This is a genomic window from Prevotella aff. ruminicola Tc2-24 (assembly GCF_900110895.1).
In the GTDB taxonomy this organism is placed as follows: Bacteria; Bacteroidota; Bacteroidia; order Bacteroidales; family Bacteroidaceae; genus Prevotella.
The window spans coordinates 346,029-403,699 of record NZ_FOIQ01000001.1 but is presented as its reverse complement, the minus strand read 5'-3'; the positions used below and the strand labels follow the sequence as shown (position 1 = coordinate 403,699).

Genomic DNA, 57,671 nt, shown 5'->3' with positions numbered 1-57,671 from the left:
GTTAATCTGTGTGGAGAGCGTGCCGGAGAGGAAGCTCTGCATGGCCAGTGAGGCCTGGTCGGGCTGCTCACTGCCGGTGCTGTTGTTCACGCCCTGGTTGTAGAAACGTCCGATGCCGAGCAGATAGACCACCTGTTGGTTCATCTCCTGTTGACCGTTGATGACGGAGCGTACCATCTGTTGCTCGTCGGCATTGACGTTCGGCATCTCCAGGTCGAAGTCCACCTGCGGGGCCGCCGGTTGACCGCCGATATTCATCAGACAGTTCACACGGATGGTGTTGTTCGTGAAGCTTTTGCCGATATTCAGGTCGGAGAGGCTGACACCGTTGACGGGATAGACCGCCTGCAGGTTCAGTGCAGCCTGATAGGGGTCACCACCGAAGACGATCGTGCCGCCGCGGTTGAAGGTGAAGTTCTTCTTGATGATGTTTTGTATCGTGATGCCGTAGGTACCGTGGTCCACGGTGTAGGTGCCGAACATGTTGAAGGCGCCCTTATCATGGAAGGTGGCACGGATGGTACCGTCGCCGTTGAGCGTGATATAATCCTTCGTGGTGGCATCCATCAGCAGACGGAGGGTGGCCGCCGGGGTGGCATTAATCAGGAAATTGATATAGATATCGGTGTCAGTGGCCCGGTTGGGTACACTGGTGCTCTTGGCGGTCTGGGTGGCCGTGGAGTCGGGGGCTGTCACCCATTCGATGAACTCCTGACTGGAGATGGCATCGGGGTTGGCGGCGTTATAGACGAAGACGGAGTTCCGCTGCGGGGTGACATTACAGTCGATGACCACCTCGTTGGAACGTCCATGGATGGCCACGTCGCCCGTGGCATAGACAGTACCGTAGAACGTGTTCTCGCCGAAGTCGTTGAAGTCGTAGGCCAACAGGTTATTGGCCTCTACCGACAGGTCGTAGCTCAGGTTCGTCAGGTGCTGGTGGTGGATACCGCCGGAGAGGTAGCCGGTATGTCCGTCACGGTCGTAGAGCGGCATGTGGCGCAGCTCGATCTCGTCGGGGATCATGACCACCGTGTCGCGGCGCAGCTGGTAGGTGGTGTTGAGTGGTGTGACAGAGGCCTCACCGTCGACCACCAGTTGACCGGTCAGGTTGATGTTGTCGAGCGTGCCGGCCAGACGCACCTCACCGTCGGCATGTCCTGTGATATGACTCAGGAAGCTCTTCGTGAAGTTATGCATGAACTCGATATAGGTGCCGTCGGCACGGATGGCGAGGTCGATGGTGTTATGGGTCGGCGACACGAAGCCGTTGATATGCGTCTTGGCCTCAGGTCCGTCGTCGGCCACGGCATGGATGTCGATCTGCTGTTTCTCCTGGTTCCAGGTCGTCTGTGCGTGTAGCACGCCCATGCGTCCTTGCTCGAACTTAAACTCGTCGACCGTCAGGTCTGCGTTAGCGGCGAAGTCGCCGAACGCCGATGAGATCTGCGCCCGACCGGTAGCCTTACCGTTGAACTCCACAGCGTGGAAGTTGACGAGGTCGAGGATATAGCCCACCTCCACCTCGTTGAGGTCGACGGTGAGCACGTCGCTGCTGTGTTTCGAGGCGGTGCCGTCGATGATGATATGCTGTTGACCGCGGTTCACAGCGAAGTGGTCGACCAGCAGGTGGTTCTGTGCATAGAGGATGTCCGACGGCTCCACCGTCCAGGTGCCGTTGTTCAGGATGACATGTGACGGCAGGATGCGGACATGCGCTTCGGACTTGTTGTCGATGTTCTGGTAGAGACTGATGATGCTGTTCAGTTGACCGCTCATCCGTTTCTCGAGGTTATGATTGTCCCAGTCGAGGGAGGCGATGATCTCGTTCTGATGGGCATCGGCCTGCAGGTGGATGCTCTGGATGTCACCGTCGTCCTGGTGCTTCTTCACCTTCACGTCGCATTTCATCGTGTCGGCGGGGGAGGTGATGCGGATCATACCGTCGGAGTAGCGGGCCCCGTTATAGGCGAAGGCCGGCAGCGTACCGTCGAGGTTGATCTCCTTGGTACGGTCGTTCATCTGGGCGGTCAGGGACAGCGGACGGGTGAGCTGGAGATCGACACCGAAGAACCGTTGCAGCCAGTCGGACTTCGTCATCAGGAGCGAGAGACTGAAGTTATTGTCGGTCTTCTGACGTGTGACGGGCAGGCCCGGCAGGGTGGGGAGCTTGGAGCCCACATAGTTGGTGACGCTCTGTGCGAGCGTCTTGTAGTCGAAGTAGCCCTTCAGTTCCGCGTCGGCGAAGTCGCTCTTCAGCGATACGAAGTGGATGCCCCCGTCGTAGCCCGACGTGACGGTCAGGTGGTCGAGTCGGTAGGGTGCGGCATTCTCCGTGCCTGTCATGGTGAAGTCGCGGATGTGCAGACTACCTTGTGCGTCGTTGATGGTATGGGCGGTGAAGTCGGCATCGATGGTCGCCGACACCTCCGTCGTGCCCCAGTCGGCCAGTCCGACGGCCGCGGGTACGAAGCGTGTGACTGCCCCTTCAACCTTTACCTTCTTGGCCTTGACCGAAGAGCCGTCGAAGAGCCCCTCGGTCAGCTCACCACTCAGCTGGGCCACGATGTTCGGGTCGGCAATGTTAAAGGTGCCGTTCACAGCGCCCTGCTGGTAGGTGCCGTCGATGGTGATATGATTATAGGTATAGTGGTTATACTCCAGTTGGTCGATGAGACCATTGACGGTGATGTCGGGCTTCTGCTTGTCGTACAACCGACCTTTGACGTCGATCTGTGTGGCGAGGATGCCGAAGGCCTCGTCGGCCAACAGGCGCTGGAGCTGGAGTCCGTCGGTATGTATCTTTCCGTCGAAGGAACGGTCGGCGGTCATCGTGAACTGCATGTCGACATCGCCCGCACCGGAGTTGACGATGCTCTTCAGCGCTGTCGTCCCTTGTTGGTTGCGGTCGAAGGTGCCGTTCATCCGCAGACTGCCAATACGCTTGATCTCCTGAGGCAGTTGGGGGAAGGTCTTAGCAAGGAAGTCCAGACTATATTCCGAGCAGGCGATCCTGTCCATCTGCAGATGCCAGGCGGGTTGCTTCTGCCAGTGCTCTATCCAGCCGTTGACATCGATGTCGATATCCTTCTCCTGGGTGAACAACTGGAGGGAGGGGACTGTCAGGTGGGTGTCGGTACCATGTACCTGTGTCTCGATGTATATCTCTCTCTGGAAGTTCTTGAGTGAGGGATTGAAACATCTTAGGTCTGAGGGGGTTATGAAGGAGTTCTTAATGCCGCCATGGAAGGCCAACGTGCCCTTCGACAGGCTCAGGGACCGTGGCGTGGAGTGATGTGGGGACCGTGGCGTGGAGTGATGTGGACGGGCGGTCGATTTGGACAATGCGGTTGCTGAGCCCATTTTTTGTGGTGCGGTTGCTGAGCTTGTCGAAGCATCCGCCACGGTTTGCCCTTCGACAGGCTCAGGGACCGTGGTGTGGGGTGATGTCTGGCCCGTGGCTTTGGACGCTGTGGGGGATAGGCGGTAGGTGGCTTTGAGGGTGTCGATCTGCAGGCGCGAGCTGGGCATCTCCAACAGGAAATCCTCCAGAGAGGCCGACTGCTGACCGGCCTCGAGATGGAAGGTCAGACGATTGACCTCCAGTCCCGACTGCTCCTTGAACCCCAGTCGTCTCACGTTCACGTGCAGGGAGTCGTCGGTCAGGGCCTTCAGACTGATATAGGCACTGATATCACTCAGATACAGGTGGTGCGGGTTGAAGCGCCCGTGTGTCGGGGCGACATCATATTCGTCGTACGCCACACTGGAACGGCGCATGATGAACGAGTTGATCTTCAGGTCGAGGGGCGTATGGGTGGTCGTATCCTTCGATGCCAGGGAGTCGAGCACGAACTGGTAGTTGGGCTTCGACTGCGCATCCTTCCGGTACAGACGGGCACGGGCACCGAACAACTGTGCCGACGAGATGGAGATTCGTCCTTCGGTGAGTGGCATGAGCTCGACCTTGGCCGACAGACGGGCCACACGGAGCATCTCCTTCTGCTGCTGGTCGTAGATCAGCACGTCGTCGATGATCATACGGTTGAGGAAACCCAGGTCGACACGGCCCACGGACACCTGGGTGCCCAACTTCTCCCCAAGCACCTCGGACACTTTCGAACCGATGTACCGTTGGGCTGCTGGCAGGTGCGACACGCCCAGGAGCATCAGGTTGATGGCGATGATGCTCCAGATGGCTATACTGACAAGTCGTTTGAGAACTTTCACGTGGATCTGTCCTGGTGGGTTTCTATATTTTGTCAGTCAGATATGGCAATTATTTTCCCTTTGACTGAATTACTCTGCAAAAATACGACAATTTATCGGTATAATCGCATTTTTCTGTTGTTTTTTGCTCATTTTATACCTAATTATTATTAATTTTGCAAGCGCATTTGAGCGACTATTCAATCAAACTTTATATAAATGGCAAATGTGATTAAGTTACGCAAAGGCTTGGACATTAACCTGAAAGGACTGGCTGAGGAGAAGAAGATCCAGTTGAAATCGAGCGGAAAGTACGCATTGGTTCCGGATGATTTCGAGGGAGTGACTCCGAAGGTGATAGTCAAGGAGGGTGATAAGGTCAAGGCCGGGGATGCTTTGTTTGTAAACAAACAGTATCCGGAAGTGAAGTTTGCCTCGCCTGTCAGCGGTACGGTCCGTGAGGTGGTGCGTGGTGAGCGTAGGAAAGTGCTCTGCGTGAAGGTGGATGCGGATGCCCAGCAGGAGTTTACGGACTTCGGCAAACGGGAGGTCGGCACCATGATAGGCGAGCAAGTGATCAACGCGTTGCTGGAAGCCGGTATCTTCGGTTACATCGACCAGTTGCCTTATGCTGTTTCAACCAACCCGAGTGTCCAGCCTAAGGCAATTTTTGTATCTGCGCTGCGCGACAAACCGCTTGCTGCCAGTTTTGAATATGAGGTAAAGGGTCAGGAGGCGGACTTCCAGACAGGTCTGACTGCCCTCTCGAAGATTGCCAAGACCTATCTCGGCGTGGGCGTGGGCTCTGCCCTGGAGGGCATGAAGGATGTCGACGTGAACGTGTTCGACGGTCCGTGTCCTGCCGGTAACGTGGGTGTTCAGGTGAACCATCTCGACCCGGTGAACAAGGGTGAGGTGGTGTGGACCATCGGTGATCCGACGGTCGTGCTCTTCATCGGTCGTCTCTTCAATACCGGAAAGGTCGATCTGCGTCGCACGGTGGCCCTCTGCGGTAGTGAGGTCAAAAACCCCGCCTATGTCGATATGCTGGTGGGTGAGGAGCTCGCCACACTCCTGAGCAACAGTTATGACGCCACGAAGAGCGTACGTATCATCAACGGTAATGTGCTGACGGGTCGTGTGACGACCAAGGACGGTTATCTGGGTGCCCACACCTCTGAGATCACAGTGATTCCCGAGGGTGACGACGCCGACGAGCTGTTGGGTTGGATCCTGCCGCGCTTCAAGCAGTTCTCTGTGAACCGCAGCTATTTCTCTTGGCTGTTGGGTCAGAAAAGCTATGCGCTGGATGCCCGTGTGAAAGGTGGTCAGCGTCATATCATCATGAGTGGTGAGTACGACAAGGTGCTGCCGATGGATATCTATGGCGAGTATCTGGTCAAGGCCATCATCGCCGGTGATATCGACCGTCAGGAGGCGCTGGGTATCTATGAGGTGAGTCCAGAGGACTTCGCCCTGGCGGAGTTCGTTGACAGCTCGAAGCTGGAACTGCAGCGCATCGTGCGTGAAGGACTGAATATCTTGCGTAAAGAGAACGCATAAAAGAAAGGTAGTTAATAGGAGTTGATATATGAATTTAAGAAATTATCTCAATAAGATCAAACCGAACTTCGAAGAGGGTGGCAAGCTACATGCCTTCCGTTCGGTGTTCGACGGCTTTGAGACCTTCCTTTACGTGCCTAATGACACGGCGAAGACTGGCGTGAATATCCACGACGCCATCGACTCGAAGCGTATTATGAGTATGGTGGTGCTCGCTCTGATGCCTGCCATGCTGTTTGGTATGTATAATATCGGTTACCAGAACTACCTTGCTGCCGGAACACTGGCATCGGCCAGCTTCCTGGAGGTGTTCTTCTTCGGTTTCCTGGCAGTCCTGCCCAAGATCCTGGTCAGCTACATCGTCGGTCTCGGCATTGAGTTTGCATGGGCCCAGTGGAAAGGTGAGGAGATCCAGGAGGGTTATCTGGTGTCGGGTATCCTGATCCCGTTGATCGTGCCTATCGGTTGTCCGCTGTGGATGCTGGCTCTGGCCTGCGCCTTCAGTGTGATCTTCTGTAAGGAGATCTTCGGTGGTACGGGCATGAACATCTTCAACCCGGCCATCGCAGCCCGTATGTTCCTGTTCTTCGCCTATCCGTCGAAGATGACGGGTGACACCGTCTGGGTGGCTCAGGACTCGATTTTCGGTTTGGGTAACACACTGCCCGACGGCTTCACCGCTGCCACACCACTCGGACAGATCGGTCAGGGCATCGCTCCCGATGCTTCCATCTGTGATATGATCTGTGGCTTCATCCCCGGTTCTATTGGTGAGACCTCCCTGTTTGCCATCGCCCTGGGCGCTATCCTGTTGCTCTGGACGGGCATCGCCTCATGGCGCACCATGCTGAGCGTGTTCGTAGGTGGTGGCGTGCTGGCCTTCATCTTCCAGACGACCGGTCAGTCGATCGAGTGGTGGCATCATTTCGTACTCGGTGGCTTCGCCTTCGGTGCCGTGTTCATGGCTACCGACCCCGTGACCTCTTGTCGTACGACCTGCGGTCAGTATATCTACGGCTTCCTGATCGGTGCGATGGCTATCATCATCCGTGTGATGAACGCCGGTTATCCCGAGGGTATGATGCTCGCCATCTTCTTTGGTAACATGTTCGCTCCGATGATCGACCACTTCGTGGTGGAGCGTAATATCTCGAAGCGATTGAACAGAAGTAAAGGTGTAAAGGAGTAAGGAGGGAAGTAGATATGAAAATGAATACAAACTCGAATTCGTACATTATCATATATAGTGCGATACTGGTGGTGATCGTCGCCTTCCTGCTGGCCTTTGTCTATAAGGCACTGAAGCCTATGCAGGATGCGAACGTCGCCCTTGACGTGAAGAAACAGATCCTCTACTCGCTGAACATCCGTAACCTTGACGGTGCCGAGGCCGAGGCCAAGTATGCCGAGGTGGTGAAGGCCGAGAAGACCGACGAAGAGAACGGTCAGAAGCTCTATGAGTGCCAGATTGATGGCAAGGATGTGGCTGTGGTTAGTCTGAAAGGTATGGGCCTTTGGGGCGGCATCAGCGGTTATCTGGCCATCGACCCAGAAGGTAAGGTCTTCGGTGCTTACTTCAACCACGAAGGTGAGACCGCTGGTCTGGGTGCTGAAATCAAGGACTCTCAGGCCTGGCAGGAGAAATTCATCGGCAAGCAGATCTGGGATGAGCAGGGCAACGTGTTGCTCTCTGTCGTGAAGAAGGTGGACAATCCTGAGACACAGGTTGACTGCGTGACTGGTGCTACGCTGACTTCGAACGGTGTTGATGCTATGCTGAAGGATGGCCTGAAGGGTTTCCAAATATACGCTGTCGGCAGAATGCTCGAGACTGTTGCAAATACTGATTCAACTAAAGTAGTGGAGGAATAAAACTATGGCATTATTCAGTAAGCAAAATAAGGAGGTTTTCACAAACCCGTTAAACGTAGACCATCCTATTCTGGGTCAGGTGCTGGGTATCTGCTCGGCACTGGCTGTGACCTCACAGCTGAAGCCTGCCATCGTGATGGGTCTGGCCGTCACGGTGATCACGGCATTCTCGAACGTGATCATCTCGATTATCCGCAACACCATCCCTAACCGCATCCGTATCGTGGTGCAGTTGGTCGTGGTGGCTGCGCTCGTGACCATCGTGTCGCAGATCCTGAAGGCTTTCGCCTACGATGTGAGCGTACAGTTGAGCGTGTATGTCGGTCTGATCATCACCAACTGTATCCTGATGGGTCGTCTGGAGGCGTTCGCCATGCAGAACAAGCCCTGGCCGTCGTTCCTCGACGGTGTGGGTAACGGTCTCGGCTATGCGATGATCCTCGTGATCGTCGGTGCTGTGCGTGAGTTCTTAGGCCGTGGCAGTCTGCTGGGCTTCCAGATCATTCCCGACTGCGCCTATGATTTCGGATATATGAACAACGGTATGATGACGATGCCGGCCATGGCACTGATCCTCGTGGGATGTGTCATCTGGGTGCATCGTGCCTATTTTTATAAGGAGAAATAAGATATGGAACACGCAATATCATTACTATTCAGGTCGATCTTCGTCGACAATATGATCTTCGCCTTCTTCCTGGGCATGTGCTCTTATCTGGCTGTGTCGAAGACCGTGAAGACCTCGTTGGGCCTCGGACTGGCTGTGACCTTCGTGCTCACCGTCACCGTGCCTGTGAACTATCTGTTGCAGACCAAGGTGCTGGGTCCCGACTGCCTCGCAGAAGGTGTTGACCTGAGCTACCTGTCGTTTATCCTCTTCATTGCCGTGATTGCCGGTATGGTGCAGCTCGTAGAGATGACCGTCGAGAAATACTCGCCGTCGCTCTATGCCGCACTGGGTATCTTCCTGCCGCTGATCGCCGTGAACTGTGCCATCATGGGTGCCTCGCTATTCATGCAGCAGCGTATCCTCATGGAGCCGACCAACTCTCAGGCCATCACCTCCATCTGGGATGCGATGGTGTACGGCTTCGGTTCGGGTCTCGGTTGGACGCTCGCCATCGTGGCGCTGGGTGCCATCCGTGAGAAGATGCAGTACTCGGATGTGCCTAAGCCCCTGCAGGGTCTCGGTATCGTGTTTATTACCGTCGGTCTTATGGCCATGGCGATGATGTGTTTCTCTGGACTTAATATCTAAAACGGCATATGATACAATTCATTTCATACAGCATAGGAGTCTTCCTGTTGGTCATACTCCTCTTGGTGATTATCCTGCTGGTGGCCAAGAAGTATCTGAGTCCCAGCGGTAATGTGAATATTGAGATTAACGGCGACCGTACCATCAGTGTGGCCCAGGGAAACAACCTGATGGCGACACTCAACGAGAACGGTATCTTCCTGCCCTCAGCCTGTGGCGGTAAGGCCAGCTGCGGTCAGTGTAAGGTACAGGTGCTCGAGGGCGGCGGTGAGATCCTCGACTCGGAGAAGCCCCATTTCTCACGTAAGGAAATTAAGAACCACTGGCGTCTGGGATGTCAGTGTAAGGTGAAGGGTGATCTGAAGATCCATGTCGATGAGAGCATCCTCGGTGTAAAGGAATATGAGTGTACGGTGATCTCCAATAAGAACGTGGCTACGTTTATCAAGGAGTTCAAGGTGCAGTTGCCTGCCGGTGCCCATATGGACTTCCTGCCAGGCTCTTACGCCCAGATCAAGATCCCTGCCTTCGACTGCATCGACTATGATAAGGACTTTGACAAGTCGCTTATCGGTGACGAGTATCTGCCGTCATGGGAGAAGTTCGGTCTGTTCCCCTTGAAGTGTAAGAACCCCGAGCCTACCATCCGTGCTTACTCGATGGCCAACTATCCGGCAGAGGGCGACGTGTTCATGCTCACCGTGCGTATCGCTACACCGCCGTTCAAGGCCGACCGTAGCGGATTCATGGATGTGAACCCGGGTATCGCCTCGTCGTATATCTTCTCGCTGAAGCCTGGTGATAAGGTGATCATGTCGGGACCGTTCGGTGACTTCCACCCGCACTTCGACTCGAAGAAGGAGATGATATGGGTCGGCGGAGGTGCCGGTATGGCTCCGTTGCGTGCTCAGATCATGCATATGACGAAGACCCTTCACACCACCGATCGCGAGATGCATTATTTCTATGGTGCACGTGCGCTCAACGAGGTGTTCTACCTGGACGACTTCCTCGGACTGGAGAAGGAATACCCGAACTTCCACTTCCATCTGGCGCTCGACCGTCCGGATCCCGCTGCCGATGCTGCCGGGGTGAAGTACACGCCGGGCTTCGTCCATCAGGTGATGCTCAACACCTACCTGAAGGATCACGAGGCTCCGGAGGATGTGGAGTACTACATGTGCGGTCCTGGACCGATGTCGGCCGCCGTCGTCTCAATGCTCGACAGTCTCGGTGTCGATCCGGAGTCGATCATGTACGATAATTTCGGAGGCTAAATAAACCCTAATCCCCTGACGGTTACGTCGGGGGATTTTTTCTTTCAGCCAAAAAGTTTGGTGATTACAGACTTTTTTCGTATCTTTGTCCCCATTCAAGCCTTAAGCTTGAAACCGTTGCCAATATGAAGCTAAGACTGAGTTGTATCCTTTTTATGCTGGCACTTGCCTTTCCGGTAAGCGCCGACAATCTTGGTTATACGAAAGACAACCCGCTCTTTTTCTCCATCGACCTGGACTATGCGCCCCTGCAGATGGTGGATATGAGGGGTGAGCCCCATGGACTTGATCTCGACTTCACGAAGGTGTTGATGAACCGGTTGGATATCCCCTTCGAATACAAGCCGGACAACTGGGAGACCATTGTGGATGATGTGGTGAACAACCGAGTGGGACTGGCCATGATGCTCTACTCGCCGAACCGGAAGAATCTGACCAACTACTCGCAGGCCGTGTTCCGGCTGTACTACCAGATCGTGTACCGGAAAGGGGAGGAGCAAAACAGAGACGGACTGCGTAGCGTGAACGGTAAGACCATCGCCCTGATGGAGTCGCAGCCTGTCGTCGATACGTTGACCAAAGCTGGTGCCAATCCGGTGGTGGTGAAGGACCTGAGACGAGCTCTGTTTGAGTTGGCCTCGGGCAGTTACGACGGGGTGATCTGTTTCCGTTTCCAGGCCCAGTTCATGATCGAACAGAACCACCTGAACAACCTGGCGAGCGCCGATCTGACGCTTGGACCACGAGAGTACTGTTACGTGAGCTCCGACAAGCGTCTGATAGAAGCCATTGACAAGGAGTTGGACAAGATGGAGGCCGACGGTGTGACGGAGGCCGTGTACGGTCGGATCAAGACGAGTTTCGACACGAATATCATCCCGACATGGGTGTGGTTCCTCATCGGTATCCTGCTGCTCCTGCTCTCGCTCCTGATGATCTACGTGCTGCTCCTCAACCGCCGACGGATTCTGCGGGAGATGGAACGTGCCAAGAAGAGTGAACAGCTGAAGGGGCTCTTCCTGAGTAATATCAGTCATGCCCTGCGGACACCGCTGAACGCCATCATCGGTTTCTCGGACCTGTTGATGACGACACCCGACGGGGAGATGCCGGAGGATGAGAAGGCGCAGTTGATGAATCTGATTAACGGTAACGGACTGCAACTGCTTCATCTCATCAACGAGCTGCTGTTGCTGTCGGATATTGAGGAGAATGACCATCTCTTCGACCCGCAGGAGGTGGATATCGACCAGGTGATGAACGACTATGCGGAGGAGACCCGGACACAGTTGGCCGAGGGCGTGACGCTCGACGTGAACGCGGCGGTGAGCGGTGTCCGTGTGATGATCGACCCCAAGCTGTTGCGAATGGTGACCATGCATCTGCTGGAGAACGCCCAACAGCATACGGAGGAGGGGAAGGTGACGCTGAGCTATGACGTGAAGGACGACGGTCTGTCCGTGGAGGTGAAGGACACCGGTTGCGGACTGCCAGAGGAACTCAAGGAGAATATCTTCGCCTTGTTGTCGGATAAGAACACCTACCTTCAGGAGAAGACGCCCGGACTGGGACTGAGCATCTGTAAGGCTGTGATAGACAAGATGGGTGGAACGATTGGAGCCAAGGATAATGAGGAGGATGGGCGAGGAACCGTGGTTTGGTTCCGGGCCCCCGTAAAAATACTATCGTAAAAATGACGCTGATAATTGTAATATTGCTATTGCTGGGGTACGTGCTGATCGGCACGGGACATCTGACCGGTGTGAACAAGTCTGCCATCGCCATGTTCATCGGAACCGTGGGATGGGTGTTGTATATCTGCTATGGCACCGACTTTGTCATGGCACAGCATTCCCTGGACTATATCGACTACTTGGCGGGTGCCGACCCGACGAGTGAGACGGCGAAGAGTTATATCTACGACAATATCTTCCTCTATTACGTGGGTAATGCTGCGAGCATCGTGATGTTCCTGCTTGCCACGATGAGCATCATCGAGATCTTGAACAACAACGGCTGTTTCGACTTCGTGACCTCCTGGATCAGGACGCGCAACTCCAAACGACTGCTGTGGACGATCACCTTCGCCACCTTTATCGTGTCGGCCAATCTGGATAACCTGACCACGGCGACGATGATGCTGGTCATCATGCACTCGATCGTACAGAACCGTCGGCAGCGGATGCTGATAGGATGTGCCATCGTGATCGCAGCCAACTGTGGCGGTTGTTTCACCGTCATCGGTGATCCGACGGGCCTGCTCCTCTGGGGCGACGGTGCCGTGACTGCCACGAACTTCACGTCGTATATGGCTCTTCCGGCCATCGTGGCATGGGTGGTGCCGACCATCCTCATCAACCGTGAGCTGCCGGAAAGGCTCGACACGCAGTGGTCGCCGATGCCTTACCGGGGTGACGACACAAACCTGAAACCCTGGCAGCGTGTGGTGATGCTGTTCGTGGGCATCGGTGGTCTGTGGTTCATCCCGACCTTCCATAATATCACGAAGCTGTCGCCGTTCTTAGGTGCCCTCTGTGTGCTGAGCGTGCTCTGGGTGATCAACGAGGTGATGAACCGTAAGCTGATGAACGCCGACCAGATGTCGCAACGCCTGACACCCCGTGCGCTCCAGTACGGTTCGCTGCAGCAGATGCTCTTCATCATGGGTATCATGCTGGGTATGGGTGTGGTCACGGAGACGGGTGTGTTCGATGATGTGTCGGCATGGATGAACGAGAACGTGCACAGCGTGTGGATCCTGGGTATCGTCTCCGGTCTGCTCAGTGCCTTGGTCGACTCCTTCACCATCGCCATCAGTGATATCTCACTGTATCCGGTGATCCGAGGGGCACTGCCGGGCGACTATATCGGAAACTTCATCGCCAACGGTGCCTACTGGAAGATCATCGCCTATACGACGGCCGTCGGCGGTTGTCTGCTGTCCATCGGCTCCATCAGTGGTGTGGCCCTGATGAAGATGGAGCATATCCGCGTGGGATGGTATATGAAGAACCTGACACTGAAGGTGCTGACGGGATGGCTCATCGGACTGGGTGTCTTGTGGTTGGAATTGTATTTGTATAACTAAAACATATATGGAAATGACAAAGATAAGGACGATTGGTGTGCTCACCTCAGGAGGTGATGCACCGGGAATGAATGCCGCTATCCGTGCGGTGACACGTGCCGGCATCTATAATGGGTTTAACATCAAAGGCATATACCGTGGTTATGATGGTCTGATCAAAGGTGAGGTCAAGCCGTTCACGACAGAGGACGTGAGTGGTATCATCAACCGTGGCGGTACGATCCTGAAGACAGCCCGTTCCAAGGACTTCATGACACCCGAGGGTAAGCTGAAGGCTTACGAGACCTGTGTGAGAGAGGAGATCGACGCACTGGTGGTGATCGGTGGTAACGGTTCGCTGACAGGTGCCCGTGACTTCGGTATGGAGTTCGACTTCCCCTGCATCGGACTGCCTGGCACCATCGATAACGACCTCTATGGTACGGACTCTACCATCGGCTATGATACGACCATGAACACGATCATGGTGTGTGTGGACCGTATCCGTGACACCGCCAACTCGCACGAGCGTATCTTCTTCGTCGAGGTGATGGGACGTGATGCGGGCTTCCTGGCCCAGAACTCAGCCATCGCCAGTGGTGCCGAGGCCGCCATCATTCCTGAGGATATGACAGATGTGGACCAGTTGGCACAGTTCATGGGACGTGGTATCCGTAAGTCGAAGAAGTCGTGTATCGTCATCGTATCGGAGAGTCCGAAGTGTGGTGCGCTCTACTATGCCGACCGTGTGAAGAAGGAGTTCCCGGAGTTTGATGTCCGTGTGTCGATCCTGGGTCACCTGCAGCGTGGCGGTACACCGTCGGCTCACGACCGTATCCTGGCCAGTCGTACGGGTGTCGGTGCCATCGAGGCCCTGCGTCAGGGACAGCGTAATATCATGGTCGGTGTCCGCAACAACGAGGTGGTGTACGTACCATTCAGTGAGTGCATCCGTACTGATAAACCGTTTGATAAGAAGCTGATAACGGTTCTTGATGAATTAAGTATTTAAGGCGTAAGCAGGAGTTAGAAAGACAACATGGCGGAAATCAAGAAGATTGTTCTGACGGGAGGACCATGTGCCGGTAAGACGACGGCACTGGTGAAGATTAATGAGTATTTCTCCGGAATGGGATACAAGGTGTTCATGGTGCCTGAGGTGCCTACGCTGTATAGCCAGGGCGGCTGGAACTACCTGACACCTAACCGTAACCTCTATTACGAGGGAGAACGAGCCATCCTTGAGACACAGTTGGCCTTGGAAGACTCTTTCCAGCGGTTGGCCGAGGTCTGCACAAAACCGGTGCTGATGGTCTGTGACCGAGGGACGATGGATATCTCTGCCTATATGAAGCCCGAGGAGTGGGAGGAGATCACGGCGATGTGCGGGTCGGACTCCAACCGTCTGCGTGAACGCTATGACGCGGTGCTCCATCTGGTGAGTGCCGCCGACGGTGCGGAGCAGTATTATACGACGGCCACGAACGCCATCCGTTATGAGAATGCCGACGAGGAAGGACTGCGTCTGGCCCGGGAACTGGACAAGAAGGTGATCAAGGCCTGGACCGGTCATCCGCATCTGCGAGTGATCAACAACCATGACGACTTCGACGCGAAGCTGAATCGTGTCATCAAGGAGATCTCGAATGTGCTCGGACTGCCTCAGCGGGTGCAGGAGGAACGGGTCTACAGAGTGGAGATCGTCGGTGAGATCCCCGAGTGTACGGAGAGTGATATCATCCAGACCTACCTGGTGGCTGAGCCGGGTTGTGAGGTGCGTCTGCGCCGACGTATCTGGGACGGTAAGGTGGTCAACGTGCACCGTACGAAGAAACGTATCTCTGATACGGAGCAGATAGAGACGGAACGTCAGGTGAACAACAACCTCTATAAGTCGTTGCTCCAGCAGGCCGATCCCTATCGGCAGACCATCCATAAGCACCGTCGGAGCTTTATCTGGAAAGGACAGTATTTCGAGATCGACACCTTCCTGGCGCCTATCGACAATCTGGTGATGATGGAGACAAAGGGTATTGCCGAGCAGGAAACCGTGAATTTCCCGCCTTTCGTCAAGGTGATCGAGGAGGTGACGGGAAACAGTCGCTATTATAATTATACGCTGGCATTGAGGAAATAGAAAACAGAGAATTTAGGATAATTTTACACTGAAAAGAATTCTGTTAGGATAAAAATATCTACCTTTGCATGTAACTAACATCACTTAAACCAAACAACAATTAAATAAATAGCATATGTCACAAATTGCTGGACACATTTCGCAGATTATCGGTCCTGTTATCGATGTCTATTTCGATACGGAAGGACAGGATGCGGAAAAAGTGCTTCCGAAGATTCATGATGCCTTGAGAATTGACCGTGGCGACGGGCGCGAACTGATTGCCGAGGTGCAGCAGCACATCGGTGAGGATACGGTGCGCTGCGTGGCTATGGATAATACCGACGGACTGCACCGTGGACTGGAAGCGATCCCCCTGGGCTCACCGATCGTGATGCCTGCCGGTGATCAGATCAAGGGTCGAATGCTGAACGTGATCGGTCAGCCTATCGATGGTATGAAACAACTCGATATGGAGGGCGCTTATCCAATCCACCGCGAAGCTCCGACATTTGAGGATCTCTCCACGAAGAAGGAGATCCTGGCCACAGGTATCAAGGTTATCGATCTGTTGGAGCCCTATATGAAGGGTGGTAAGATTGGTCTCTTCGGTGGTGCCGGTGTAGGAAAGACCGTGCTCATCATGGAGCTGATCAATAATATTGCCAAGGGACATAATGGATTCTCAGTGTTCGCCGGCGTGGGAGAGCGTACCCGTGAGGGTAACGACCTGATCCGAGAGATGATCGAGTCGGGCGTGATCCGTTACGGTGATAAGTTCCGTCAGGCGATGGATGAAGGCAAGTGGGACCTCTCACTCGTCGATCCCGAGGAGCTGAAGAAGAGCCAGGCTACTCTGGTCTATGGACAGATGAACGAGCCTCCTGGGGCACGTGCCTCTGTGGCCCTGTCGGGACTGACCGTGGCCGAGGGCTTCCGTGATGCAGGTGGTAAGGACGGCGGTGCCGCCGATATCCTGTTCTTCATCGATAACATCTTCCGTTTCACGCAGGCTGGTTCTGAGGTGTCGGCCCTGTTGGGTCGTATGCCGTCGGCCGTGGGTTATCAGCCGACGCTGGCCTCGGAGATGGGTACGATGCAGGAGCGTATCACCTCAACGAAGACGGGCTCTATTACCTCCGTGCAGGCTGTGTATGTGCCTGCCGACGACTTGACCGACCCGGCACCTGCCACCACGTTCACGCACTTGGATGCGACGACGGTGCTCGACCGTAAGATCGCTGAGCTCGGTATCTATCCGGCTGTGGATCCTCTGGGTTCTACCTCTCGTATTCTTGACCCGCTGATCGTGGGTAAGGCACACTATGACTGTGCCCAGCGCGTGAAGGAGATTCTTCAGCGTTACAAGGAGTTGCAGGATATCATCGCCATCCTCGGTATGGACGAACTCTCCGACGAGGATAAGTTGACGGTGAACCGTGCCCGTCGTGTACAACGCTTCCTCTCTCAGCCGTTCTCTGTGGCATCACAGTTCACCGGTCTGCCGGGTGTGATGGTGCCCATTGAGGAGACCATCAAGGGCTTCAACGCCATTCTCGACGGTGAGGTGGATGATCTGCCTGAGCAGGCATTCCTCAATGTCGGAACCATCGAGGAGGCCAAGGAGAAGGCCAAGAAGTTGCTTGAGGCCGCGAAGGGGTGACTTGACTCTGCTCTCGCTTCATCGCGAGCTTGAACTTTGAACTTAGAACATTGAACTATATGTTGCAACTGAGGGTTGTCTCGCCTGAGAAAATTGAATACGACGGAACCGTTGAGAGTGTGTTGGTGCCTGGTGCCATGGGACAGTTTGAGATCCTGACGAACCATGCGCCTATCATCTCGTCACTGTCTCAGGGCGACGTGATCTATGCTGCTGCCGACGGTAAGCACACCATCGCTATCGCTGGTGGCTTTGTGGAGGTACAGAAGAATAAGGTAAGTCTTTGCGTAGAACTACAAGAACATGACTAAGAACGTTGTCAATACCTACCTGAGACAGAGTATTTGTCTGATAGCAGGTCTCAGTCTGCTATTCCTGCTCTATGTCAACATCTGGGGTGATGTGGAGCTGATGGCAAAGCCGATCTGTATCTCAGCGGTGTTCCAACTGGTGGCCTGCATCGCTTACGCCCTGGTGTGGAAGTGGGTTCAGGCGACATCGCCTTCCAGCATGCCTACACTCTACATGGCGGCATCGTCTATCCGTATGTTTGCTGCCATCGTCGTTGTGCTGGCGTTCTGTTTCCTGGCTTCTAGTCGTACTTCAATCCTGTGGTTCGTCGGCATCTTCCTGATTTACTATTTCGTAGTTCTGATCTATGATACGTGGTATTTCGTCAGGAACGAGAAGAAGATTAAACAAAATGTATAAAGTGAAGATAATGAGATATTTGCTTTTATGTCTAACCTTTCTTTTTGCCGTCGGCACACCTGTGTCGGCTAACGAGCGTGAGGGGGTGGACGTGAAGGAGATTGTGCTTGGTCACCTCTCTGACGCTTATGAGTGGCATATCACCACCGTAGGCGGTCATCATATCAGTATTCCTCTGCCGATTATCGTCAGAAGTGAGGCCACCGGTGAGTGGCATGCTTTCTGCAGCTCGCGCATCGAGGAGGCGATGGAGGAGGGGAAGGCCGACTACATGGGCTTCTATTTCAATGAGGAGAAGAACGGTAAGATCTACGAGCGTCTCTCTGACGGGACGAGTGTCCGTCCGTGGGATATCAGTATCACCAAGAGTGTGGTTCAGATATGGATTGTCGTAGCCATCATGCTGGCTATTTTCCTTGGTTGTGCCTCGTGGTATAAGAAGCACGATGCGACCAAGGATGTGCCTAAGGGCTTTGTTGGTATGGTGGAGATGCTGGTGATGACCATTCACGATGACCTGATCAAGGACTCCATCGGTGAGAAGCATTACCGTCCGTATGCTCCTTACCTGCTCACGGTGTTCTTCTTCATCCTGATCACCAACATGTTGGGACTGTTGCCTATCTTCCCCGGTGGTGCCAATGTGACGGGTAACATCAACATCACCTTTTTCCTGGCGCTCTGTACGATGCTGGCTGTCAACCTCTTCGGGAATAAGGAGTACTGGAAGGAGATCTTCTGGCCCGATGTGCCGGCTTTCCTGAAGGCTTATCCAGTGGCTATCATGCCTATCATCGAGTTCTTCGGCATCATCACCAAGCCTTTCGCCCTGATGGTCCGTCTCTTTGCCAACATGATGGCCGGTCACGCCATTATCCTGTCGTTCACGGCTATCATCTTCATCGGATGGTCGCTGAATGCCTGCCTGGGCTCAGGACTGACCCTGCTCAGTTTCGTGATGATCCTTTTCATGAACTGTCTGGAGTTCCTGGTTGCTTTTATACAGGCTTATGTCTTTACGATGCTCAGTGCCGTGTTCATCGGACTGGCACATCCCGAGCATCATCACGAGTGAAAATAAAAAATTAAAACATTAAATATTTACAACTAAAATTTTAAAGTTATGATAACATCATTGTTATTACAGGCAGCAGCCGCTGCTGGTCTTGCTAAGTTTGGTGCCGGTCTCGGCGCAGGTATTGCAGCTATTGGTGCCGGTCTCGGTATCGGTCGTATTGGTGGTAATGCTATGGATGCCATCGCACGTCAGCCCGAGGCAGCAAGTACCATCCGTACCAACATGATTCTGACAGCCGCATTCGTTGAGGGTGTTGCCCTGTTCGCTGTCGTCGTATGTGCACTTTGCGTATTCATCTAATCCTCAAACTCATCTGTGCAAATGGACTCAATTAACTTACCATCAATACTTACGCCCGACTTCGGACTCTTCTTCTGGATGTTCGTGGCGTTCTTGGTGGTCTTTCTCCTTCTTGCCAAGTTCGGCTTCCCCGTCATAACCCATATGGTGGAGGAACGGAAGAACTATATCGACGAGAGTCTCCGTAAGGCCCACGAGGCTCAGGAGCGTCTTGCCAATATCGAGAAAGAAGGTGAATCCATCTTGCAGGAGGCTCGCGAGAAGCAGGCTCAGATATTGAAAGAAGCTGCCGAGACGCGCGACGCGATCGTGGAGAAAGCACAGGAGAAGGCCAAGAGTGAGGGGGCTCGTCTGCTTGACGATGCGCGTAATGCCATCGAACAGGAGAAGAAGGCCGCCATTGCCGATATCCGTGCCCAAGTGGCCACGCTCAGTGTCGAGATCGCTGAGAAGGTTCTCAAACAGAACCTCAAGGATGATCAGTCGCAGATGGATCTGATTGACCGTATGCTGGATGATATTTCTTCAACTCACTAATTTGATATAACGTATGGATATAGGAGTCATATCGGTAAGATACGCCCGTGCGCTGCTCAAGAGTGCTACTGACGCGAAGATCGAAGATGCGGTATATGCCGAGATGCAGCAGCTCGCCAAGAGCTATGCCGACGTGCCGCAGCTGCGGTTGACGATTGACAATCCGATGCTCTCGAAAAACGATAAGGAGAAGCTCTTGCTGACCGCTGTCGGCAAGGAGCCCTCCTCGCTCACCAAGGCCTTTGTCGAGTTGGTGCTCAAAGAAGGTCGAGAGAGTGTGATGCAGTTCATCGCCCATTCGTATGTCACGCTATACCGGCAACAGAAGAATGTCATCCGAGGATGTCTCATCACCGCTGCTGCAGTGTCACCTGCCACAGAGCAGAAGATGCGCCAGTTGGTGGAGAGCAAGACCAATGGAACGGTGGAGTTCGAGACGGAGGTGAACCCCGATATCATCGGTGGCTTCATCCTCGAGTATGACACTTATCGCATGGATGCCAGTGTCAAGACGAAGCTCAACTCCATCTTAACACAACTAAAGAAGTAAACGACCACGAATGACACAAATTAATCTAATTTTTGTCAAGCGCAGCAATTCGTGAAATTAGTGAAATTCGTGGTAGAAAGAAAATAGAATTAAAGTATTTATGTCAGATAAGATTAAACCAAGCGAAGTATCCCAGGTCCTGCTTGACCAGTTGAAGGGCATCTCTCAAGCAGAGAAGTTCGACGAGGTGGGTACTGTGCTCACCGTCAGCGACGGTGTGGCTCGTATCTATGGTCTGCGTAATGCCGAGGCCAACGAACTCCTGGAGTTCGAGAATGGTACGATGGCTATCGTGATGAACCTGGAGGAGGATAACGTCGGTTGTGTGCTCCTCGGTTCGACATCGGGCATTAAGGAGGGTATGGTCGTGAAGCGTACCAAGCGTATCGCTTCTATCCGTGTTAATGACAACATGCTCGGTCGTGTGATCAACCCGCTGGGACAAGCCATCGATGGTAAGGGCGATATCGACCTGAGCGAGGCATTCGAGATGCCTCTTGACCGTAAGGCCCCCGGTGTGATCTACCGTCAGCCCGTGAAGGAGCCGTTGCAGACCGGTCTGAAAGCTATCGACTCGATGATCCCCATCGGTCGCGGTCAACGTGAGCTCATCATTGGTGACCGTCAGACGGGTAAGACAGCCATCGCCGTGGATACCATCATCAACCAGAAGAGTTTCTATGAGGCAGGTAAGCCTGTCTATTGTATCTATGTGGCCATCGGTCAGAAAGCCAGTACCGTAGCCGCTCTTGTCTCTACGTTGCAGGAGCACGGTGCCATGCCTTACACCATCGTGGTGGCTGCTACTGCAGCCGATCCGGCTGCCATGCAGTACTACGCACCGTTTGCCGGTGCTGCCATCGGTGAGTATTTCCGTGACCGTGGTCTGCCCGCCCTCGTGGTCTATGACGACCTGTCGAAGCAGGCCGTAGCTTACCGTGAGGTGTCGTTGATTCTGCGTCGTCCTTCGGGTCGTGAGGCCTATCCGGGTGATGTGTTCTATCTCCACTCCCGTCTCCTTGAGCGTGCCGCCAAGATGAACGAGCAGCAGGAGGTGGCTGAGCAGATGAACGACCTGCCCGAGTGCATGAAGGGTCATGTGAAGGGTGGCGGTTCTCTTACCGCTCTGCCTATCATTGAGACACAGGCAGGTGACGTGTCGGCTTATATCCCCACGAACGTGATCTCCATCACTGATGGTCAGATTTTCTTGGAGAGTGACCTCTTCAACCAGGGCTTCCGTCCTGCCATCAACGTCGGTATCTCTGTGAGCCGTGTCGGTGGATCGGCACAGATCAAGTCGATGAAGAAGGTGGCCGGTACGCTGAAGATTGACCAGGCCCAGTACCGTGAGCTCGAGGCCTTCTCGAAGTTCTCGAGTGATATGGATGCCGTGACGGCGATGACCCTCGACCGTGGTCGTAAGAACAACCAGTTGCTGATTCAGCCTCAGTATAGTCCGATGCCCGTAGGAGAGCAGATTGCCATCCTCTATTGTGGTGTCCATGGCTTGATGCGTGAGGTGCCCATCGACAAGGTGCGCGAGTGTCAGGGACAGTTCCTCGACAAGATGCGTTCTACTCACCCTGAGGTGATCGAGACGCTTGCCAGTGGAAAGATCGACGACGCTACGACCGCCACGATCGAGTCTGTCATGGCCGACATCGCGGGAACGTATAAGTAAGTCCTTAAAACAAGGAATTATGCCAAGTCTGAAAGAAATTAAAGGACGGATTGCCTCTGTAAATTCCACACGGAAGATCACGTCGGCCATGAAGATGGTTGCATCGTCGAAGTTGCACCATGCCCAGGTGGCGATACAGAATATGCTTCCCTACGAGACCTTGTTGGAGCATATCCTGAAGTCGTTCTTGGCTGCCGAGGCCGACTCACAGACCATCTATGATCAGGTGCGTCCGGTGAGACGTGTGGCACTTCTGGTGTTCTCGTCGAACTCCTCTCTCTGCGGAGGTTTCAACGCCAATATCATCAAGATGATGAACCAGGCCGTTGATGCCTATGCGCAGGAGATAGGTCGTGAGAACGTGGAGGTATATCCTATTGGTCGGAAGGTCTATGAGAAAGCCCAGAAGATGGGACTGAATGTGCAAGGTGAGTTCTCGGCTTTGGCCGACAAACCTAACGTACATCAGTGCATAGAGATCGCCATGGAACTCGGACGGAAATTTGCTGAAGGTGAGTTAGATAAGGTTGAACTGATCTATCATCACTTTAAGAGCGCGGGTTCGCAGGTGCTCACTCGTAAGACCTTCTTGCCCATCGATATCGAGGAGGAGTTGCAGCGCGACCATGAGCGTGATCTCACCAGTATGGTGGCCACGCGAGAGTCGCAGGAGTATCTGAAGAAGAGAGGGGACAGAGGACAGGAGTCGGGAGACCGGAGTCAGGAGGAGGTGAAGCCACTCAATGATAACTTCATCGTAGAGCCCGACATGGATACCGTTCTCTCGCAGTTGATACCGAAGTTGGCCCACCTGATGCTCTACACAGCTCTGCTCGACTCGAATGCTTCGGAGCATGCCGCCCGCATGGTGGCCATGCAGACGGCGACCGATAATGCCGATGAGTTGCTCAGACAGTTGAACCTGCAGTATAATAAGAGTCGTCAGCAGGCCATTACCAACGAGTTGCTCGATATCGTCGGCGGTTCCGTCAACAACTAAGCTGTTTATTGTACCTGTAATCAACCTATATATCATGAAGATCGGAGATCAAGTGAGATTCCTCAGTGAGGTCGGCGGTGGACGCGTAGCTGGTTTCCAGGGGAAGAACATCGTTCTCGTAGAGGACGAGGACGGCTTCCAGATGCCTATGCTCATCAATGAGGTCGTGGTGGTAGGCGACGAAGACTACGACACGAAGCATGTGGTGGAGGCCAAGGCCAGTTCGGTGAAGGCAGCCCTGCATGCTCATGACGAGGATGAGGAGACAGAGCCGGCCGACAGACCCATCACCTTCCGTGCCAAGCCGGAAGAACGTCGTGGCGGTGATAAGTTGAGCGCTTATCTGGCTTTTGTGCCGATGGATGTGAAAGAATTGTCGCAGACACGTTTCGAGACCTATCTGGTGAACGATTCTAACTACTACCTGCGTTATGTCTATATGACTGCTGAGGGCAATGCCTGGCAGGTGCGGGCAGAAGGAGAGATCGAACCAAACACCAAGGAGTTTATTGAGGAGTTCGGACGGGAGAACCTGAACGAACTGGAGCATGGCTGTGTGCAGATGATCGCCTATAAGCGTGACAAGCATTTCCTTTTGAAGCCGGTGGTCAACGCACAGGTGCGTATGGATCCGGTGAAATTCTATAAGCTACATGCGTTCCGTGAGAATGATTTCTTTGAGCAGCCGGCACTGATATATCCGGTGATTGAGAATGATGTCCAAAAGATTAAGTTATGAGATACGGATTTGCGAAGGTGGCCGCAGCCGTTCCTGCGGTGAGAGTAGCGGATGTCGATTACAACATCCAGCAGATTGAGAGTCTGATCGCCCAGGCGGAAGGACGAGACATTGAGTTGATGGTGTTCCCGGAACTCTGTGTCACGGGCTATTCCTGTCAGGACCTTTTCAAGGAGCAGTTGTTGCTCGACAAGGTGGAGGAGGGCGTCATGGTGTTGCTTGACTTCACCAGGAAGTTGGACATTATCTCCGTGGTCGGTCTGCCGGTTGTGATCAACGGTCTGTTGTATAACTGTGCGGCTGTCATACAAGGCGGTTCTCTTCTGGGTATCGTTCCCAAGACCTATCTGCCTAACTATGGTGAGTTCTACGAGAAACGTTGGTTCGCTTCTGCCCAGGATCTGAATCCTACGGACATCTATTTCGCAGGCAGTCCTGTCCATGTCAGTGCCGAGCCTCAGTTGTTCGTGACGCGTGGCGGTATGAAGTTCGGTATTGAGATCTGTGAGGATGTTTGGGCTCCGATTCCACCGAGTAATAATCTGGCATTGGCCGGTGCAGACATCATCCTGAACCTCTCGGCCAGTGACGAGCTGATCGGTAAGCATGCCTATCTGAAGTCGTTGTTGGCCCAGCAGAGTGCACGAATGGTCTGTGGCTATGTCTATGCAAGCTGTGGTTTCGGAGAGTCGACGCAGGATGTGGTCTATGGCGGTAATGCCATGATCTTCGAGAACGGACAGTTGCTCGTTGAGGGCGACCGTTTCTCGTTCCAGCCACAGATACGGACGACTCAGATTGATATAGAGAAACTGCGTGTGGAGCGTCGTTGTAATACGACGTTCATCAATGCACAGCGTCATGCCAGTGCGCATGAGGTGGCGTGTAAGCCTGTCGCACCGCGTGACTTCGAGTTGCAGCGAGAGATAGACCCGCATCCCTTTATTCCGAAGGACGAGAATATGCAAGCATCCTGTGAGGAGATACTGAATATCCAGGTGTCTGGTTTGGCGAAACGTCTCTATCATGTCAACGCCCAGAAGGCGGTGATCGGTATCAGTGGTGGATTGGATTCCACCCTCGCTCTTCTGGTGACGGTGAAGGCCTTTGATAAGATCGGACTGGATCGGAAGGGTATCATCGGCATCACCATGCCGGGCTTCGGGACGACCGATCGTACCTATCATAATGCGATGAAGTTGATGGAGACCCTGGGTGTGACCATCCGTGAGATCAGTATTGCCAAGGCTGTGACCCAGCACTTCAAGGATATCGGTCATGATCACGACCTGCATGATGTGACTTACGAGAACTCACAGGCCCGTGAGAGGACGCAGATCCTGATGGACGTGGCCAACAAGGAGAATGCAATCGTGGTCGGAACGGGTGATCTCTCGGAGCTGGCACTCGGTTGGGCCACCTATAACGGTGATCACATGTCGATGTATGGTGTGAATGTCGGTGTACCGAAGACGCTGATCCGTTATCTGGTCAGTTATGTGGCTGGTGAGATGGCGACGGAGACCCTGCTCGATATCATTGACACGCCGATATCGCCGGAACTGATTCCTGCCGACGAGGATGGAAAGATTAAACAGAAGACCGAGGATCTTGTCGGTCCTTATGAGTTGCATGATTTCTTCATCTATTATTTCCTCCGCTACGGGTTCAGTCCGAAGAAGATCTTCCTTCTGGCACAACGGGCATTCTGTGTCCCCTCGACGAACAATGGAGGAGAGCCTCTCTATACGGAGGATGTGGTTAAGAAATGGCTTACCACCTTCTGTCGCCGTTTCTTCACGCAGCAGTTTAAACGCAGTTGTCTGCCCGACGGACCGAAGGTCGGTAGTGTGAGTCTGTCGCCGCGCGGTGACTGGCGGATGCCGAGTGACGCGTCGTATGCGATATGGATGAAGGAATGTGAAAAACTTTAGGATATTGAAGATAAAGAAAAATGAGTTAGCTGAATGCTAACTCATTTTCTTTTAGTGTGATGTGGATCGTGGCACCGGGTTCGAGATTGCCATTCACAATCAGATCGCTGATGCCATCTTCGATATAGTTCTGGATGGCGCGCTTAAGAGGACGGGCACCGAACTGCACATCATATCCCTTTGTGGCTACGAACTCCTTGGCATCGTCGGCGAGGTCGATGTGGTAGCCAATCTGTTCGATACGCTGATAGAGTCCTTTCAGTTCAATATCGATAATCCGTTTGATAGCCTCCAAGTCGAGTTGGTCGAAGGTGATGATCTCATCAAGACGGTTGAGGAACTCAGGTGAGAACTGCTTTGAGAGCGCTTTCTGTACGATGCTACGCGCATTGGCCTTGTCGCGCTCGTTGAGAGCCAGACCCGTGCTGTTCGACGCACTGAAGCCAACCCCTCGGCCGAAGTCCTTCAACTGACGTGTTCCTGCATTCGACGTCATAATGATGACCGTGTTACGGAAGTCGATGAACCGTCCATTGCCATCCGTCAGTCGTCCTTCGTCAAGCACCTGCAGCAAGAGGTTGAACACATTTCCATGAGCTTTCTCTATCTCGTCGAGCAAGACGATGGAGTAGGGGTGACGACGCACCCGCTCCGTCAGTTGTCCACCTTCCTCATATCCCACGTATCCCGGAGGGGCACCAATCAGTCGGGAGGTGTTGAAGCTCTCCGTATATTCGCTCATGTCGATGCGGATCAGTGCTTCGCTGCTGCCAAACATGAATTCTGCCAGTTTCTTGGCAAGGTAAGTCTTACCGACACCTGTAGGACCGAGGAACATAAACACACCGATGGGGTGGTTGGGATCCTTCAGACCGACCCTGTTGCGCTGGATGGCCTTCACCATCTTGTCGATGGCCGCATCTTGAGCAATGACGGCATTCTTCAGTTCCTGCGCCATACCTTTCAGACGGATGCCCTCCTGTTCGGCCATCCGTTGTACGGGAACACCAGTCATCATCGAGACGACGTCGGCAACCTGTTCGGCACTTACGACTTGTCGTTCCTCGCCATCGCCTTCTTTCCAGCGATCGTTCAGGATCTTCAACTCTGCTTCCAGCACGGTCTGGCGGTCACGATAGCCCGCAGCGAGCTCGAAGTTCTGGTTCTTGACGGCAAGCTGTTTCTTCTCCTTCACGAACTCGATCTCCTTCTCCTTCTCGGTGATCTCGGGTGGAATCTGGGCATTACCCAGGTGGACACGTGATCCCGTCTCGTCGAGCGCATCGATAGCCTTATCAGGCATGAACCGGTCTGTCACGTAGCGGTCTGTCAATTTGACACACGCTTTTAGAGCCTCATCGGTATAGATGACATGGTGATGGTGCTCGTAGCGTTCCTTGATATTCTGAAGAATCTGCAGTGTCTCCTCATTGGTGGTCGGCTCTACCTGTACCTTCTGGAAGCGACGCTCCAAGGCTCCGTCTTTCTCGATGGAGTTTCTGTACTCGTCGAGAGTCGTGGCACCAATACACTGGATAGTGCCTCTTGCCAAGGCCGGCTTCATGATGTTCGCGGCATCCATGGAACCAGGTGTTGAGCCCGCGCCGATGATGGTATGGATCTCGTCGATGAACACGATCACGTCGGGGTTGGCCTCTAACTCTTTCATCAGGGCTTTCAGACGTTCCTCAAACTGACCGCGATACTTCGTGCCGGCAACTACACCCGTCATGTCGAGGGTGAAGATCCGTTTTCCGAAGAGCATCGGACTGGTGTGATGACTGGCAATTTGCTGTGCCAGTCCTTCGACGATGGCGCTCTTACCGACACCCGGTTCACCTATCAGGATCGGGTTGTTCTTCTTCCTTCTTCCGAGGATCTCGATGATACGTTGTATCTCCTTCTCTCGTCCCACGCACGGATCCAGTTTGCCGTCAATGGCAGCCTGGGTCAGATCGGTGCCGAAAGCCTCCAAGACAGGTGTTTTCGAGGTGGACTTCTTCTGGGTGGTAGCCGTCGCCTTCTTGGACTGCCCGGACTCACCTAAGTCCTCTGTTTCATCGAAATCGTCCTCATCTTCGTCGGGGAGTCCGATACCGTTAGTGATTCCATTATGCGGGGCGAATAGCATAGCCATCGCATCCTCGTAATTGACATTGTTCATTTCTAATACTTGTTTGGCACCATTGTTAACGGCATCATGCAGGATGGCCAGCAACAGGTGCTGTTCGTCTACTTTGGTCGTCCTCTGGATTCTGGCTTCCAGAACGGCCAGCTTCAGAATGTTACTTGCTTTCTCGTTGAGCACAAGCTCTGTCGTATTGATTGGCATTCCGATTTCGTCCTCACGTACCCTTTCCTCCAGTTCCGTCTTGACTGATTGTAAGTTCAGGTTAAGACGATGAAACAGGTCGATGACAGGACCGTCATTGCTTCTGAGCATACCCAACAACAGGTGCTCCGGTCCTACTGAACGGCTGGCCAGACGTGCTGCCTCCTCACGCGAGAAAGCGAGTATTTCCGATACTTTGGGTGAAAACTGGCTAGTCATATTATAAATGTATTTTTGTTAGATAATGCAAATATACGAATAATTCTGCAAACATCGTGCCAAACTTACCGAAAAACTTTCCGCTAAAATAGCTTAAAAGGTTTGTCGGAATGGAAAAAAATAACTACCTTTGCACGGTTAAAAACGCGTCAGAATGGCTAAAAAATGCCTTAAACGCAAAATCACGAAAAATAAGAAGAGTAAAAATTAGAATAAATGATGGATCAGAATTTCGACAACGACAGAATTATTAAGATCAACATTGAGGAAGAAATGAAATCCAGCTACATTGACTACTCTATGTCAGTCATTGTGGCACGTGCCCTCCCTGATGTGCGTGACGGCTTCAAGCCTGTGCATCGCCGTATCCTATACGGTATGATGAATATCAACAACGTCTCCACACAGCCTTACAAGAAGTGTGCACGTGTCGTCGGTGAGGTGCTCGGTAAGTATCACCCCCATGGTGACTCCTCAGTGTATGGCGCCCTGGTGCGTATGGCACAGGACTGGAATATGCGCTATACACTTGTTGATGGACAAGGAAACTTCGGTTCTGTCGACGGTGACTCGCCTGCAGCCATGCGTTATACGGAGTGCCGTCTATCGAAGATGGGTGAGCATATCATGGACGACCTCGATAAGGAGACGGTCGATATGATGAATAACTTCGATGACTCGTTGGAGGAGCCGACGGTCATGCCGACCAAGATACCTAACCTGTTGGTGAACGGTGGTAATGGTATTGCCGTGGGTATGGCAACGAATATGCCGACCCATAATCTGGGTGAGGTGATTGATGGCTGTTGTGCCTATATCGACAATCCCGATATCGATACCGAGGGGTTGATGCAGTATATCCCAGGTCCGGATTTCCCGACAGGCGCATATATCTATGGCTTGCAGGGTGTCAAGGATGCCTATGAGACCGGTCGTGGACGTATTGTGATGCGTGCTAAGGCGGAGATCGAAAGTGGCGACACCCATGATAAGATTGTCGTGACGGAGATCCCATATGGTGTTAACAAGGCCGATCTGGTGGCCTATATCGCCGATCTGGCCACTCAGCATAAGATTGAGGGTGTGGCAAACGTCAACGATGAGTCGGGACGTCAGGGTATGCGTATCGTGGTCGATGTGAAGCGCGATGCCAATGCCAATGTGCTCTTGAACAAGCTCTTTAAGATGACTGCCCTGCAGAGTTCCTTCTCTGTGAATAATATCGCACTGGTGAAGGGCAGACCCCGTCTGCTCACGCTGAAAGAGTGTGTGAAGTACTTTGTGGAGCATCGCCACGATGTGACGATACGTCGCACCCAGTACGACCTGAGAAAAGCCCAGGAGCGTGCCCACATCCTTGAGGGCTTGATTATCGCCGTGAACAATATCGACGAGGTGGTACACATCATCAGAAACAGTAAGACGCCTACCGACGCCCAGCGTAACCTTGAGGCTCGCTTTGAGTTGGATGAGCTCCAGTCGAAGGCTATCGTCGATATGCGTCTGGCACAGTTAACTGGTCTGCGTGTCGACCAGCTCCATCAGGAGTTTGATGATCTCCAGAAGCTGATCGCTGATTTGCAGGAGATCCTGGATAACCCTGAGCGCTGTAAGCAGGTGATGAAGGATGACCTTCAGGAAGTGAAAGAGAGATACGGAGACGAGCGTCGTACGGAAATCATTCCGTTTGACCATGAGTTCAATGCAGAAGACTTCTACCCAGATGATCCCGTGGTCATCACGATCTCGCATATGGGCTATATCAAGCGTACAAAGCTGGATGAGTTCCATGAGCAGGGACGTGGCGGTGTAGGTGCTAAGGCTGCCCGTCATCGTGACAACGACTTCACGGAGTATATCTATCCTGCTACGATGCATAATACACTGCTCTTCTTCACCCAGAAAGGACGCTGTTACTGGCAGAAGTGCTATGAGATCCCGGAGGGTGATAAGAACTCGAAGGGTCGTGCCATCCAGAATATGCTTAACATCGAACCGGACGATGCCATCAATGCCGTTCTGCGTATCAAGAACTTCAACGATGAGGAATTCCTGAAGTCGCACTACGTGGTATTCGCCACCAAGCAGGGTATCATTAAGAAGACCTGCCTTGATCAGTATAAGAACGTGCGTTCTGCTGGTGTCAAGGCTATCATTATCAACGAGGGTGACGAGGTCGTAGGTGTTCGCCTTACCAATGGTCACAACGAACTACTGCTGGCTAACCGTAACGGTCGTGCCGTACGTTTCGATGAGAAAGATGTTCGTACCATGGGACGTGTCTCTACCGGTGTCATTGGTATGCGTCTTGACGGTGGTGACGACGAGGTCGTAGGTATGGTCTGCGTCAATGATCCTAATGAGGAGACTATCATGGTGGTCAGCGAGAACGGCTATGGAAAGCGTTCAGAGGTAGAGGACTACCGTAAGACCGCCCGTGGTGCCAAAGGTGTGAAGACCCTCGCTGTCACAGAGAAGACCGGTCGTCTGGTGGCCATCAAGGTGGTAACCGACGAGAATGACCTGATGATTATCAACAAGAGTGGCATCCTGATTCGTCTGAAGGTCGCTGATGTGCGTGTGATGGGTCGTGCTACACAGGGCGTTCGTCTTATCAATCTCACGAAGAAGAACGATACGATCGCCAGTGTTTGCAAGGTCATGCACTCTCAGGCTGAGGAGGAAGATATTGAGGAGGCAGAGGTCGTCAACGACGAACAACTCTCTGATAGTCCTGTTGATGCAGCCTTTGAGACAGATGACAACAACAATAACGAACAATAACATTATCAACCAATTAAAAGGCTTATGAAAAAGTTAATGATGATGGCAATGATGCTGGTGGCCAGTGCTACCACATTTGCCGGTGACAGTGATGCTTTGAAGGCTATCCTCAAGGCAAAGACCTACGCAGAGGCTGAGCAGCTCGTCAAGAGCAGTCTCGGACAGCTTGCTAATGACGCTGAGAAAGCAAAAGCTTATAACAAGCTCGTTGATCTGGCGATGGCTGCTTTCAATGAGCAGAGCACCATCCAGACCGAGAACCAGATTGCGAAGCAGATGGGAAAAGAAGAGAAACCTATTGACGAGAATGCCATGTCAGAGGCCGCATACAATGCAGTCGTATATGGTATTGAGTGCGATAAGTACGATCAACTGCCCAACGAGAAGGGGAAGGTCGCTCCGAAGTTTGCCAAGAACAACGCTATGCGTCTGTGGCTGGCTCCCAGAAACCAGTTGGTTAATGCCGGTCAGAACGCACTGACAGCCAAGGACAATGCCAACGCACGTCGTTTCTGGCAGCTTTTCGCTGAGAGTGATGCCGCACCCCTCTTCAAGGAGTGTGACCGTACTCAGCAGGCTCCTTTCTTCGGTCAGGTAGCTCGTTTCGCTGCTATCTTCGCTTATCAGGACAAGGATATCGAGAAGGCTCTTCAGTTGGCTGATGTCGCCATGAAGGATACTGCAGAGTTTGAGAACGCTCTGAACCTGAAGCTCGAGATCCTCGGTAATGGTCTGACGACCAAGGAAGACTCTGTGAAGTATGTGGATAACCTGAAGGCTATCTATGCTGAGCACAAGGTGAACGGTGTGATGGAGAAGCTCTACAACGTGCTGATGGGCTTGGGTGAGAAGGCTGCAGCCAACCAGCTCCTCGACGATGCACTTGCTGCCGATCCTAATAACTTTGTAGCTCTGGCCGACAAGGGTATGGGACTGCTCAGTGAGAATCCTGCAGAGGCTGTTACATATCTGAAGAAAGCCTATGAGCTGAAGCCCGACAATGCGCTTCTTGCCACCTATGCTGCTACAGCTCTGAGCATGCAGGCTCAGACACTTGAGGATCCGGCTCAGAAGAAAGCTCTTTATACCGAGGCTATCAAATACTACGATAAGGCTAAGGAGTTGGATCCAGATCGTCTGCAGGCCAACTGGGGTTACAACCGTTATAATGCCTACTATAATCTCTATGGTGAGGATGCACCAGAGACTAAGCAGGCAGAGGCTGACTACAAGAACTAAACGGATAAGTTAAAATCCGTCAAATAGTTTGCGGATGCAAGGGGAAATGGTTACCTTTGCATCCGCTATTCTTATAGGAAAAACGAACCAGATGAGAAATAAGAGAAGGATATTGACGATTGGTTGTCTGTTTGTGGTCTCTCTCTGTCTAGCCCAGCGAAGGCAGATCGGTGATGCGCGTACGATCCTGAAAAGTGGCAAGAATTTCGATAAGGCAGAGCAGTTGATGATCGGTCTGTTGAAAGACTCCGTTAATCAGGATAACCCGCGGATATACGATCTCTGGCTGCAGTCGGTAGAGAAACAGTACGAGCAGGTGAACGAGAAAATGTATAAGAAGGAGGTCGCCGATACTGTCCAGCTCTTCAGTCTTGTCCGTAGGCTCTTCACGATCGGGGAACGCCTTGACTCCCTTGATATGAAACCAGACAAAAAAGGAAAGGTAAACCTTCTGTACCGAGAAAACAATGCACGACGTCTGATGGGATACCGGCCTAATCTCTTCTTCGGAGGTGCCTTCCATCTGAGGAAAGGCAACTACGAAACAGCCTTCGACTATTTTGAACAGTATATCGACTGTGTGAGACAACCGCTATTCTCGTCATATAACCTGCAGGCAAACGACGGACATATCGGGGAGGCGGCCTATTGGGCAACCTATTGCGGTTACCGGATGGGCAATGCCGTACAGACACTACGTTACTCTGAACTGGCATGTCAAGACTCGACCAAGCTGGAGTACACACTGCAGTATGTGGCAGAGGCGTGGTTGCAGTTGAAAGACGACTCCCTCTATCTCAGTACAATCAGAGAAGGTTTCCGGCGATTCCCCCAATCACCGTATTTCTTCCCGCGGCTAATAGATAGTCATACAGCGAGAGGAAACTATAGGCAGGCCTTAGCTGTGGTCGATGAAGCGTTACAGAGCGATAGTCTGAATGAACTGTTCCTATTTGCTAAATCGACGATGCTGTTGAACCTGGGGCGTTATACAGAGTGTCTGGACTATAGTCAGCGGCTTATCAGACAGAACGACCAGATGGCCGATGCTTATTATAACGCGGGAACAGCCTGTCTGAATATCGCCCTTGGCATGGATTCTAGGAAAAACAAGAAACAGGTTGTGAAGATGTATCAACAAGCACTTCCCTATATGGAGACCTATCGTAAGTTGGCACCGGAGGAGAAACAGAAATGGGCACCAGCCCTATATCGTATCTATTTCAATCTCAATATGGGAAAGCAGTTTGACGAAATAGACAAAATCTTAAAGAAATGAAAAAGATAACATAGGCAGATACAAGTTTGCTGTTTTATTTTTATCTTTGTAAGTTACAAGTATTATAACAATCCGAAATAAACAAATAAAGGAAAACTATGGCAGATAATGCACAGTTGATTGCCCAGTGTGAGGCAAAAGCAAAGGAATGGCTTGCTCCCGCCTTTGATGAGGAGACACGTAAGGAAGTACAGGCGATGCTTGATGCAGAGGATAAGACCGCTCTCATCGATGCTTTCTATCAGAATCTTGAGTTTGGCACAGGTGGTCTGCGTGGTATTATGGGCGCAGGAACCAATCGCATGAATAAGTATATCGTTGGTATGGCCACGCAAGGTTTTGCGAACTATATCCTGAAGGCCTTCCCCGGTAAACAGTGCTCGGTCGTGGTGGGCCATGACTGCCGTAACAACGGTCGTATGTTTGCTGAGACCGTTGCGGACATCTTCTCGGCCAACGGCATTAAGGTATATCTTTTCGAGAGTCTGCGTCCGACGCCAGAGATCTCGTTTGCTATCCGTCAGTTGGGATGTCAGGCAGGTGTCAATGTCACCGCATCCCACAATCCCCGTGAGTACAATGGCTATAAGGCATACTGGGACGATGGTGCACAGGTGCTTGCTCCGCACGATGTAGGTATCATCGACGAAGTAAATAAGGTATCTATCAATGACGTAAAGTTCGAAGGAAACAAAGAACTTATCGATATTATTGGTGGTGAGATGGACTGGGACTACCTGCAGGCCGTGAAAGAGGCGATGGTTGACCAGGATGTGATCTTGCGCCAGAAGGACCTTAACATCGTTTACTCGCCGATGCACGGAACGGGTCGTGTCATCATTCCTATGGCCCTGCGTTCATGGGGCTTCCAGAACATCCACGTGGTACCCGAGCAGATGGTTATCGATGGTAACTTCCCAACGGTAGTATCACCGAACCCCGAGAATGCCGAGGCCATGACGCTGGGTATGAAGCTCGGTACGCGTCTGAATGCCGATCTCGTGATCGCCTCTGACCCGGATGCCGACCGTCTGGCTATCGTCTGCCGCAACCCGAAGGGCGAGTGGGAGATTCTGAATGGTAACCAGACCTGTATGATGTTCTCTTGGTACATCATTGCCAATAAGAAGAAACTCGGTCAGCTGAAGGGTAATGAGTTCCTCGTGAAGACCATCGTGACCACCGAGGTGATTGCAGAGATTGCCAAGAAGAACGGGGTTGAGTTGCGCGACTGTTATACGGGCTTCAAGTGGATAGCCAATGAGATCCGCGTTTCTGAGGGTCAGAAGAAATATATCGGTGGTGGTGAGGAAAGTTTTGGTTTCCTGCCATTCGATAAGGTGCGTGATAAGGACTCTCCAGCATCTATCTGTCTGATTTGTGAGATCGCAGCATGGGCCAAGGATAATGGTATGACGCTCTATGACCTGTTGATGAATATCTATGCTGAGTATGGTTTCTCGAAGGAGGTGACCATCAACGTGGTTCGTCCAGGTAAGTCGGGCGCTGATGAGATCAAGCAGATGATGACCAATTTCCGTGAGAATCCTCCCCAGGAACTGGGTGGTTCAAAGGTATGTCTATGGAAGGACTACAAGACGTTGGAGGCACGGGATGCAGCAGGTAACGTGACGAAACTCAATATGCCGGATACATCGAACGTGCTCCAGTGGTTCTGCGAAGACGGTACGAAAGTGAGTGTCCGTCCTTCAGGTACGGAGCCGAAGATCAAGTTCTATACCGAGGTAAAGGATCCTTCGTTCAAGTGTGCCGGCTGCTACGAGCGTTGCAGTAAGGCTGCCGAAGAGAAAATTGAGGCCCTTAAGAAGAGTCTTAATCTCTAAGAAGTAACCAGAAATAAAGAACAGGGCCCGCACAACTGCGGGCCCTGTTTTCTTATGAGTATTTTTAATAGATGATATTAGAGAGCGTATAGGCTACGATGGTGGAGACGATCACGCTGATGAGACCTGGCATCATGAACGAATGGTTCAATAAGTATTTGCCGATGACGGTCGTCCCAGAGCGGTCAAAGTTCACCGTGGCGATATCCGAAGGATAGTTGGGGATGAAGAAATAACCGTAGACAGAAGGCAGTACGCCGAGAAGTACGGGACCGGAGATACCCAACGAGTAGGCGAGGGGAAGCATCGCCACGACAACAGCTCCCTGAGAGTTGATGAGCACAGAAACCAAGAAGAACACCAGTGCTATCGACCACGGATAAGCTTTCACGATGTCGGCCAGCATCACCTTCATCTCAGGCAGATAGTTGGAGAAATAAGTATCTGCCAGCCAGGCAATACCGTAAATGGCCACGACAGCTACCATGCCCGACTGCCACACAGGACCGGAGACAGCTTTCTTCGGGGCTGCCTTACAGAAGATAATCATCAAAGCGGCGGCAGAGATCATAACGATCTGGATGACCAGGTTCATGGCCAATGGCTTGTTGAACCATTCTGTCATGCCATTTACATGGACCTTTGCCTTCACCAGCATGTCTGCCGTCAGCGTGGCATTCGTATCGAGGATGAGCGGTTCTGAGCCTTTCACGGCACGAAGGGTATCGTAGGCAGGCAACGCATTCTGGAAGATAGCGAAGAAGACAATGACGGCCAATGCACCGAGGAAGATGAATACGGCATTCTTTGCTGACTGCGGGATTTCCTTGTCGAGCGTCGTGGCATTGCTGCCGTAGATATATTTATATTGCTCAGGATCCTTTAATTTGGCCTGGAACTTCGGATCCTTATCGAGGTCGAGTCCACGGTGGTAGCTGGCAGCGGCAGCGGCCATCAGACCACAGAGACAGGCTGGTATGGAGATCATCAGCACGCCCGGAATGGTGATGTCGAAGTGGTTGGCATTGGAGATACTTACAAAGGCTACTACGGCAGCAGCGATGGGCGAGCAGGTGATACCAACCTGTGATGCCACAGAAGCCACGCCACAGGGGCGTTCTGGACGAATACCTTTCTTTAGGGCGATATCACAGATAATCGGCATCAGTGTATACACTACATGACCTGTTCCTACCAATATGGTCAGGAAGAAGGTACACAACGGAGCCAGGAATGTAATCCGGTCGGGATGCTTACGTAGCAGTCTTTCTGCCATCTGGATCAGCCAGTCCATTCCACCGGATGCCTGCATGATACCAGCACAGGTGACGGCGGCGATGATGATGTAGATAACATCTGTCGGTGGCGTGCCGGGTTTTAGTCCGAAGCCAAAGACCAGAATGGCCAATCCGATACCGGAAATGGCACCTAGGGCAAGGCTGCCGTAACGTGAGCCTACCCACAACGCTCCAAGTACGATACAGAGCTGAAGAATCATTGTAAAAGTTACCATAGATTGTTGATTTGTGTTTATTGTTTTTTGATGATGTTGCTATTCTGGTATATTACTGCAAATATAAGCAATTTATTTATAAAACAACACTTTTTTAGCGGAAATATTAAAAATATTAATTTCATTTTGTAGGCTCGAATATTTTTAGTACCTTTGCGCCCAATATAAAAGTAGAAGAAAAGAAATTTAAGACATAAAGAAGATAATATGGCTAAGAGATTTGCCGAGCATAACGGTCTGAACCTGACCCAGGTCAATAATGATATTCTGGAGATGTGGCGTGCGAAAAACGTGTTCTGGCGCTCTGTGGAAGAGCGTGAGGGCTGTCCGCAGTTTGTTTTCTTCGAGGGACCTCCCTCGGCTAACGGACATCCCGGTATTCACCACGTACTGGCTCGTACCATCAAGGATACCTTCAACCGTTACAAGACGATGAAGGGATATCAGGTGAAGCGTAAGGCAGGATGGGATACCCATGGTCTGCCCGTAGAGCTCGGTGTAGAGAAAGAGCTCGGTATCACGAAGGCAGATATTGATAACAAGGCTTCGGAGAAGTATATCTCAACTGAGGACTACAATAAGAAGTGTCGTGAGAATGTGATGATGTTCACCCAGGAGTGGCGTGACCTGACGGAGAAGATGGGTTATTTTGTTGATCTGGACAATCCGTATATCACCTATGACAACAAGTATATCGAGACGCTGTGGTGGTTGCTGCAGCAGTTCTATAAGAAAGGCCTGCTCTACAAGGGTTATACCATTCAGCCGTATTCGCCAGGTGCCGGTACAGGATTGAGTTCACACGAATTGAACCAGCCCGGTTGTTACCGTGATGTGAAGGACACCACTGTTACCGCTTTGTTCAAGGTTCTGAATCCTAAGGAGGAGTGGACCAAGTGGGGAACACCTTACTTCGTGGCATGGACGACCACACCCTGGACTTTGCCTTCGAACACCGCCCTTTGCGTAGGTCCGAAGATTGACTACGTGGCTGTGGAGACCTATAACGCCTATAATGGTGAGAAGATTACTATCATCTTAGCAGAGAGTCGCCTGAACGCCTATCTGGCTCCCGAAGGTAACATGACCGACGGTGAGGAGATGCCTGAATACAATAAGGGCGAGAAGTTTGTACCTTATCGTATTGTTGGCCACTATACTGGTGAAGAGCTGGTAGGACTGAAGTATCAGCAGTTGATGCCATGGGTGAAGCCATCGGCAAAGCTTGACCAGAACGCAGCCGACTATGTGAAGGCATACGCTGCAGCTCATCCTGAGAAGGTGTTTACCGGTGAGAACGGTAAGGATCAGTTCGTGGAGATGGAGAGCGAGGCTTTCCGCGTGATTCCCGGAGACTATGTGACCACAGAGGATGGTGCCGGTATTGTGCATATCGCACCTACCTTTGGTGCTGACGATGCCAAGGTGGCCAAGGATGCTCATATCCCAAGTCTTTTCCTTATTAATAAGAAAGGTGAGACGCGTCCGATGGTTGACCTGCAGGGTAAGTACTATGTGATGGACGAACTCGATGATAACTTCATCGCTAAGTGTGTGAACAAGGAAGGCTATGGCCATCATGCAGGTGACTATGTGAAGAACGCATACGCCCCTGAGTTCAATAAGGACGGCAAGTATGATGAGCAGGCTGCAGCCAAGGCAGAGGATCTGAACATCGTCATCTGTATGGAGATGAAGCAGGAGGGCACAGCTCTCAAGATTGAGAAGCACGTACACAACTATCCTCACTGCTGGCGTACAGACAAGCCCGTGCTCTACTATCCGCTTGACTCTTGGTTTATCCGATCTACGGCCAAAAAGGACCGTATGTTCGAACTCAATAAAACCATCAACTGGCAACCGGAGTCAACTGGAACAGGCCGTTTCGGTAACTGGTTGGAGAATTTGAATGACTGGAACCTCTCTCGTAGCCGTTTCTGGGGGACACCACTGCCCATCTGGCGCGACGAAGATGGCAAGGAGATCTGTATCGGTTCTGTGGAGGAGCTCTACAACGAAATCGAAAAGGCTGTGAAGGCTGGATTCATGAAGAGCAATCCGTTGAAGGATAACGGTTTCGTGCCTGGTGACATGTCGAAAGAGAACTACGACAAGATTGACCTCCATCGTCCGTATGTTGACCATATCGTATTGGTGTCTGAGAATGGTAAGTCCATGAAGCGTGAGAGCGACCTGATTGACGTCTGGTTTGACTCTGGTTCGATGCCTTATGCCCAGATACACTATCCGTTTGAGAACAAGGATCTCATTGACAAAGGCATTGCCTTCCCCTGTGACTTTATCAACGAAGGTGTGGACCAGACTCGAGGTTGGTTCTTCACGCTGCATGCCATCGCTACGATGATCTTTGATTCCGTGGCATTCAAGAATGTGATTTCTTCAGGTCTTGTGCTCGATGCTAAGGGTAACAAGATGTCGAAGCATGTGGGTAACGTGGTGAATCCGTTTGATATGATTGGTAAGTACGGCAGTGATGCTGTGCGTCTGTATATGATGACAAACTCGGAGCCTTGGGACAACCTGAAGTTCGATCCTGAGGGCGTTGACGAGGTACGCCGTAAGTTCTTCGGAACCTTGTATAATACATACAGTTTCTTTGCGCTGTATGCCAATGTAGACGGTTTTGATCCACAGGCTGCTCAGGTAAGCTTTGATAAACGTCCTGAGATTGATCGTTGGATTCTCTCTTGTTTGAACACACTTATCAAGGGTGTGGAGAAAGAACTTGACGGTTATGATCCCACACGTGCAGGTCGACTGATCGACACTTTCGTGAATGACGACCTGAGCAACTGGTTCGTTCGTCTGAACCGTAAGCGATTCTGGGGTAAGGAGATGAGTGAGGATAAGCTCTCAGCTTACCAGACACTCTATACTTGTCTGATGACCGTAGCTAAGTTACTGGCTCCGTTTGCGCCGTTCTATGCCGACCAACTGTATAAGGATCTGGGTGGCGAACTCGACTCAGTACATCTGGATCAATTCCCTGTAGCCAACGAGGCTCAGATTGATAAGGATCTGGAGGCCCGTATGGAAATGGCTCAGAAGATTACCTCGATGGTACTTGCCCTGCGCCGTAAGGTGAACATCAAGGTTCGTCAGCCGCTGCAGGCCATCATGATTCCTGCCGTTGACGAGACTCAGAAGACGCACATTGAGGCCGTGAAGGACCTGATTATGAACGAGGTGAACGTGAAGGAACTTCGTTTCGTCGAAGGTGCTGGTGTGCTGGTCAAGAAGGTGAAATGTAATTTCCGTACGATGGGTAAGAAGTTCGGTAAGCTGATGAAGAGTGTGGCTGCCGCTATGGATGCCCTTTCGCAGGAGCAGATAGCTGAACTCGAGAAGCAGGGTACCATCGATATCGAGGTCGAGGGCCAGCAGTTGACAGTTGAAGCCGTAGACGTTGATATTATCAGTGAGGATATTCCGGGTTGGTTGGTAGCCAACGAGGGGAACCTGACAGTAGCCCTTGAGGTAGAATTGACTGAGGACCTGAAGAACGAGGGTATGGCTCGCGAGCTGATTAACCGCATTCAGAATATCCGTAAGGAGAGTGGTCTGGAGATTACTGACCGCATCAGTGTGACGCTGGCTCCGAACGATGATGTAAAGAAGGCCGTAGAAAGCTTCGCCGACTATATCAAGACACAGGTATTGGCCGACGATATCAAGTTGGAAGCCAATGATGGTCAGGAGGTTGACTTCGATGAGTTCAAGTTGAATATTAAAGTGAGTAAGAAATAGAACAATAACTATCAAACTTAATGTCTTAATTATTATGGCAGAGAAAACACGATACACTGACGAGGAACTGGAAGAGTTCCGTCAGATCATTAACGAGAAGATGACATTGGCAAAACGTGACTATGATCAGATGATGCGTGTATTGACCAATCAAGACAGTAATGATGTCGATGACACATCACCCACCTATAAGGCTTTGGAAGAAGGGAGTGTCACACAGTCAAAGGAAGAGTTGATTTCCATGGCTGCCCGTCAGCAGAAGTTTATACAGGGCTTGAAGGCTGCATTGGTACGTATTGAGAACAAGACCTATGGTGTTGACCGCATTACCGGACAACTGATCCCGAAGGAGCGTCTGCGTGCGGTGCCACATGCTACTTTGAGTGTGGAGTCGAAAATGAATCAGAACAAGAAAAGGTGATTTCAAGTAAGAGCCTTATGACAAAAGGCAGAGTGGCGGCACTGGTGGTAGTCGCCATTCTCCTTATAGACCAAGCCATCAAGATCTGGGTCAAGACTTCGATGACATTACATGAGAGCATCCATGTGTTCGATTGGTTTTACATTACGTTTATCGAGAACATGGGTATGGCCTTTGGTATGCAGTTAGGCAGTAAGATTGTATTGTCTCTGTTTCGTGTCGTGGCTATTACCGCTCTTGTCTATTATATCCGGTCGGAAGTTAAGAAGAATGCGAAGACTGGATATGTCATTTGTCTGGCTATGGTGTTGGCCGGTGCAATCGGTAATCTGATTGACAGTATGTTCTATGGACTGATCTTCAACGAGTCGTCTCCTTTTTATGTCTCCTATTTTGTACCTTTCGGAACAGGCTATGCGCCGTTTTTGATGGGGAAAGTGGTTGATATGTTCTATTTCCCTATAATAGAGACTGATTGGCCATCGTGGATTCCCTTAATCGGAGGAGACCATTTCGTTTTCTTCAGTCCTGTTTTCAATTTCGCAGATACCAGCATTAGTGTTAGTGTCGTTCTTTTGCTATTGTTCTATCGCGAAGAGATCGGTAAGATATCTTTGAGCAGAACGATTCAGAAAGAAGGGGAGTCATAGTCATGAAGCGTGGAGTCGTACATCTGGTCACAATGGTGGTGCTGACAGGGCTTTTGTCTGCCTGCAAGCCTGGTGTTCCTTCTCGGTATATTCAGCCTGACGAGATGGAGGATCTCCTATATGACTATTATATTGGGCAGAATATGGCATATGATCATGATGACTCTGAGGGAATAGACTACCAACGAGAGCTGATATATCAGGCAGTCCTGAAGAAACACGGAGTGACGCAGGCTGAGTTTGATTCCTCTTTGGTCTATTATTATACACGTGCTGACCGTTTTGTGAAGATCTATGACAGAGTGCAAAAAAGACTTAACGATCAGGCATCGGAACTCGGTGCACCTGTCAGTGAAGTGGAACGCTATATGAGTCTGTCCCAGACGGGGGACACGATGGACATCTGGAACGGTAAGCGTCATTTGATGCTATTCCCTCAAGCGCCGTGTCATGTTATGCAGTTCGCTTTGAAAGCAGACTCGTCCTTTCACCGTGGAGACAGTTTTATGTTGTCATATAACGCGAGTTTCCTGGTACAGAGTGGTTCGAAAAGTATGACAGCCTATCTGTCTGTGATATACGAGAATGACAGTGTCGCCTTCCAGCAGCAGACTTTTTCTTCACAGGGAAGATCCTCTGTGCGTATTCCTGCTTGTGATAAGAATGTAAAGGAGATAAAAGGCTTCTTCTATATGCCTCCTCGTCAGAGTACAGATCAAACTAATGACATGTGTCTGCTGTTTATTGACTACATCCAACTTATCAGATTCCATCATCAGCAAAGTTCCCATCAGACTATGCCGAATAATGATAAGGACGTGGAAGGACAGAGCGACACGTTGAAGCATGACGTTGATACGATAGAAAGACGGGCTCGTAAACTCGGAGAACGATCGATTTCCTTGAACAAGAAGAACGAGCCTGTAAAAACAGATTTAAAACCAATAACTAGAAAATAAAGAGATATGAACCTGAAAATCCGTTTGGCACTTATGAACTTCCTGGAGTTTGCCGTATGGGGTGCCTATTTGACATGCATGGGAAACTATCTGGGAGTAGCAGGATTGGGAGATAAGATCTCCTGGTTTTATGCTATTCAAGGTATTGTCAGCATCTTTATGCCTACCCTGATGGGTATTGTTGCAGATAAATATATCCAGCCACAGCGATTGTTAGGACTCTGTCATCTGGTGGCAGGAGCATTTATGCTGGGATGCTGGTGGATGGGATTACAGGCAGGTTTCGGTCAGGAGCTGACAGACAAGTCGACCTTTATTACCCTCTATACGCTAAGTGTGGCTTTCTTCATGCCTACCATCGCATTGTCAAACACGTCTGCTTTCACTATCTTAAAGAACAACGGACTTGACACGGTGAAAGACTTTCCGCCCATTCGTGTTCTGGGGACGGTCGGTTTTATCATAACAATGTGGTTTGTCAACTGTGCAGTCTGGGAGAACGGCTCCTTCTTCATGACACTTGCAGATAATTCCCATAAGTTCCAGTATACCTATATGCAGTTCTTTGTCTCAGGTATCTTAAGCATTGTGTTATGTCTCTATTGCTTTACTTTACCAGAGTGCAAACTGGAGAAGAAACAAGGTGTATCTCTGTCAGAGACCTTAGGACTTAATGCTTTTAAGCTGTTCAAGAATAGCAGAATGGCGATGTTCTTTGTGTTCTCAGCTTTGTTGGGAATGTGTCTGCAGGTAACCAATGGCTATGCAGGTCCATTTATCACGAGTTTTAAAGGTAGTTCAGATATCGCCGTTGCATCTTCGTTTGCGGCCAATAACGCAACACTGTTAACATCCATCTCTCAGATTAGTGAAGCACTATGTATATTGATGATACCTTTCTTCTTGAAAAGATACGGAATCAAGATTGTGATGTTGATGTCCATGTTTGCATGGGTATTCCGTTTCGGTTTCTTCGGAATAGGTAATCCTGCCATGCCTGGAGTAATTATGTTTATTCTCTCATGTATTGTGTATGGGGTGGCCTTCGACTTCTTCAATGTATTGGGTGGTATTTTTGTGGATCAAGAGTGTGAACCGTCTGTAAAAGCATCGGCACAAGGTCTGTTTATGATGATGACCAATGGTGTTGGAGCAACAGTTGGCACATTGGCAGCCGGAGAGATTGTTAATCACTATTGCTCTTGGGAGAACGGCTTCTTACAAGGAGATTGGACCGCTTGTTGGTTTATTTTCTCCGCTTTTGCATTAATAGTAGCCGTCTCGTTCGCTATCGTCTTCCATCCGGAAAAGACACACTAAGTAAGAGCACGATGAAGGAAGTGAGATTTTTCTATGTCCCAGATGCAGGACAACAGACAGAGTTACCTGCAGAGGAGGCTATGCATGCGGTACGTGTGTTGCGCCTGAAAGAAGGAGACGAGATGTTCCTGATGGATGGCGCAGGTTCCTTTTATCGTGCTAAGGTGACAATGGCTGCACCACACCATTGCTATTATGAGGTAGAGGAGAGAATCCTACAAGAACCTCAATGGAAGGGACATCTTCATTTGGCTATCGCTCCAACAAAGATGATGGAACGAATGGAATGGATGGTTGAAAAGGTGACTGAGGTAGGAATTGATGAGATATCATTCCTGAACTGCCAGTTCTCTGAGCGTAGAATGATAAAGATACAACGCCTTGATAAAATCGTCATATCTGCGGTTAAACAGAGCCATAAGGCATGGAAACCGCTACTGAATGAGATGACCTCATTCAAACAGTTTCTTGAAGGGCATCGTGAAGGTCGACGATATATTGCACATTGTTACGAGGAGATTCCTCGGACCAACCTGTTTGATGAGTTGCAAAAATCTCATGACACAGAGGATGTGACGGTATTAGTTGGACCGGAGGGCGATTTTTCTGTTGATGAGGTTAAACAGGCGGTTGACGCAGGCTTTCAGTCCGTAGACTTGGGGAAAAGTCGTCTACGCACAGAAACAGCAGGACTGTCTGCCGTGATGACAATGCATCTAGGACAACAAATATTACAACAATAAACCGAACAAAAATGACTGACGAAAAGATTATGTCCACCATCAAACCAGATGGGGAGTATTGGCAACCGGAGATTGAAACGATGCCACGAGAGCAGCTAAGACAGTTGCAAGTTAAAAAACTGAAAGAAACGATTAATGTCTGTCTAAAATCGCCTTTTTATAAGAAACGCTTAGGCGAAGTAGGAGTTACAGCCGATTCGATTAACAGTCTCGACGACTTGCGCAAGATACCTTTCACCACGAAGCAGGATCTGCGTGATAATTATCCCTTCGGACTTGTCGGCGGTAATATGGATGATGCCGTTCGTATTCACTCTACCAGTGGTACGACAGGTAATCCCTGTGTTGTTCTATATTCAGAGCACGATATCTGCTCATGGGCTAACATGATAGCCCGTAACCTCTATATGGTGGGCTGTCGTAAGAGCGATGTGTTCCAGAACTCATCTGGTTATGGTATGTTTACCGGAGGATTGGGCTTCCAGTATGGAGCAGAATGGCTGGGTGCTATGACAGTTCCTGCAGCTGCAGGTAACTCCAAGCGTCAGATCAAGTTTATTAAGGACTTTGGAACAACTTGTCTTCACGCGATACCTTCATATGCCATCCGTTTAGCTGAGGTGTTCAAAGAGGAAGGCGTAGATCCTGCCACCACCAAACTGCGCACGCTCTGCATCGGTGCCGAACCTCATACCGAGGAACAGCGTCGTCGTATTGAACGTATGCTAGGTGTCAAAGCCTACAACTCTTTTGGAATGACGGAGATGAACGGTCCAGGCGTGGCCTTTGAGTGTAAGTATCAGGATGGTATGCATTTATGGGAAGATAATTATATCGTTGAGATCGTTGACCCTGACACGTTGGAACCTGTGCCCGATGGTGAAATGGGAGAGATGGTACTTACGACCCTAGACCGCAACATGATGCCTATTCTGCGTTATCGTACTCGTGACCTGACCCGTATCATCGCTGAACCTTGTAAGTGTGGACGTACGCATCGTCGTATCGACCGTATCAAAGGACGTACAGACGATATGTTTATTATTAAGGGTGTCAATGTGTTCCCAATGCAGGTAGAGAAGATCCTCGTGCAATATCCCGGGCTCGGTTCAAACTATTTAATTACCCTTGAGACTATTGATGATAATGATGTGATGACGGTAGAGGTTGAACTCGATGGATTGCAAACTGATATATATCCTGAAATGCAGAAGATGATGAAGGATATTCAACGTGCTCTGAAAGATGAGATTCTTCTAACACCTGTGGTTAAACTTGTCAAGAAAGGTTCTCTGCCTCAGAGCGAAGGTAAGGCCGTACGAGTAAAGGACTTGAGACCGAGTAGAGGATGAAAAGATGGATGATTGCGGCCTTGATGGTGCTTGCGACAGGGCATGTATATGCACAGAAAACGTGTATAACGGATGTCTTTAAGTTGATGCCGGATTCTATTATGCCATACCTGTCTGTCAATAACCGGCTTGATTTTATCGACTTCTTGGAGTCAGGAATGAAAGCTGAGGTGAGGAACCAACTGGGTGGCATTAGTGAGATGACAGCTTTGACAGAAGATAGTTTGTCTATTAAGATGAATGATGCCCTAAAAGTTGACATGTTGCTGATGCGACTTGACGAACCTGTAGACACCATCAACCAGATTGTAGTCGTTATTGAAACATTTATGACAGACTCTATATATGGAGAGAGTTCTGTTCGTATTTATACACCTGAATGGCAGTGTATTACAAAGAGGCATATACCATTGAATCAGGAGCAACGTCAACGTGTCGAAAGGATCAGGCTGCAAAATATCCTTAAATGGAACGAAGATAAATTAAATAAAAGTTAAATATGATTTCGTGCAGATATTGTTTAGATCACACGAATGAAAATCTTTACTATATTTGCATTGTGTTTTTCATGGTATTAGATTATTAAGGTTAATAAACTGAGTATTATTTGTCGAGAGACAGGTAAAATTCAACCTCCATGCGCAGTATAAGATTTTATAATGCGGATGGTTCAAAAAAAGGGAGCCTGAGAAGGTTCCCTTTTTACATGGATATAATGAAGTGGGGGTAATGCTTAATAGCTTCTGGCTATAATTACACGTGCCTTTGATGGTTTACCGCTGACCATATCTACGCCAGGCGTCTGTTCTACGCCAAAGGGCACGCAACGGATTGTGGCCTGTGTCTCTTCCTTTATCTTAGCTTCGGTCTCAGCTGTACCATCCCAATGGCAGAGGAAGAAACCTCCGTCTTTTACTTTTTCTTTGAACTCCTCGTAGTTCTCGCACTCATAGATGCGAGCATCACGGTAGGCCTTAGCCTTTTCAAAGATATTCTTCTGGATGTCCTCCAACAACTGCTCCACATATTCTACGATTCCCTCAATAGGACGAGTCTCCTTCTCAAGCGTATCGCGACGCATTACCTCAATGGTGCCATTCTCTAGATCACGAGCGCCCATGACGAGACGTACGGGTACTCCCTTCAACTCATAATCGGCGAATTTGAAGCCTGGGCGTTTATTGTCTGCATCGTCATATTTCACAGTGATACCGGCTTTTCGTAATGCTTCGATTACGGGAGTCAGTCGCTCCGTGATATGCTGCAAATCATCACCTTTGGAGATGGGGACGATAACAACCTGGATTGGCGCGAGTCTTGGCGGAAGTACCAGACCATTATCATCAGAATGTGTCATGATAAGGGCACCGATGAGTCGGGTAGAAACACCCCATGATGTGGCCCAAACATATTCAGGTTTGTTGTCTTTGTTGAGGTATGTTACCTCGAAAGCCTTCGCGAAGTTCTGTCCTAAGAAGTGCGACGTCCCAGACTGCAAGGCCTTGCCGTCCTGCATCATTGCCTCAATAGTATAGGTGTCAAGAGCGCCTGCGAAACGCTCTGTCTCACTTTTCACTCCTTGGATAACGGGAACTGCCATCCATTCTTCTGCAAACTTGGCATATACTTTCAGCATCTTCTGTGCTTCCTCTTCAGCTTCTTCACGGGTAGCATGGGCTGTATGTCCTTCTTGCCACAAGAACTCAGAGGTACGGAGGAACGGACGGGTACGCATCTCCCAACGCATGACATTACACCATTGATTGCACATCAGTGGCAGGTCACGCCAGGAGTGAATCCAATTCTTGTATGTGTTCCAAATAATTGTCTCTGATGTTGGACGTACAATCAGTTCTTCTTCCAATTTAGCCGCAGGATCGACCTCCACACCGCTTTTGTCCTCTTTTGCACGCAGACGATAGTGTGTCACGACAGCACATTCTTTGGCGAACCCCTCTACGTGTTCAGCCTCTTTCGAGAGGAACGATTTGGGAATCAACAAGGGGAAGTAGGCATTTTGAGCGCCGGTCTCCTTGAACATCTTATCCAATTGCTGCTGCATCTTCTCCCAAATGGCATAGCCGTAAGGCTTGATAACCATACACCCACGCACGGCAGACTGTTCTGCCATATCAGCTTTCACGACAAGGTCGTTGAACCATTGGCTGTAATTCTCCGCACGTTTTGTTAATTCTTTTAATTCTTTGGCCATTGTTTTTTTGTCCTTAAACCTAATTTGCGTGCAAAATTACTAAAAAAATATGAATTTGATATGCATTATATAAATAAATTCTTATCTTTGCACTCAAATATAGTCGTTTAACAATTTTAAAAAGGTAGATTATGAAAAGTTTAAAGTCAATTGCTGTCGGCCTTTGCGCTGTAATGGTGCTGGCTGGATGTAACATTAGTAATACCGCTAAAGGAACTGCTATTGGTGCAGGAGGCGGTGCAGTACTTGGTGCCATCGTTGGTAAGATTGCAGGCAATACTGCTATTGGCGCTGCCGTTGGTGGTGCTGTGGGTGCTGGAGCCGGAGCTATCATTGGTCATAAGATGGATAAAGCCAAGAAAGAGGCTGAAGCCGTTCAGAATGCTCAGGTTGAAGCAGTGACCGATGCCAATGGTCTTGAGGCTGTAAAGGTGACTTTTGATTCTGGTATCTTGTTCAGCACAGGTAAAGCTGATCTCTCTGCCACGGCAAAGTCTTCGCTTGCACAGTTTGCAAATGTATTGAAGGATAATGCTGATTGTGATATTGCTATCCAGGGCTATACCGACAATCAGGGTTGGAAGGGTTCTACTGCAGAGCAGAGCGCACAAAAGAATCAGGCTCTTTCTTTGGATCGTGCAAGTGCTGTTAGCTCATATCTGATTGGTCTGACAGTTCCTGCTTCCCAGATTAAGAGCGTACAGGGATTCGGCGAAGCTAATCCTGTTGCTTCTAATGCAACTAAGGAAGGTCAGGCACAGAATCGTCGTGTTGAGGTTTATCTGTATGCTTCTCAGAAGATGATTCAGGAGGCACAGCAGGCTGCCCAATAACTTCGAATGCAACTGATTGTATATAAAATTCGCGCCATTATACGCTGGGTATTGGTTGCCTTTTTCGGCTCCACTATTCTTGCGGTGGTGGCGCTTCGTTTTATCCCAGTGTATTTTACTCCTTTGATGTTTATTCGTTGTTATCAACAGATCGCAGAGGGGAAAGAGCTGAAACTCGCTCATCATTGGGTATCTATGGAGAACATTTCTCCTAGTCTTCCTGTAGCGGTCATTGCTAGCGAAGATGCGAATTTCCTGTCTCATCACGGTTTTGACTATAAAGCCATAGAGCATGCTGTCAAACGGAATATGGAGCATCCGGAGAAACGTAGGTTAGGTGCTTCTACTATTTCTCAACAGACTGCCAAGAATGTTTTTTTATGGCCTGGCCGCTCATGGATGCGTAAAGGTCTTGAAGTCTATTTTACGGGGCTGATAGAGTTGATGTGGTCAAAACAACGTATTATGGAAGTGTATCTGAATTCCATTGAGATGGGAGATGGTATATATGGGGCAGAAGCTGTAGCGAAGGAACATTTTCATACCGATGCTCTTCATCTCTCGCGAGCACAATGTGCGCTCGTGGCTGCAACGCTCCCTAATCCCCGTCGTTTTTCCAGTAAATCCCCTTCTTCCTATATGCTTAGACGTCAATCTCGTATATTGCGTGAAATGAGACATGTCGCCAGTTTCCCGAAAGAAGGTGAGGATGCACCAAAGAAATAAGGCTGTCTTCTTATCTGTTACGTAGTTCCCAAAAGGCGACAGCCGCGGCTGCGGCTACATTCAGAGAGTCGACCTGATGGGACATGGGTATCCTTACAACATAATCAGAATTTTGTATTGTTTGATAGGGAAGTCCGTCCCCCTCTGTTCCCATTATGATTGCCAGTTTTTCAATATCCCTTAATAGGGGAGAGTCAACGTTTACAGAATTTTCTGTAAGAGCCATGGCGGCAGTTTTGAAGCCGAGTTCTCTCAGTTGGGTATAAGAATCAAGCCATGTCCATGGTACTAAGAACACACTTCCCATCGACACACGGATAGCTCTGCGATTTAATGGATCACAACTATTGCGAGTCAGCAGGACGGCATCTATACCTAATGCTGCTGCCGAGCGAAAAATGGCTCCGATATTTGTCGTATCAACCACGCCGTCGATAACAACAATTCTTTTAGCATCTTTACAAGCCTCTACGATTGGAATAGGACGTGGTCTTTGCATGGCGCATAGAACACCTCGTGTCAGTGTATAGCCTGTTAGCCTACTTAATAGTTCTCGTTCTCCTGTGTAAACAGGAATGTTACCGCAGTCTTTTATAATATCTTTAGCGTCTCCTGTAATATGCTTCCGCTCGCATAATAGGGCAGTCGGTTGATAACCTGCACTCAAAGCCACACGGATTACCTTCGGACTCTCCGCTATAAAAAGTCCGTTTGCAGTCTCCATCTTGTTTCTTAGTTGTGCCTCTGTCAGTGTCCCAAATATATCCACACCAGGATGTGACAGAGAACTGATTTCAATAATATTATCAGCCATGAGAATTAAAGACAACATTTTAGACTGCAAATTTATATCTTTTTATCCAAAAAGCTTAGACATTTCATCATTATTTCATATCTTTGTGGCGATTAATATCTATTTTTGGTATGAGGAGATTTGTTATTATATTGGTAGCGTTCTTTCTTGTAACAAAGGTTTTATGTCAGGATGTGGCAGACAGGAAGAAGGTCGCTGTGGTGTTAAGTGGCGGCGGTGCAAAAGGTATGGCTCATATAGGGGCCCTGAAGGTGATTGAGCGCGCAGGAATCCCTGTGGATATAGTCTGTGGCACTTCCATGGGGAGTATTGTAGGGGGATTGTACGCTATCGGGTATAATGCAGATGTGCTTGACTCAATTGTTCGTAACCAAGACTGGAGTTATGTGATTACTGATAAGGAAGATTTAGCACAGCAAAGTCTGGCAGATCGGGAAAAGCAGAATACCTATGTAATCTCAAGGGGGTTGACTATTGGCAAGCGTAATGAGAATGATGGCGGAATCATCAAAGGGAAAAATCTGGCGGAACTATTTTGGAAATTATGTACGGGATATACAGATTCTATAGATTTCTCCCATGACCTTCCCATCCCTTTTGCCTGTGTTGCAACAGACATTGTCGATAATACGGAATACGATTTTCATAGCGGTTGTTTACCTCAAGCCATGCGGGCCTCTATGGCGATTCCTGCCGTGTTCTCACCTGTTCGAAAGGGTGATCATGTGTTGGTGGATGGTGGACTACGTAACAATTATCCTGCGGATATAGCCCGAGAGATGGGGGCTGATATCATTATCGGCGTAACTGTACAGGGGGCTCCGAGAACTGCAGAAGACTTAGGTGGAACAATGAGTATCTTGAGTCAGATCGTTGACGTTAACTGTAAAAACAAGTATGATGAGAATCTGGCGATGACAGATGTGCCTATTCGTGTGAATACGACGGGCTATGGGGCCGCCAGTTTTTCGGCAAATGCCATTGATACGTTGATCAGGCGAGGCGAAGAGGAGGCCATGAAACATTGGGATGAACTTATGACGCTTAAGGATCAGATTGGCATTGACAAGACATATGCTCCACCTCGACTTACTCTGTTACGACCTGCGGTCATGTCCGAGAAAATAAAGATAATAGCATATGAATTTGAGAATATGACCCAACAAGACGAGCGCTTCTTACGGGAAAAGTTCCAACTGAAAGAAGGTGATAGTATCGATGTTCGCAAACAGGAACAGATAACCACAGCTATGAGAATGGACTTGTTCTACCAGAACGCTAAGTCAAGAACGGTACCTAACGGTGATGGATATCAACTTATTCTTACAGCCGGCAACCGTAAGACTAGTCAGGTCAATGCGGGATTTCGTTTTGATACAGAGGAATATGCCGCTGTACAACTAGGAGCCGACTTCCCCTTAAAGACTTCTCTGCCGATGAATGCCGAATTCACATTACGGTTAGGAAAGCGAATGATGGGACGTGCAGAACTCACATTCCATCCTCGTAGTTTTACACGTCCTGCCATATCATATTCCTTTCATAGAAATGATGTAAATATATATTATAAAGGTGATCGTGACTATAGTGTCGTATACAATCAACATCAGGCAGAATTTTCTCCTGTTAACTTGAATGTTCGGAATTTTAATGTCCGGATGTCTATACGCTGGGACTATCTGCATTATCAAGACAAACTAGTAGCGGATGCTATTAATTCTCAAGAACTGTTGTTGGAAAATAGCAGTTATATCAGTTATCGTGCGCAAATCAAGTACAACTCGGAGAATAGTTGGCATTTCCCCACGCGTGGTGCCCGTTTCAAGGCGGAGTATGCATATTTGACAGACAACTTCACGAAGCTTGAAGGTAAGCCTGGTATGAGTGACGTGAATGCCAACTGGCGAATGTCTTTTGCCTTGAGTGAGCACTTTACTGTTCAGCCGATGGTATACGGAAGACTCCTCTTTGGTTCTATCGTTCCCGTTGTCTTTGCCAATGTTATGGGAGGAGAATGGTTCGGGCACTACCTAGAACAACAGATGCCGTTCGCAGGGGTTGGTTATGTGGAATATACACGTCCATTTGTCGTAGCAGCACAACTGCAGGCTCAGCAAAGTCTTGGTAGTGGTCATTATCTTCTATTGCGTCTTGCTACAGCCCAGCATGCAGCTGTCATAAAAGATATTCCTGATAGTAAGATGATGCTCGGTTGTCAAGCAGCCTATTATTATAATACAATGCTGGGGCCCATAGGTGTAACATTGGGCTATTCCAATAAAACAAAGGAACCATATTTCTATATTAATCTCGGCTATGAGTTCTGATAATAATTAATGGTTCAGCAAGGATGAAGCGGTATATGTATGTGACAATGTCAGTCTCGCTACTGTTTATATATGCATGTGGCGATTTGTTTGACATACATCCCTATGATGTGAATTTTCATGGGGAGACAGACATCAATGCCAAACAGATAACAAGAATTGAAAATGAATTTGCAGACAAGGATACATTACGCGTTGCCTTTATTAGTGATACGCATGGATGGTATTCAGATACAAAAGACGAAATACTTGACTTGAATAATCGTCGAGACATCGATTTCGTTATTCATTGTGGCGATCTGACGGATACCGGAACGGCCATGGAGTATGAGTGGATACGTGATATTCTCGGTGATTTGCATGTGCCATATGTCGGACTTATCGGCAACCATGATTTTCTTGGTACTGGTGATCAGGCGTATATGAAGATGTATGGTAGTATGGATTTCTCGTTTATTGCGGGACGTATCAAGTTCGTATGTCTAAACACAAATGCTACTGAATATGATTACATTGCTGCGGTCCCGAATTTTGATTATATGGAAACTGAAATGGAGATGGATCGGGAACGTTTTGACAGGACGATACTTGTTATGCATGCACCTCCTTATAGCGATCAATTCAATAACAACGTGTGTAAAGCTTTCCGACGCTATCTCGATTTCTTTCCTGGCCTGATATGTTGTGTATATGGGCATAACCATAACGATCTGGTCGACGACATCTATGATGATGGTCTTCTGTTCTATGGTATTGATTGCGCAAAACATCGACGCTATCGCATTTTTACCTTTACTCCCGACGGCTATGAGATGGAACAGATATCTTTTTAGCATATTTCTATTGCTTACTGCTGTTGATATCATGGCAGATGACAGTATCATAGTACAGCAGAATCGTGAAAGCAAGTATGAAAGGCGTGTCTATCGGTATCGCAAGCGATGGGCAAATATGATTCCAACCCAGTTTGTCATTCAGAATGCTGGAAATATGGGGATAGCCTCTATGGGGTTTGGGTGGAATTATGGTAATCGGAAACAGTGGGAGACGGATTGTATGATCGGATACATACCAAGGCATCAGACCTCTCGAGGTAAGTTGACGATGACTGTTAAAGAAAACTATATTCCATGGAGTTTGACTCTATATAAAGGCTACAGTATCGAGCCGTTGACTGCCAGCATTTATTTGAATACCGTATATGGACATGAATTCTGGAAAACGCAGCCAGGACGTTATCCGGACAAGTACTATGAATTTATGTCGACGAAGTTCCGTCTGAACATCGCGCTTGGCCAACGCTTCACCAGACAAATTCCGTTGGAAAAACGTAAAGGCTGCAAAAGCATCTCCTTGTTTTACGAAATCAGTACATGCGACCTTTATATCCGTTCCAAGATCATGGATCATGATGTCCCACTGAAAGATATCATTGGCTTATCACTTGGCATTAAACTCCAAACATTGTAATAGTCCTATGACATCCACGCCATAAACAAAGCCTCTATTTCGTGTAGAAGTCAATCAGGCGAATAAGAGCTTGTTGGCATACTAGACAAAACTCCGGCTCTTCATTTGTACGCATACGACAGTTCTCAAAGCCACGCCACACACCTTTTGTCAGGTATCCGCCTCCTTCAATGAGTCCAGCTTTCCCTTCCTGAACAAGTTTTTCCCATTTTCCATGGAAATTATTCTGAGTCGTCAGGTTGGGTTCCCATGGCTCTGTATCATAGAAATACATGGGATCATCTTCTCCGTAAGGATACTCATCGCCTAAACCTCCGAATGAGTGTCCAAACTCATGGACGACAACAGGTCTGAAAAAAGGTCCGTGTGCATCAGTAAGTGTATAAGAATTGTAGATTCCACCGCCTCCGTAACGTTGTCCGTTAACCAAAACAATTATATGTTCATAGGGTATGCCAGCCAAAATGTCGTTCAGTTTTTTCAAATGCAGTGTTGTCAGGTAGCGTTCACTATAGAACGTGTCAAAATGGGCACCGAGGATTGTATTCCGCCATATACCTTTGCTTGGTTCACTGACCCCGCTTTCTTCAGATGGTGACATCACGGCCACCATATTGAAACGATCCTGCATCTGTTTAAAAGGATCATGCGTAAAAAGAGCATTCATCGCATTTTTGCAATCTTCGATGAAAACGCTCATCTCATGGGGTTGATATCCCTCTGCGACATAAGCTACATGAATACATCGTGTGGTGTCTGCCGCTTGTTGCAGTGTGATATGCGGCGTAATCTGCCGTTCACCTGCTCTTCGAATTAAAATATCATGAGGATCAACAGTGTGTGTCATGGTAGCGTTGATTCTGTCATGATAGTCTCTAAGTTCTATAGTGATATCGATGGAATCTTTAGGAAAAGGAATGAGGAATACATTCTCAAAAGATTTCTTTGTCGTCTTTGATTCTGCAGTTGACAGCCACTCTTGAAAAAGACTTGAGAAAGAATGACGATAGATAATATCCTCACGTCCATGTATACGAACGATAATTTGTCCATTCCCACGTAGTGGAACCTCCGACAAATGCTGGCGCTTCCCATACCACCGAGGTAGCGAAATCAATTCATCCACATAAATACTCTGGTTTTGATGATCACCCGAGAAAGTATAGTCAAGTCGGAGAGTGCGATCTTCAAAGTACTGATCAAAATCTTGCGAGAATAATGACAAGAAGTTTAGATATAATATACTGATTAACAATAATTTTCTCATAATTCGCTAATTAGATTCTTTACATAGTCTCTTTCCCAATCCCGAATGTGCAAAAGCTCATCGTCATATTGTAAAAGATCCAAGTCGATGGTTACAATTCCATCCTCATTATGTGTTCGTCCTTGTCTCTTCTCAATCTCCTTTAGCACTTCATTTGTAAGGTTCAAACTGAAATCGGTTTTAGCCTTGCAGAGTTGATTCAGATAAGGAGCCGGGCAAATGGAGTGGATAGGTTCGGTCCATTGTTCTGATGTAAAATGCAGATCGCTCAGTAACAGAGACAACTGTTCCCTAGCAGCCTTTAAATTTTGTTCCTGATTCTCGTTAGAAGCAAGACAAATGATGATCTGATGTTTCTTGTGAGTCATAACGAATGCAAAGATACGAAAAAAACATTTTAATCCGCACTATATTAGAAAATTATTCAGTAAATTTGCAGTATGATATTGAATATTTGGCAAGCCGACTTGACAAAATGAAAGAAAAAGTCATATTTTCGTGAATTTCTGCTCAAATATTTGGCAGAATAAAATAAAAAGTGTAATTTCGCAGCGTTTTTCAAAAACGAATTAGTTAAACCAATAAAAATAAGAATCAAAATGAAGAAGTACAACTTTAACGCAGGTCCCTCGATGCTTCCTCGCGAAGTCATTGAGAATACCGCTAAACAGTGTCTTGATTTCAATGGCTCAGGTCTTTCTCTGATGGAGATCAGCCACCGTGCAAAGGACTTCCAGCCTGTTGTTGATGAGGCTGTGGCCTTGGTGAAAGAATTGCTTGATGTGCCTGAAGGCTATTCTGTAATCTTCCTTGGCGGCGGTGCAAGTCTTGAGTTCTGTATGATCCCATATAATTTTCTAATCAAGAAGGCTGCATACCTGAATACCGGTGTTTGGGCAAAGAAGGCCATGAAGGAGGCGAAGTTGTTCGGTGAGGTCATAGAAGTAGCTTCTTCTGCTGATGCTAACTATACTTTTATTCCTAAGGATTGGAGTGTACCTGCAGATGCTGATTATCTGCATATTACAACAAACAACACTATTTATGGTACAGAAATTCGTAAAGATCTTGATGTCCCTGTTCGTTTGATTGCTGATATGTCATCGGATATATTTAGCCGTCCTGTTGACGTAGCTAAGTATGATGCTATCTATGCTGGTGCTCAAAAAAATCTGGCCATGGCTGGTGTCACAATCGTGATTGTTAAGGATGATGCTCTGGGCAAAGCTCCGCGTGAGATTCCTACAATGCTCGACTATCGTACACACGTAGATAAAGGCTCGATGTTTAACACACCGCCTGTAGTGCCTATCTATTCTGCTCTTGAGAACCTCCGTTGGATTAAGAAACAAGGTGGTGTAGAAGCTATGGACAAATTGGCTAACCAGCGTGCTGAGATCGTATACGGCGAGATCGACCGCAACAAGTGCTTCGTCGGTACAGCCAAGGAAGAGGACCGTTCACTGATGAACCTCTGCTTCGTGATGGCTCCAGAGTACAAGGAGCTCGAGAAGGACTTCCTTGACTTCGCAGTTTCTAAGGGTATGGTCGGCGTAAAGGGTCACCGCTCGGTAGGCGGCTTCCGTGCTTCTTGCTATAATGCACAGACCATTGAGGGATGCAATGCGCTTGTTGCCTGCATGAAGGAGTTCGAGGCCAATCATTAATTGTTGACAGTTTACAGTTATGAAAGTATTAGTTGCAACAGAGAAACCATTCGCAGCAGCCGCTGTCAATGGGATCAAGGCAGAAGTAGAGGCAGCCGGCCATGAGTTGGCGCTGCTCGAGAAATATACAGAGAAGGCTCAGTTGCTCGACGCCGTTAAGGATGCCGACGCGCTGATTATCCGTTCTGACAAGGTCGACGCCGAGGTACTCGACGCCGCCAAGCAGCTGAAGATCGTGGTTCGTGCCGGTGCTGGTTACGATAACATCGACCTCGCTGCCGCCACGGCCCACAATGTGGTTGCCGAGAACACGCCGGGTCAGAATGCCAATGCCGTAGCCGAGCTCGTGTTCGGTCTGCTCGTGATGGCCGTTC

47 protein-coding genes (2 of these 47 cut by a window edge) are annotated in these 57,671 nt (G+C 49.8%); 40 read left to right on the top strand and 7 right to left on the bottom strand.

Features of this window, described 5'->3' with window-relative positions:
* Window positions 1-4,230, bottom strand: partial view of a translocation/assembly module TamB domain-containing protein gene (locus tag BMY63_RS01750; RefSeq protein WP_091914307.1) — the 5' portion only. Its footprint begins 387 nt before the window's first position; the window shows 4,230 of its 4,617 coding nt (coding positions 1-4,230); it begins with the start codon at window positions 4,228-4,230; the stop codon falls past the left edge of the window.
* A gap of 198 nt (window positions 4,231-4,428) precedes the next feature.
* Here BMY63_RS01750 and BMY63_RS01745 point away from each other — a divergent pair, with 198 nt between their 5' ends.
* From BMY63_RS01745 to BMY63_RS01645, 21 genes are all read left to right on the top strand, one after another.
* Complete coding sequence (locus tag BMY63_RS01745) at window positions 4,429-5,772, top strand: Na(+)-translocating NADH-quinone reductase subunit A (RefSeq protein WP_091914305.1); 1,344 nt, start codon at window positions 4,429-4,431, stop codon at window positions 5,770-5,772.
* Between the two features lie 28 nt (window positions 5,773-5,800).
* A complete protein-coding gene (locus BMY63_RS01740) occupies window positions 5,801-6,961 on the top strand; it encodes an NADH:ubiquinone reductase (Na(+)-transporting) subunit B (RefSeq protein WP_091914303.1) in 1,161 nt (386 codons plus the stop codon).
* 20 nt (window positions 6,962-6,981) lie between these two features.
* On the top strand, window positions 6,982-7,644 hold the full coding sequence (locus BMY63_RS01735; protein WP_091914301.1) for an FMN-binding protein: 663 nt from the start codon (window positions 6,982-6,984) through the stop codon (window positions 7,642-7,644).
* 4 nt (window positions 7,645-7,648) lie between these two features.
* On the top strand, window positions 7,649-8,272 hold the full coding sequence (locus tag BMY63_RS01730) for an NADH:ubiquinone reductase (Na(+)-transporting) subunit D (protein ID WP_091914299.1): 624 nt from the start codon (window positions 7,649-7,651) through the stop codon (window positions 8,270-8,272).
* Between the two features lie 3 nt (window positions 8,273-8,275).
* Window positions 8,276-8,902, top strand: a complete 627-nt coding sequence (nqrE, locus tag BMY63_RS01725) for an NADH:ubiquinone reductase (Na(+)-transporting) subunit E (RefSeq protein WP_091899442.1) — start codon at window positions 8,276-8,278, stop codon at window positions 8,900-8,902.
* A gap of 8 nt (window positions 8,903-8,910) precedes the next feature.
* Window positions 8,911-10,179 carry an NADH:ubiquinone reductase (Na(+)-transporting) subunit F gene (gene nqrF, locus BMY63_RS01720; RefSeq protein WP_091914297.1) on the top strand — a complete coding sequence of 423 codons (1,269 nt, stop codon included), beginning with the start codon at window positions 8,911-8,913 and terminating at the stop codon, window positions 10,177-10,179.
* Window positions 10,180-10,304: 125 nt separating this feature from the next.
* Complete coding sequence (locus BMY63_RS01715; protein ID WP_091914295.1) at window positions 10,305-11,870, top strand: ATP-binding protein; 1,566 nt, start codon at window positions 10,305-10,307, stop codon at window positions 11,868-11,870.
* 2 nt (window positions 11,871-11,872) lie between these two features.
* A complete protein-coding gene (gene nhaD / locus BMY63_RS01710) occupies window positions 11,873-13,267 on the top strand; it encodes a sodium:proton antiporter NhaD (RefSeq protein WP_091914293.1) in 1,395 nt (464 codons plus the stop codon).
* Window positions 13,268-13,280: 13 nt separating this feature from the next.
* On the top strand, window positions 13,281-14,258 hold the full coding sequence (gene pfkA / locus BMY63_RS01705; protein ID WP_091899438.1) for a 6-phosphofructokinase: 978 nt from the start codon (window positions 13,281-13,283) through the stop codon (window positions 14,256-14,258).
* Window positions 14,259-14,285: 27 nt separating this feature from the next.
* Window positions 14,286-15,383: an AAA family ATPase gene (locus tag BMY63_RS01700; RefSeq protein WP_091914291.1), complete on the top strand. Its 1,098-nt coding sequence runs from the start codon at window positions 14,286-14,288 to the stop codon at window positions 15,381-15,383.
* Window positions 15,384-15,498: 115 nt separating this feature from the next.
* Window positions 15,499-17,025, top strand: a complete 1,527-nt coding sequence (gene atpD / locus BMY63_RS01695) for a F0F1 ATP synthase subunit beta (RefSeq protein ID WP_091899436.1) — start codon at window positions 15,499-15,501, stop codon at window positions 17,023-17,025.
* Window positions 17,026-17,084: 59 nt separating this feature from the next.
* The gene (gene atpC, locus BMY63_RS01690; protein WP_091914289.1) at window positions 17,085-17,336 is read left to right on the top strand and encodes an ATP synthase F1 subunit epsilon; all 252 of its coding nucleotides are present in this window, start codon (window positions 17,085-17,087) and stop codon (window positions 17,334-17,336) included.
* On the top strand, window positions 17,329-17,736 hold the full coding sequence (locus BMY63_RS01685) for a hypothetical protein (RefSeq protein ID WP_091914287.1): 408 nt from the start codon (window positions 17,329-17,331) through the stop codon (window positions 17,734-17,736). Before atpC ends, BMY63_RS01685 begins: the two co-directional genes overlap by 8 nt.
* A gap of 10 nt (window positions 17,737-17,746) precedes the next feature.
* The gene (gene atpB / locus BMY63_RS01680) at window positions 17,747-18,811 is read left to right on the top strand and encodes a F0F1 ATP synthase subunit A (protein ID WP_256218892.1); all 1,065 of its coding nucleotides are present in this window, start codon (window positions 17,747-17,749) and stop codon (window positions 18,809-18,811) included.
* A 48-nt stretch (window positions 18,812-18,859) separates the two neighbouring features.
* Window positions 18,860-19,114, top strand: a complete 255-nt coding sequence (gene atpE / locus BMY63_RS01675) for an ATP synthase F0 subunit C (RefSeq protein WP_091899433.1) — start codon at window positions 18,860-18,862, stop codon at window positions 19,112-19,114.
* 21 nt (window positions 19,115-19,135) lie between these two features.
* Window positions 19,136-19,651 carry a F0F1 ATP synthase subunit B gene (gene atpF, locus BMY63_RS01670; protein WP_091899432.1) on the top strand — a complete coding sequence of 172 codons (516 nt, stop codon included), beginning with the start codon at window positions 19,136-19,138 and terminating at the stop codon, window positions 19,649-19,651.
* 13 nt (window positions 19,652-19,664) lie between these two features.
* Window positions 19,665-20,201, top strand: coding sequence for a F0F1 ATP synthase subunit delta (locus BMY63_RS01665; protein WP_091899431.1), 537 nt, complete (start codon window positions 19,665-19,667; stop codon window positions 20,199-20,201).
* A gap of 100 nt (window positions 20,202-20,301) precedes the next feature.
* Complete coding sequence (gene atpA / locus BMY63_RS01660; RefSeq protein WP_091899430.1) at window positions 20,302-21,885, top strand: F0F1 ATP synthase subunit alpha; 1,584 nt, start codon at window positions 20,302-20,304, stop codon at window positions 21,883-21,885.
* A 19-nt stretch (window positions 21,886-21,904) separates the two neighbouring features.
* Window positions 21,905-22,885, top strand: coding sequence for a F0F1 ATP synthase subunit gamma (locus BMY63_RS01655; RefSeq protein WP_091914283.1), 981 nt, complete (start codon window positions 21,905-21,907; stop codon window positions 22,883-22,885).
* A gap of 34 nt (window positions 22,886-22,919) precedes the next feature.
* The gene (locus BMY63_RS01650) at window positions 22,920-23,624 is read left to right on the top strand and encodes a DUF2027 domain-containing protein (protein WP_091914281.1); all 705 of its coding nucleotides are present in this window, start codon (window positions 22,920-22,922) and stop codon (window positions 23,622-23,624) included.
* Window positions 23,621-25,558 carry an NAD(+) synthase gene (locus BMY63_RS01645; protein WP_091914279.1) on the top strand — a complete coding sequence of 646 codons (1,938 nt, stop codon included), beginning with the start codon at window positions 23,621-23,623 and terminating at the stop codon, window positions 25,556-25,558. Before BMY63_RS01650 ends, BMY63_RS01645 begins: the two co-directional genes overlap by 4 nt.
* A gap of 25 nt (window positions 25,559-25,583) precedes the next feature.
* On the opposite strand, the gene BMY63_RS01640 is transcribed toward BMY63_RS01645, so the two are convergent.
* Window positions 25,584-28,109: an ATP-dependent Clp protease ATP-binding subunit gene (locus tag BMY63_RS01640; protein WP_091914277.1), complete on the bottom strand. Its 2,526-nt coding sequence runs from the start codon at window positions 28,107-28,109 to the stop codon at window positions 25,584-25,586.
* Window positions 28,110-28,328: 219 nt separating this feature from the next.
* Here BMY63_RS01640 and gyrA point away from each other — a divergent pair, with 219 nt between their 5' ends.
* From gyrA to BMY63_RS01620, 4 genes are all read left to right on the top strand, one after another.
* Window positions 28,329-30,893: a DNA gyrase subunit A gene (gene gyrA / locus BMY63_RS01635; RefSeq protein ID WP_091899916.1), complete on the top strand. Its 2,565-nt coding sequence runs from the start codon at window positions 28,329-28,331 to the stop codon at window positions 30,891-30,893.
* Window positions 30,894-30,917: 24 nt separating this feature from the next.
* Entirely contained in the window at window positions 30,918-32,132 is a 1,215-nt protein-coding gene (locus BMY63_RS01630) for a tetratricopeptide repeat protein (RefSeq protein WP_091899425.1), read from the top strand.
* A gap of 91 nt (window positions 32,133-32,223) precedes the next feature.
* On the top strand, window positions 32,224-33,411 hold the full coding sequence (locus BMY63_RS01625) for a tetratricopeptide repeat protein (protein WP_091914275.1): 1,188 nt from the start codon (window positions 32,224-32,226) through the stop codon (window positions 33,409-33,411).
* A gap of 98 nt (window positions 33,412-33,509) precedes the next feature.
* Window positions 33,510-35,255, top strand: a complete 1,746-nt coding sequence (locus BMY63_RS01620) for a phospho-sugar mutase (protein WP_091899423.1) — start codon at window positions 33,510-33,512, stop codon at window positions 35,253-35,255.
* Between the two features lie 64 nt (window positions 35,256-35,319).
* On the opposite strand, the gene BMY63_RS01615 is transcribed toward BMY63_RS01620, so the two are convergent.
* Complete coding sequence (locus BMY63_RS01615) at window positions 35,320-36,768, bottom strand: anaerobic C4-dicarboxylate transporter (protein WP_091899422.1); 1,449 nt, start codon at window positions 36,766-36,768, stop codon at window positions 35,320-35,322.
* A gap of 207 nt (window positions 36,769-36,975) precedes the next feature.
* On the opposite strand from BMY63_RS01615, the gene ileS reads away from it, so the two are divergent.
* Genes ileS through BMY63_RS01575 form a run of 8 tightly spaced genes read left to right on the top strand, consistent with a single transcriptional unit; the run spans window position 36,976 to window position 46,478 of the window.
* The gene (gene ileS / locus BMY63_RS01610; RefSeq protein ID WP_091914273.1) at window positions 36,976-40,536 is read left to right on the top strand and encodes an isoleucine--tRNA ligase; all 3,561 of its coding nucleotides are present in this window, start codon (window positions 36,976-36,978) and stop codon (window positions 40,534-40,536) included.
* A 34-nt stretch (window positions 40,537-40,570) separates the two neighbouring features.
* Entirely contained in the window at window positions 40,571-40,957 is a 387-nt protein-coding gene (locus BMY63_RS01605; protein WP_091899420.1) for a TraR/DksA family transcriptional regulator, read from the top strand.
* 17 nt (window positions 40,958-40,974) lie between these two features.
* Window positions 40,975-41,607 carry a lipoprotein signal peptidase gene (locus BMY63_RS01600; protein WP_091899419.1) on the top strand — a complete coding sequence of 211 codons (633 nt, stop codon included), beginning with the start codon at window positions 40,975-40,977 and terminating at the stop codon, window positions 41,605-41,607.
* 2 nt (window positions 41,608-41,609) lie between these two features.
* Entirely contained in the window at window positions 41,610-42,566 is a 957-nt protein-coding gene (locus BMY63_RS01595; protein WP_091899418.1) for a DUF4296 domain-containing protein, read from the top strand.
* A 6-nt stretch (window positions 42,567-42,572) separates the two neighbouring features.
* Window positions 42,573-43,886 carry an MFS transporter gene (locus tag BMY63_RS01590; RefSeq protein ID WP_091914271.1) on the top strand — a complete coding sequence of 438 codons (1,314 nt, stop codon included), beginning with the start codon at window positions 42,573-42,575 and terminating at the stop codon, window positions 43,884-43,886.
* Window positions 43,887-43,897: 11 nt separating this feature from the next.
* A complete protein-coding gene (locus BMY63_RS01585) occupies window positions 43,898-44,629 on the top strand; it encodes a 16S rRNA (uracil(1498)-N(3))-methyltransferase (RefSeq protein ID WP_091914269.1) in 732 nt (243 codons plus the stop codon).
* Window positions 44,630-44,658: 29 nt separating this feature from the next.
* Complete coding sequence (locus tag BMY63_RS01580; RefSeq protein WP_091899915.1) at window positions 44,659-45,981, top strand: phenylacetate--CoA ligase family protein; 1,323 nt, start codon at window positions 44,659-44,661, stop codon at window positions 45,979-45,981.
* Window positions 45,978-46,478 (top strand): DUF3256 family protein, encoded by a 501-nt coding sequence (locus BMY63_RS01575; protein WP_091899415.1) that lies wholly within the window; start codon window positions 45,978-45,980, stop codon window positions 46,476-46,478. The genes BMY63_RS01580 and BMY63_RS01575 overlap by 4 nt, the downstream gene beginning before the upstream one ends.
* A gap of 236 nt (window positions 46,479-46,714) precedes the next feature.
* Here the strand turns inward: BMY63_RS01575 and proS are convergent, their stop codons facing one another.
* Window positions 46,715-48,193: a proline--tRNA ligase gene (gene proS / locus BMY63_RS01570; protein WP_091899414.1), complete on the bottom strand. Its 1,479-nt coding sequence runs from the start codon at window positions 48,191-48,193 to the stop codon at window positions 46,715-46,717.
* Between the two features lie 131 nt (window positions 48,194-48,324).
* Here proS and BMY63_RS01565 point away from each other — a divergent pair, with 131 nt between their 5' ends.
* Window positions 48,325-49,026 carry a YiaD family glycine zipper/OmpA-like lipoprotein gene (locus tag BMY63_RS01565; protein WP_091899413.1) on the top strand — a complete coding sequence of 234 codons (702 nt, stop codon included), beginning with the start codon at window positions 48,325-48,327 and terminating at the stop codon, window positions 49,024-49,026.
* 6 nt (window positions 49,027-49,032) lie between these two features.
* Window positions 49,033-49,752 carry a monofunctional biosynthetic peptidoglycan transglycosylase gene (gene mtgA, locus BMY63_RS01560; RefSeq protein ID WP_091914267.1) on the top strand — a complete coding sequence of 240 codons (720 nt, stop codon included), beginning with the start codon at window positions 49,033-49,035 and terminating at the stop codon, window positions 49,750-49,752.
* Between the two features lie 10 nt (window positions 49,753-49,762).
* On the opposite strand, the gene BMY63_RS01555 is transcribed toward mtgA, so the two are convergent.
* On the bottom strand, window positions 49,763-50,566 hold the full coding sequence (locus BMY63_RS01555) for a TrmH family RNA methyltransferase (RefSeq protein ID WP_091914935.1): 804 nt from the start codon (window positions 50,564-50,566) through the stop codon (window positions 49,763-49,765).
* A 110-nt stretch (window positions 50,567-50,676) separates the two neighbouring features.
* Between BMY63_RS01555 and BMY63_RS01550 the strand changes: the two genes are divergently transcribed.
* Genes BMY63_RS01550 through BMY63_RS01540 form a run of 3 tightly spaced genes read left to right on the top strand, consistent with a single transcriptional unit; the run spans window position 50,677 to window position 54,363 of the window.
* On the top strand, window positions 50,677-52,893 hold the full coding sequence (locus BMY63_RS01550) for a patatin-like phospholipase family protein (RefSeq protein ID WP_091914265.1): 2,217 nt from the start codon (window positions 50,677-50,679) through the stop codon (window positions 52,891-52,893).
* A gap of 23 nt (window positions 52,894-52,916) precedes the next feature.
* Entirely contained in the window at window positions 52,917-53,726 is an 810-nt protein-coding gene (locus BMY63_RS01545; RefSeq protein WP_091899409.1) for a metallophosphoesterase family protein, read from the top strand.
* On the top strand, window positions 53,701-54,363 hold the full coding sequence (locus BMY63_RS01540; protein WP_143065687.1) for a hypothetical protein: 663 nt from the start codon (window positions 53,701-53,703) through the stop codon (window positions 54,361-54,363). The genes BMY63_RS01545 and BMY63_RS01540 overlap by 26 nt, the downstream gene beginning before the upstream one ends.
* 34 nt (window positions 54,364-54,397) lie before the next feature.
* Here BMY63_RS01540 and BMY63_RS01535 read toward each other — a convergent pair whose 3' ends face one another.
* Both BMY63_RS01535 and BMY63_RS01530 read right to left on the bottom strand, forming a co-directional pair.
* Complete coding sequence (locus tag BMY63_RS01535) at window positions 54,398-55,630, bottom strand: M64 family metallopeptidase (RefSeq protein WP_091899407.1); 1,233 nt, start codon at window positions 55,628-55,630, stop codon at window positions 54,398-54,400.
* Window positions 55,627-55,998 carry a 2-amino-4-hydroxy-6-hydroxymethyldihydropteridine diphosphokinase gene (locus BMY63_RS01530; protein WP_091899406.1) on the bottom strand — a complete coding sequence of 124 codons (372 nt, stop codon included), beginning with the start codon at window positions 55,996-55,998 and terminating at the stop codon, window positions 55,627-55,629. The genes BMY63_RS01535 and BMY63_RS01530 overlap by 4 nt, the downstream gene beginning before the upstream one ends.
* 231 nt (window positions 55,999-56,229) lie before the next feature.
* On the opposite strand from BMY63_RS01530, the gene serC reads away from it, so the two are divergent.
* Both serC and BMY63_RS01520 read left to right on the top strand, forming a co-directional pair.
* The gene (gene serC, locus BMY63_RS01525; protein WP_091914263.1) at window positions 56,230-57,297 is read left to right on the top strand and encodes a 3-phosphoserine/phosphohydroxythreonine transaminase; all 1,068 of its coding nucleotides are present in this window, start codon (window positions 56,230-56,232) and stop codon (window positions 57,295-57,297) included.
* 19 nt (window positions 57,298-57,316) lie between these two features.
* On the top strand, window positions 57,317-57,671 hold the start of the coding sequence (locus BMY63_RS01520) for an NAD(P)-dependent oxidoreductase (RefSeq protein WP_091899404.1). The gene runs 563 nt beyond the window's last position; the window shows 355 of its 918 coding nt (coding positions 1-355); it begins with the start codon at window positions 57,317-57,319; the stop codon falls past the right edge of the window.

Excerpts from the sequence above, each read along its gene's own strand:
- BMY63_RS01535 (WP_091899407.1), bottom strand. The coding sequence starts at position 55,630 with ATGAGAAAATTATTGTTAATCAGTATATTATATCTAAACTTCTTGTCA.
- atpA (WP_091899430.1), top strand. The coding sequence starts at position 20,302 with ATGTCAGATAAGATTAAACCAAGCGAAGTATCCCAGGTCCTGCTTGAC.
- BMY63_RS01600 (WP_091899419.1), top strand. The coding sequence starts at position 40,975 with ATGACAAAAGGCAGAGTGGCGGCACTGGTGGTAGTCGCCATTCTCCTT.
- BMY63_RS01530 (WP_091899406.1), bottom strand. The coding sequence starts at position 55,998 with ATGACTCACAAGAAACATCAGATCATCATTTGTCTTGCTTCTAACGAG.
- nqrE (WP_091899442.1), top strand. The coding sequence starts at position 8,276 with ATGGAACACGCAATATCATTACTATTCAGGTCGATCTTCGTCGACAAT.
- BMY63_RS01585 (WP_091914269.1), top strand. The coding sequence starts at position 43,898 with ATGAAGGAAGTGAGATTTTTCTATGTCCCAGATGCAGGACAACAGACA.
- BMY63_RS01655 (WP_091914283.1), top strand. The coding sequence starts at position 21,905 with ATGCCAAGTCTGAAAGAAATTAAAGGACGGATTGCCTCTGTAAATTCC.
- BMY63_RS01715 (WP_091914295.1), top strand. The coding sequence starts at position 10,305 with ATGAAGCTAAGACTGAGTTGTATCCTTTTTATGCTGGCACTTGCCTTT.
- BMY63_RS01640 (WP_091914277.1), bottom strand. The coding sequence starts at position 28,109 with ATGACTAGCCAGTTTTCACCCAAAGTATCGGAAATACTCGCTTTCTCG.
- BMY63_RS01580 (WP_091899915.1), top strand. The coding sequence starts at position 44,659 with ATGTCCACCATCAAACCAGATGGGGAGTATTGGCAACCGGAGATTGAA.
- BMY63_RS01545 (WP_091899409.1), top strand. The coding sequence starts at position 52,917 with ATGAAGCGGTATATGTATGTGACAATGTCAGTCTCGCTACTGTTTATA.
- gyrA (WP_091899916.1), top strand. The coding sequence starts at position 28,329 with ATGGATCAGAATTTCGACAACGACAGAATTATTAAGATCAACATTGAG.
- BMY63_RS01550 (WP_091914265.1), top strand. The coding sequence starts at position 50,677 with ATGAGGAGATTTGTTATTATATTGGTAGCGTTCTTTCTTGTAACAAAG.
- atpB (WP_256218892.1), top strand. The coding sequence starts at position 17,747 with ATGAGATATTTGCTTTTATGTCTAACCTTTCTTTTTGCCGTCGGCACA.
- ileS (WP_091914273.1), top strand. The coding sequence starts at position 36,976 with ATGGCTAAGAGATTTGCCGAGCATAACGGTCTGAACCTGACCCAGGTC.
- BMY63_RS01595 (WP_091899418.1), top strand. The coding sequence starts at position 41,610 with ATGAAGCGTGGAGTCGTACATCTGGTCACAATGGTGGTGCTGACAGGG.
- BMY63_RS01735 (WP_091914301.1), top strand. The coding sequence starts at position 6,982 with ATGAATACAAACTCGAATTCGTACATTATCATATATAGTGCGATACTG.
- BMY63_RS01740 (WP_091914303.1), top strand. The coding sequence starts at position 5,801 with ATGAATTTAAGAAATTATCTCAATAAGATCAAACCGAACTTCGAAGAG.
- BMY63_RS01605 (WP_091899420.1), top strand. The coding sequence starts at position 40,571 with ATGGCAGAGAAAACACGATACACTGACGAGGAACTGGAAGAGTTCCGT.
- atpE (WP_091899433.1), top strand. The coding sequence starts at position 18,860 with ATGATAACATCATTGTTATTACAGGCAGCAGCCGCTGCTGGTCTTGCT.
- BMY63_RS01650 (WP_091914281.1), top strand. The coding sequence starts at position 22,920 with ATGAAGATCGGAGATCAAGTGAGATTCCTCAGTGAGGTCGGCGGTGGA.
- nqrF (WP_091914297.1), top strand. The coding sequence starts at position 8,911 with ATGATACAATTCATTTCATACAGCATAGGAGTCTTCCTGTTGGTCATA.
- BMY63_RS01630 (WP_091899425.1), top strand. The coding sequence starts at position 30,918 with ATGAAAAAGTTAATGATGATGGCAATGATGCTGGTGGCCAGTGCTACC.
- BMY63_RS01615 (WP_091899422.1), bottom strand. The coding sequence starts at position 36,768 with ATGGTAACTTTTACAATGATTCTTCAGCTCTGTATCGTACTTGGAGCG.
- BMY63_RS01625 (WP_091914275.1), top strand. The coding sequence starts at position 32,224 with ATGAGAAATAAGAGAAGGATATTGACGATTGGTTGTCTGTTTGTGGTC.
- BMY63_RS01730 (WP_091914299.1), top strand. The coding sequence starts at position 7,649 with ATGGCATTATTCAGTAAGCAAAATAAGGAGGTTTTCACAAACCCGTTA.
- BMY63_RS01620 (WP_091899423.1), top strand. The coding sequence starts at position 33,510 with ATGGCAGATAATGCACAGTTGATTGCCCAGTGTGAGGCAAAAGCAAAG.
- serC (WP_091914263.1), top strand. The coding sequence starts at position 56,230 with ATGAAGAAGTACAACTTTAACGCAGGTCCCTCGATGCTTCCTCGCGAA.
- BMY63_RS01555 (WP_091914935.1), bottom strand. The coding sequence starts at position 50,566 with ATGGCTGATAATATTATTGAAATCAGTTCTCTGTCACATCCTGGTGTG.
- BMY63_RS01685 (WP_091914287.1), top strand. The coding sequence starts at position 17,329 with ATGACTAAGAACGTTGTCAATACCTACCTGAGACAGAGTATTTGTCTG.
- atpC (WP_091914289.1), top strand. The coding sequence starts at position 17,085 with ATGTTGCAACTGAGGGTTGTCTCGCCTGAGAAAATTGAATACGACGGA.
- mtgA (WP_091914267.1), top strand. The coding sequence starts at position 49,033 with ATGCAACTGATTGTATATAAAATTCGCGCCATTATACGCTGGGTATTG.
- BMY63_RS01645 (WP_091914279.1), top strand. The coding sequence starts at position 23,621 with ATGAGATACGGATTTGCGAAGGTGGCCGCAGCCGTTCCTGCGGTGAGA.
- BMY63_RS01540 (WP_143065687.1), top strand. The coding sequence starts at position 53,701 with ATGAGATGGAACAGATATCTTTTTAGCATATTTCTATTGCTTACTGCT.
- BMY63_RS01665 (WP_091899431.1), top strand. The coding sequence starts at position 19,665 with ATGGATATAGGAGTCATATCGGTAAGATACGCCCGTGCGCTGCTCAAG.
- atpF (WP_091899432.1), top strand. The coding sequence starts at position 19,136 with ATGGACTCAATTAACTTACCATCAATACTTACGCCCGACTTCGGACTC.
- BMY63_RS01575 (WP_091899415.1), top strand. The coding sequence starts at position 45,978 with ATGAAAAGATGGATGATTGCGGCCTTGATGGTGCTTGCGACAGGGCAT.
- pfkA (WP_091899438.1), top strand. The coding sequence starts at position 13,281 with ATGACAAAGATAAGGACGATTGGTGTGCTCACCTCAGGAGGTGATGCA.
- nhaD (WP_091914293.1), top strand. The coding sequence starts at position 11,873 with ATGACGCTGATAATTGTAATATTGCTATTGCTGGGGTACGTGCTGATC.
- BMY63_RS01565 (WP_091899413.1), top strand. The coding sequence starts at position 48,325 with ATGAAAAGTTTAAAGTCAATTGCTGTCGGCCTTTGCGCTGTAATGGTG.
- BMY63_RS01700 (WP_091914291.1), top strand. The coding sequence starts at position 14,286 with ATGGCGGAAATCAAGAAGATTGTTCTGACGGGAGGACCATGTGCCGGT.
- BMY63_RS01745 (WP_091914305.1), top strand. The coding sequence starts at position 4,429 with ATGGCAAATGTGATTAAGTTACGCAAAGGCTTGGACATTAACCTGAAA.
- BMY63_RS01590 (WP_091914271.1), top strand. The coding sequence starts at position 42,573 with ATGAACCTGAAAATCCGTTTGGCACTTATGAACTTCCTGGAGTTTGCC.
- atpD (WP_091899436.1), top strand. The coding sequence starts at position 15,499 with ATGTCACAAATTGCTGGACACATTTCGCAGATTATCGGTCCTGTTATC.
- proS (WP_091899414.1), bottom strand. The coding sequence starts at position 48,193 with ATGGCCAAAGAATTAAAAGAATTAACAAAACGTGCGGAGAATTACAGC.